We start from the raw sequence: 55756 nt of genomic DNA, 5'->3' as shown, positions 1-55756 counted from the left end.
CCATGCCTCCACGGTTATGACAAGGCAATGCTGGCCATAAGTGCGGTCAATTCGCGGTATTCCCCGGCTGCGGGCAGAAGCTCGACTTCTACGCCCGGATGCGCCAACCTGACGCGTTCGACCAGCAGCGGCAAGTCTTCCCGGGCGTGCTTGCCTATACCAAAGAAAAGCGGAAAAACCCTTATATGGCATGCGCCAGCAGCTATTAAATTTGTAGCAGCTTCAGGCAATGAAGGAGGGCAAAGCTCCAGGTAGGCGCAACTGACGGGGGTACCGGGCTCGCGGAGACGGACTTGTGCGGCAACCGCCTCAATGGGGTCGCGCCACTGCGGGTCGCGCGAGCCATGGGCAAGCAGGATGATGCCGCGCGGCGTATGGGCCAGGGACGTCATGAACGGTCGCGTCCGTTAACGCCTGAGCACCAGCCAGCCAAACGCGCCCAGCGAGACGGCCATATAAAGCAGGCCTGGCGTGGCAGCCGCAAGCCAGGGCTGCCAGTTTCGCAGGTTGCCGATATAGCCGAACACGTTGTTGAGCAGGAAGAAGCTGATGCCGATCATCACACCGGCGAACACGTAGCCGGCGATGCCGCCGGAGCGAAAGTGAAGGTAGGCAAAAGGCAGCGCCAGAATCACCATCACCAGGCAGCTGAGCGGGTAAAAGACTTTTTTCCAGAACTCTATTTCATAGCGCTGCGCGGTCTGCCCATTGGCGTCCAGGTGACGGACGTAATTGAACAGGTCAATGGTGCCCATGCGCTCAGGCTTGAGCAGCGCCACCGAAACCATTTCAGCGCTGATTTCGGTAGGCCAGCGAAAGTTCTTTAGCACTGTGCGGTTGACCTTGGCGCTGCCTCCGGGTTTGGCGGCACTGCTGGCGCCGGCAGGAACATCAAACTCTGCGCGTGTGGCCTGGTTCAATTCCCAGGCATCGCCGGCGGTGAACGCTGCCAGCGGCGCCTGTGTGGTGGAGACGATCAATCCCTTGTTGTTGAACTCGAAAATCTGCACACCCTGCATTTCGTTGTCGGGGGTGAGGGCCCTCACATTGACCACAAAGGTGTTGTAGGCCTGCTTTTCCTTCAACCAGGCACCGGTTTGGCCGATGGTGATCTTGTTCTGGTAGCGCGCCTTGAGCAGCTGTGCGGCCCGTTCGCTGGCAGGCGCCACATAGTCGCCCACGGCGAAACTGAACACCACGAACAGCGCCCCCAGGACCAGCAGCAACTTCAGCGCGCGCCAGGGGCCGAGTCCGCTGGTGCGCAGGATGGTGTATTCGGAGCTCTGCGCCAGCCGGGCCATCACAAAGATGGTGCCGATCAGTACGGAGATCGGCAGCAGCTCGTACAAATGATTGGGAATCAGCAGGCCTACGTACAGCAGTGCATGCCTGATCTGGTAGACATCGGCGGCGTTGATGCCGCTGCTCTTGCCGAGGTATTGCAGTTCATCGACCAGGTCAAAAAAGAAGAACAGGGCCAGGAAGCCCAGCGCCACCAGGGCGATGGCTGCCAGCACTTCACCGTAGATCAGGCGGCGTATGGTTTTCATGCGTGGCTTTCGCTGTCGCGTACAGCCAGCGGTGTACGGTTGATGCGCCGGGCGGGCCGCAGCGTCCAGTTGAACTGTCGCTTGGACAGCCAGGCCAGGGCCAGCAGCAGGACACCACCATGCAGCGCCAGCAGGAAGTTGCTGAAACTGATGAGGCCCACAAAAATCCAGCTTTGCCCGAGGTTGACCAGGTTGTTGTAGACCACAAAGGTCAGCAACACAAAGATCATGTTGCCGCTGCGGCCACCGCGCGGGTTCACGCTGGCCAGGGCCACCGCCAGTACGACAAAGTTGATGGATGCCAGCGCCAGCCCCAGCCGCCACGCCAGTTCGCTGAGGTTGCCGCGGGTCGGCGTCTTGATCAGGGAGCGGGTGGAAAGCAGTTTGGCTTCCGGTGCGTTTTCGGTCAGCGGATTGTTATCGCCAGTTTTGGTGCCGTACTCTTCGAAGTCGCTGATTTTGAGCGCCGATTGCCCGATCACGTTTTCCAGGCGCTGGCCGTTTTCGAGCATGAGGAACTGGGCGTCACCTTTGGTCTCGATGCGGCCCGAGCGGGCCGTGGTGATGGAACTCTTGCCTTTTTCGGTCGCAGCGATAAAGACGTTGTTACTGGAGCGCTCGCCCGCCAGGTCGCGGTCGATGAAGAAAACCCGGTTGCCGCTGGAGGACTCCTGGAACTGGCCAGGGGCAATGCGGTCGATGTCGCCGCGCTGCTCATACCGGCTTTGCATGTCTTTGGTTTGCTGGTTGGTCCAGGGCCAGACAAAAAGGGCCATCAGCGTGATGACCAGCAGCACAGGCCATGCAAAACGGAAAAGCGGCCGCAGAAAACCCGCCAGGCCCTGACCACTGGTGAACCACACCACCATTTCGCTGTCGCGGTACATGCGCGACAAGGTACTGACCATCGCAATAAACAGCGACAGCGTGAGGATGGTCGGCAGGCGTCCCAGGGCCGAGTAGGCCATGAACAGCATGACGTCCTGCGGATTGATGAAACCGCGCGATGCCTGGCCCAGGGTGCGGATCAGAACAATGGTCATCACGATGGTGACCAGGACCACCAGCGTGGCCCCAAAACTGCGTGCCAGCTCTTTGCGAATCGTGGATTGGAATAACATTGACTGAATATCTGCCTTGGCTTCGTTTTATTTTTGTTTTACTTTGGTTTATTTACCAGACCCTGAATTATGGACTTTGAACTCAAAACACTGACACCCACCCGTATTTGCAGCGAAAAAACCGATGCGCTGCTGGTTCTCGTACCCCAGGATCCGGGCTCCGGCAATGACCCCCTTTCGGTGCTCGCATCGCTGGCGATCAAGTCGGGGGACTTTGAGGCCAAGCCGGGCAAGCTCCTGAGCACGTACCGCGCTCCCGGCATCACTGCCAGGCGGGTCGTACTGGCGGGCGTCGGGGATGCCAGTGCCAAAAACGTTCGTACCGCCGTCAGTGCCGGCCTGGGCGCCCTGAAGGCTGCGAACGTGCAGCACCTGACCATTTGCTTCGGTGCCGTGGGCCATCTGCGAGCTGAAGCCGTACGCGCGGCCGTGGTCGCTTGCGGGGATGCCACCTATACCTACGCTACCACCAAGTCCAAAGCCGCCAGGAACGCAAAAGCCGGCCCTGGCAGGTTGCAACGGGTGGTGGTTGCCGTGAATGACGCCGCAAGTGCCCAGATCGCGCGACCCGGCATTGACAAGGGCGCAGCGCTGGTCAAGGGCATTGAATTTGCCAAGGAGTGGGCGAACCGCCCGGCCAACCACGCGACACCGACGCTTCTGGCCGGCGCTGCCAGAGAGCTGGGCAAGCTGCGCGGCATCAAGGTGGAGGTGCTGGGGCCCAAAGAGGTCGCCAAACTCGGCATGGGCTCCTTCATGGCCGTGGCGCAGGGTTCGGCCGAGCCCTTACGCTTTATAGTGCTGCGCTATGAGGGGGCGGCCAGGGCCGAGGCGCCCGTCGTGCTCGTTGGCAAAGGCATCACCTTTGACACGGGCGGTATCTCCATCAAGCCCGCCGCCGAAATGGACGAGATGAAGTTCGACATGTGCGGTGCCGCCAGCGTTCTGGGCACCTTCCGGGCGCTGGCAGAGCTGCGGCCGGCGCTCAATGTGGTAGGCCTGATTCCCGCCTGCGAAAACATGCCGGGCAGCCGCGCCATCAAGCCCGGCGATGTGGTGACCAGCATGAGCGGGCAGACCATCGAGATCCTGAACACCGACGCCGAAGGGCGGCTGGTGCTCTGCGACGCATTGACTTACGCCGAGCGCTTCAAGCCCCGGGCGGTGGTGGACATCGCGACGCTGACCGGCGCCTGCGTGATTGCCTTGGGCGGCGTGCGCAGCGGGCTTTTCTCCAGCGACGACATCATGGCCGAGGCGTTGTCGGCAGCAGGCGAATCGTCCCTGGACCTGTGCTGGAGGATGCCGCTGGATGACGATTATGCGGAAGGGCTCAAGACCAATTTTGCGGATGTCGCCAACGTGGCGGGGCGTGCCGCGGGTGCGGTGACCGCGGCCAAGTTCCTGCAGCGGTTTACGGCCAGTTTCCCATGGGCGCACCTGGACATTGCCGGTACGGCCTGGAAAGGCGGAGCCGCCAAAGGTGCGACCGGCAGGCCGGTGCCGCTGCTGCTGGACTACCTGCTGGACCAGGTGGTAACTGCCAGGGCAGGGACTTCGGCCCAAGCATCGCGCAAAAAAGCCAAAACAGCGTCCAGTCGCAAATCCGCATCCAAAACCCGGGCATGACCGAAATCGCCTTTCACTTCAATGTGCCTGACAAACTGGCCTACAGCTGCCGGTTACTTCGCAAGGCCTACCTGAGCGGCGCCAGCGTTGTGGTGACGGGGGACGCGGCGGTGCTGGCGGAACTGGACCAGTTGATCTGGAGTTTTTCGCCTGCGGAATTTGTGCCGCATTGCCGTGCGGGTGCCCCCGAAAGTACATGGGCGGCAACGCCGGTGGTGCTGGCCGAGTCGCTCAAGGCCTGCCCGCATTACGGCGTGCTGGTCAATCTGGGGCATGGCATTCCCGCCGAATTTGAACGCTTCGAACGTTTTATCGAAGTCGTGGCGCAGGCCGACGATGACCGTCTTGCAGCGCGAAGCCGGTGGAAGCACTACACCGACAGGGGCTATGCCATGAAACGCCATGACCTTGCGACGGCCGGGGAGGGCGCATGAACCGTCCGCCCGCACCGCCGCGGTTTGTGCCGACGCTGACGGAAGTCGTGCGGCCCATGCCTGCGCCGATGCCGGCTGCACCGCCTGAACCAGCCAGGACTGGTTTGCCGGTGCCGCCGTCCACCGCTTCTGCAGAGCTTCAGGAGCAGATGGTGCAACGCGTGCTGCAGCGGGTGAATCTGGTCCTTGAGCGGCGTTTGCGGGAGGTCGTAGGGCAACTTATCCTGGAGCACACGCAAACCCTGGTTCCACGTCTGCGCGAAGAAATTGAGGACGTTGTCCGTCAATCTGTGAGCCAGGCTTTGAAGCACGAAGCGGCACCGCCAAACACGGACGCATAGGACGCGCGAGCGACTGTTTGCACAGATGCTTTTTCGCTGTGCCCAACCCTTGAAACACAAGTTCACATAAGGCAATCTGCTCCCCGGGTAAACCCCCTTATCGGAATTTAACCTAGGGACGTTGCTATGGTGCGGGCCCGGAAATTGCGTTATGTTCGGCCCCGTTGAGTAAAAAAATTGTTCTCAACCTTTAACGGTAATTTCCTAATCGGAGTGTTTTTATGCAAATGAAATTAAAACTGACAGTAGTGGCTGCTCTCGCTGCAGTAGCGGGTTTTGCCTCTGCCCAAGACGCAGTGATCAAGATCGGTCACGTGGCGCCGCTGTCCGGCTCGCAAGCCCATTACGGCAAAGACAATGAAAACGGCGTGCGCATGGCCATCGAAGACCTGAACGCACAAAACGTGGTCATCGGCGGCAAAAAGGTCAAGTTTGAAATTGTTGCTGAAGATGACGCCGCTGATCCAAAACAGGGCACCGCCGCTGCACAAAAGCTGTGCGACTCCAAAGTCGCCGGCGTGGTCGGCCACCTGAATTCCGGAACCACCATTCCTGCCTCCAAGGTCTACAACGATTGCGGCATCCCCCACGTTACGGGCGCTGCAACCAACCCCAACCTGACCAAGCCAGGCTACAAAACCACCTACCGCATCATTGCCAATGACAACGCCCTGGGCGCTGGCCTGGCTTTTTATGCCGCCGACACGCTGAAGCTGAAGAAAGTCGCCATCATTGACGACCGTACGGCTTACGGCCAGGGCGTTGCTGAAGTGTTCAAGAAAACGGCCCTGGCAAAAGGCATGACCGTGGTTGACGAGCAGTTCACCACCGACAAAGCCACCGACTTCATGGCCATCCTGACCGCCATCAAGGCCAAAGCACCTGACGCGATCTTCTTCGGCGGCATGGACCCACAAGGCGGCCCAATGCTGCGCCAGATGGAACAACTCGGCATGGGCAACGTCAAGTACTTCGGCGGCGACGGCATCTGCACCGCAGAACTTGCCAAGCTGACCGCAGGCGCCAAGACCATCGGCAACGTGGTTTGCGCTGAAGGCGGCGCATCGCTGGCCAAAATGCCAGGCGGCGAAGCCTGGATGAAGCGCTACGAAGCCAAGTATCCAAAGCAGTTCCAGGTTTACAGCCCGTACACCTACGACGCTACCTTCGTTCTGGTTGACGCCATGAAGCGTGCCGGTTCCTGGGATCCAAAGGTTTACACCCCTGAGCTGATTAAAACCAACTTCAAGGGCGTGACCACCACGATCGCTTTTGAACCCAATGGCGAACTGAAGAACCCCGCCATCACCCTGTACGTCTACAAAGACGGCAAGAAGTCTGCCCTGAACTAATCGTTCACCGCAAACAAAAAGCCACCGCAAGGTGGCTTTTTTTTGCCCGGAAAAACCCCGGGAAGACCGGAAGTGAGGCGCCGAAAGTGGAGCGGGCACAAAAAAGCCCAGCAAGCTGGGCTTTTAGGAGTTTTTGCCACCGTGTGGAAACTCACGGCGACGAGACTGTTTGGCGGAAGAGGCGGGATTCGAACCCGCGGTAGGTTTAACCCTACGCACGCTTTCCAGGCGTGTGACTTAAACCGCTCATCCACCCTTCCGCGAAGCCTTCGATTATAGCAGTGCTGCGAACAGACGGAGGCAGGAGTTGCACCCGACGCGCAACAGGCTCAGTGGAGTGCGCCCTGGAACCGGTGCTTTTCCAGCAGGGCCAGGGAGACGAATTCCAGCGCCTTGCTGTGCGTCGACTCCAGCACGACAGGCGGCGCAAAGCCGGCCTCCAGCGCTTCGCGCCAGCGGTTGGCACACAGGCACCAGCGGTCATTCGGCTGAAGGCCCGCAAAGCGGTACGCAGGCTGCGGCGTGGAAAGATCGTTGCCGCGGCTGGCGGAAAAAGCCAGAAATTCACGCGTGACGCGAACGCATACCAGGTGGGACCCCGCATCCGACGCATCCGTGTTGCAGCAACCGTCACGAAAGTAGCCGGTCAGCGGATCATAGGAGCAGGGCACCAAATCCGTGCCCAGTACATTTTTTGCGCTCATGGGTGCGTTCACGTGCTGTCGGCAAAAAAGCCCGTCGTCACACCTTGTTGGCTTGCACCATCTTCATGGCCGAGCTGATGAGGGCGGTGACTTCCGTCATGTTGCTGGGTACCACCAACGTGGTTTTGGCGTCCCTGGCTACCTTGGAATAGGCGTCAACCGCCTGTTCGGCCACCTTGAGCTGAACGGCCTGTTCGCCGCCGGGCTGGCGGATTGCGGCCGCGACCATTTCGATGGCTTTTGCATTGGCGTCGGCAACGGCCATGATGGCGGCGGCTTCACCTTGGGCGTTGTTGATGGCAGCCAGTTTTTCGCCTTCCGAGCGGGCAATGAAGGCTTCACGTTCGCCGGTGGCGATATTGATCTGCTCCTGGCGGCGGCCTTCGGAAGCAGCGATCAGAGCCCGCTTCTCACGCTCTGCCGTAATTTGCGACTGCATGGCATGCAGAATCTCTTTGGGGGGCGTCAAGTCCTTGATTTCGTAGCGCAGGACTTTCACACCCCAGTTCAGGGCGGCCTCGTCAATGGCGGCAACAACCTGCGCATTGATGATGTCGCGTTCTTCAAAGGTCTTGTCGAGTTCGAGCTTGCCGATCACGGAACGCAGGGAGGTCTGCGCCAGTTGCGTGACAGCCACGATGTAGTTGGATGAGCCGTAGCTGGCCCGCATCGGGTCCGTGACCTGGAAATACAGGATGCCGTCGACCTGCAGCTGCGTGTTGTCGCGGGTAATGCAAACCTGGCTGGGAACGTCAAGCGGGATTTCCTTCAGGCTGTGCTTGTAGGCGACGCGGTCAATAAAGGGAACCAGGAAGTTGAGGCCCGGCGTCAGGCTTGCGTGATATTTACCCATACGTTCGATGACCCAGGCATTTTGCTGGGGAACGAATTTGACGGCGCGGATGACGAAGATGACCGCGACGATGAGAATAATGAGTGCTACATAAGATGACATGGTGATTCCCTCAGATTTTTTCTACGACCAATTTGCTGCCAATAACTTCCCGAATACGGTGGGCGCCCGCCGAAGGCGTGCCATCAACCGCCTGAACAACCGCCCATTGCGCGCCGCGGTAGCGTACGAGCGCCGTGCCGTCCGCTTGCCAGTCATCGACCTGTACCGTTTCACCAATATCCATGTTGACGTCCGGATTGGTTCCTGCCGATAACGCCTTGGGCCCCCGACCCCGAATGAAATGGGTAACGCCCACGGTGGCCGAGCCGACAACGGCCGCCGTAACGAGTTGCAGGGCCGTCGAGGCGCCCAAATGAGCGGCAATTGCAGCGGCTGCCAAGCCTACCGCGATCATCAGCAGGTAAAAAGTTCCGGTTACCAGCTCCACCGCGACTGCCGTACCTGCCAGCAGCCACCAGATAGTCGATTCACTCATGCATCCTCCTTTTGTCGGTCATCCGCTACATTTTGGGGCAATTAGACCCCAAGGCAAGCGTAGCGCAACAATATGTCCTTACACTTCGCTGCTTGGAAAAAGCTTCCTCTCACCGCCCGGGCTCAACCTGTCTATGCCCTTTGAGCGTTTCCCATGCCCTCCGACAGGTTCAGGGCGACCATGAACTCCAGCCCAAGCCATGAAATTCCGCTTTCCCATCGTCATCATCGACGAAGACTTCCGCTCCGAGAACACCTCCGGTCTGGGCATCCGTGCGCTGGCGCAAGCCATTGAAACCGAGGGCTTCGAAGTCCTGGGGGTGACCAGTTACGGCGACCTCTCGCAGTTCGCCCAGCAGCAAAGCCGGGCCAGCGCCTTCATTTTGTCGATTGACGACGAGGAGTTTTCGCCAGGCCCCGACCTCGACCCGGCCGTGCTCAACCTGCGCACCTTTATCGAGGAAGTACGCCGCAAGAACCTGGATGTGCCGATTTACGTCTATGGCGAGACCAAGACCTCGCGCCACATCCCCAACGACATCCTGCGTGAACTGCACGGCTTCATCCACATGTTTGAGGACACGCCCGAGTTCGTGGCGCGCCACATCCTGCGGGAGGCCAAGAGCTACCTGGAAGGCGTGCAGCCGCCGTTTTTCAAGGCACTGCTCGACTATGCCGAAGACGGTTCCTATTCCTGGCACTGCCCGGGCCATTCGGGCGGCGTTGCTTTCCTGAAAAGCCCGGTCGGCCAGATGTTCCACCAGTTTTTTGGCGAGAACATGCTGCGCGCCGACGTCTGCAACGCGGTGGAAGAGCTCGGCCAGTTGCTGGATCACGACGGCGCCATCGGCGCCAGCGAGCGCAACGCCGCACGCATCTTCAACGCCGACCACTGCTTCTTCGTGACCAACGGCACATCCACCAGCAACAAGATGGTGTGGCACCACACGGTGGCACCCGGTGACGTGGTGGTCGTTGACCGCAACTGCCACAAGTCCATCCTGCATTCCATCATCATGACGGGTGCGATTCCGGTGTTTTTGAAGCCGACGCGCAACCATTTCGGCATCATTGGCCCGATTCCGCAGAGCGAGTTCGAACCCGAAGCCATCCGCGCCAAGATCGATGCCAACCCATTGCTCAAGGGCGTGGACAGCAGCAAGGTCAAGCCGCGTGTGCTGACACTGACGCAGTCCACCTACGACGGCGTGCTCTACAACACCGAAACCATCAAAGGCATGCTGGACGGCTACATCGACAACCTGCACTTTGACGAGGCCTGGCTGCCGCACGCCGCCTTCCACCCGTTCTACGGCAGCTACCACGCCATGGGCAAGAGCCGCATCCGGCCGAAGAATGCGGTGGTGTACGCAACGCAGTCCATCCACAAGCTGCTGGCGGGTATCAGCCAGGCCAGTCACGTGCTGGTGCAGGATTCGCAGAACACCAAACTCGACAGGCACCTCTTCAACGAGGCCTACCTGATGCATACGTCAACCTCGCCGCAATACAGCATCATCGCCAGCTGCGACGTGGCCGCTGCCATGATGGAGCCTCCCGGCGGCACGGCGCTGGTTGAGGAAAGCATTGCCGAAGCGCTGGACTTCCGCCGCGCCATGCGCAAGATCGACGAGGAATACGGCACCGACTGGTGGTTCAAGGTCTGGGGGCCGGACAAGCTGGTCGAAGAGGGCATTGGCGAATCGCAGGACTGGATCATCAAGGGCGAGTCCCGCAGCGCCAAGACGGCCAGAAACGGCGCCAACAACTGGCATGGCTTTGGCCAGATGGCCACCGGTTTCAACATGCTGGACCCGATCAAGTCCACCATCGTCACGCCCGGCCTCGACCTGAACGGCAAGTTTGCCAAAACCGGCATCCCGGCCAGCATCGTGACCAAATTTCTGGCCGAGCACGGCGTGATCGTCGAGAAAACCGGCCTCTACAGCTTCTTCATCATGTTCACCATCGGCATCACCAAGGGCCGCTGGAACACGCTGCTGACGGCGCTGCAGCAGTTCAAGGACGACTACGACAAGAACCAGCCGATGTGGCGCATCCTGCCCGAGTTCTGCCAGAAGTACCCCAAGTACGAGCGCATGGGCCTGGCCGACCTGTGCCAGCACATCCATACGCTGTACGCCAAGTACGACATCGCGCGGTTGACAACCGAGGTCTACCTGAGCGATCTGGCGCCCGCCATGAAGCCCAGCGACGCCTACGCCCACATTGCCCACCGCACGACGGAACGGGTTGAAATCGACCACCTGGAAGGCCGTATCACCGTGGGCCTGGTCACGCCGTACCCGCCGGGCATCCCGCTGTTGATCCCGGGCGAGGTGTTCAACCGGAAAATTGTGGACTATCTGAAGTTCTCGCGCGAGTTCAACGCCCAGTGCCCGGGCTTTGAAACAGACATCCACGGCCTTGTGGAACAGGTGGATGCCAAGGGCAAGACGCGCTACTACGCGGACTGCGTCAAACGCTAGGCAGGAATAAACAGGTACTTTCGTTTGCTATAGTCCTTCCCATATTATTGGGAGGGGAGCATGTTCAAGACGATTCTCTTCGGAGTCCTCGGTGTCATCGTCGGTGCAGTATTCCTGCGCGCGCAGGCCAGCGGGGACAGCGAGTTGCGGCTGCTCATGGCCAGCGGCAAGACGGCGGTGGTCGAGCCGATCAAGGAATACAAAAGTTTTTCCCGCAGTGGCCAGACCATCTACACGGCGGAACTCAAATTCCGCACCGACACTGGGCAAGCCATGACGATCAAGCGCTCGTTCCCCGAGGCCGTGCTGAAGGACTTCGAGGCAGGGCGGCCGGTGAACATCTACTACATGCCGGGTAACCCGAGCCAGGTGGGATTCGCGCAGGAAGCCGGCGGATCATCCTTCCTCAAGTGGGTGGGCTGGTTCTTCGTCATCGCCAGCCTGGGCTACACGGGCCTCGGCCTGCTGGCGAGCCAGAAAAAATAAAGCCGCCTCCCCGGAGCGGTTGCTATATTTTTTGTAGCTGGGGGTGCATGACTAGTGGGCGCCACAGGCCATTTCCCCCGTCAGGTGCGGTGGGCGCAAGGCCAACTCACGTTGGTCTCCGGCGGTGCGCCGATTGGCGGGCCCACCTTTAAAGCAGCTGGTCTTCCCGTACCCGCATGAAGCTGGCAAACCGGGGCAGGCCACCGTCATTGAGTCCGCGAAAGCGGTAGGTGACGGTGCTGCCGACGGGCGGCGGATTCTGGCGCTGCTCATCGTTGAGCCCGGTGCCCAGCTTGAAGCGCCGCGCTGGTTTGCCGTCGGCACCGGGCATTTCCACCAGCAGCGCGCCCAGCATGCCGGCGTACTTCCCCCTGCCGGGAACATGCGCCACCACGCGGGCTTCGGTGTCTTCGTGGGTCTTGACCTTGAGCAGGTCGTCGTTGCGTGCGCCTTTGTAGAAAGACGCGCCGCGGTGCAGCATCAGGCCTTCGCCGCCGCGCTTCACGGTGGTGGCCAGTAACGCCTGCAAGGCGGTGTGGCTTGCGACCTTCGATTGCGCCACGGCCTGCACCCAGGGCTGGTCGATGCGGCTCACCACGCCATTGAGGGCCGGGATCCGCTCGCTGAACGGGCCGCCTTGCGCGGGCAAATCAAACACCATGAAGCGCATGGCCCGCCAGGCAGCGTCGTCCGGGGTTTGCTGGCGCACGGTAGACACCGCCCTGGCAAACTGGCCACGGCCCGCCCACAGCTCGCCGTCCAGGGGTGTTTTGGGCCAGCCTGCGGTAAACCAGGCCGGCGCGGCGATGCGTTCCCCCCCGCGCGTGAGCAGCTGTTCTCCGTCCCAGTAGCCGCGCACGCCGTCGAATTTTTCACTGACCCAATAATCCTGAAGGGGGACGCCGGGTTGGTACACCTTGGCGAGCATCAGCGGCGGCGCTTGCGCAGCTGCGGATGCCGAAAGCACCGGAAGCGCTGGTGCCAGCAAGCCGGCGAGTGCCAGCAGCCAGTGAAGCGTTTTGAGGCGAAAAAAGACCGTGTTGGCCCGCTCGCCGGAGCGGGTGATGTGTTGCCGCATGGGCCCTCCCTGTTTTTCTTGACTTATGACTGTATGAATGTACAGTTTATAGTTCAAATTTGCGCGGTGCAAGCGTTCTGTGGGCGCCTGTGTTGCCCGCGCAACCCCGTCAACCATGAAGGCTGCAATGGCCATGAAAGGAATCAACTTATGACAGAAAAAATGACTTCCAGAGGGAGTTGCCATTGTGGAAAGGTCGCGTTTGAGGTCGACGGCCAGCCGAACAGCGCCCTGGCCTGCAACTGCTCCATCTGCCAGCGCAAAGGGTCGCTGCTGTGGTTTGTGCCGCATGACCAGCTCCGTTTGCTGACACCCGATGAAAATGCCAGCACCTATCAGTTCAACAAGCATGTGATCAGCCACCGTTTCTGCCCCGCCTGTGGCATTCATCCTTATGGCGAAGGGACGGATCCTGCCGGCAATCGCATTGCAGCTGTCAACGTCCGCTGCCTCGAGGGAATCGATCTGGACACCATCAAGGTGACGCATTTTGACGGGCGTTCTTCCTAGCTCTTCCCGGAACCCCCGGATCCTGTATTCCCGGACTCTGGCGGACGCAATAATCTGCCACTTCGTCCGCACCCCTGGGGCCGGTATTCCCGGCCATTACTCATATTGCTCAGTGCTGTCTGACTTCCCTTGGGCCAGTCGGCCTCGACATTTTTTTACTGACACCATGACTTCCAGCGACATTGAAAATATCGAGCGCGCCACTGTGGCAGCTGTATCACCCGAGGAGCAGCTTGAAATCGAGGGCTGGCTGCTGCCCTTTGACAGCGGGACCGTCAGCCGGGCCAAAAGTGCGGTGCCCCTGCTGCATCAACCCCCCGCCGATGGCGTGATCGATCGCATTGAAGGGCTGTACCGTGCGCGCGGCAAGCGGGCCGTCTTCCGGCTGGCCAATGAGGCCTGCTTTGATGCCTTGCGCCGCGAACTGGGCACGCGGGGTTACACGGCAGGCAAGCCGGTGCTGGTGGAAGTGGCGCAGGTCAAGTCCATGCGTGGTGTGTCGGCGCAGGCACTGGCTGAAACAGCCCACGCGCCGGACGAGGCCTGGGCCGCGTTGTTCCTGGCCGAGGGTTTTGACCCCGTGGACGGCGCCAGCCGTGTCAGGTCACTGAGCCGCGGGCGTGATTCCGTGTTTGCCAGCGTGCGCGAAGGCGGCAAGGCCATTGCGGCTGGCGCGGCGGCGTTCAGCCACGGATGGTCCAGTGTCCACGGCATGCGAACCGACCCGGCACATCGCGGCAAGGGATTGGCGGGCCGGGTACTGACCGCCATGGCCGAAGCGGCCATGCAGCGGGGCATTGAGCGTGTATTCCTGCAGGTGGAAGAAGGCAATGCCCCGGCGCGGGCGCTTTACCGGCGGGCGGGCTTTGAAACGGTCTGGAGTTATGACTACTGGACCCAGGGCTGAACCTTGATCCAGGCGCGGTGCGGAATTGGGTGTGTGCGGGATACTGGATGCGGCAAGTTGCTATGATTTTTATAGCTGCTTGCGATGGTGGCTATTAGGCTAGAGCCTGCTTTATTGTTATTTTCAGGCCTGATTTGATCGAATTTGGCTGTCTTGCCGCCCCGTCTTGCCTCAAAAAAACGGCTTTGCAGTACCTGGAAGCCGTTCTTCATGAACATATTTGGCCTCCTGCCCAATAGGGTCATGCGCGAGCCGCTATCTATTTCATAGCGCGCCATGCGAGACAAGGGTGCAACTTGCCGCATGTGCGCGCCGCCCGGCACGCCAGCCGGGCGCGAAAGCCTTCAGGCTTCGGCTGCCGGTTCGGCGATGCCGCCGACCACGTGGCTGAAGCCGCCATCCACATAGGTGATCTCGGCGCTCACGCCTGCGGCCAGGTCGCTCAGCAAAAAGGCGGCGACGTTGCCGACGTCTTCAATCGTCACATTGCGGCGGATTGGCGAGGCCTCGGCGACCACACTCAAAATCTTGCCGAAGCCCTTGATGCCGCTGGCGGCCAGGGTTTTGATCGGGCCGGCGCTGATGCCGTTGACGCGCATGCCCTTGGGGCCCAGCGATTCGGCCAGGTAGCGCACCGAGGCTTCCAGGCTGGCTTTGGCCAGGCCCATGGTGTTGTAGTTGGGCACGGTGCGCACGGCGCCGAGGTAGGTCAGCGTGAGCAGGGCCGATTTTTTGTTGAGGTAGGGCAGGGCCGCCTTGGCCATCGCCGGAAAGCTGTAAGCGCTGATGTCGTGGGCGATCTTGAAGCCCTCACGTGACAGGCCGTCCAAAAAGTCGCCGGCGATCGCCTCGCGCGGCGCAAAGCCGATGCTGTGCACAAAGCCGTCAAACGTTGGCCAGGTTTTGGAGAGGTCGGCAAACATCTTGTCGATCTGCGCGTCGTCGCCCACGTCGCAGTCAAAAATCAGTTTCGAGTCGAAGTCGGCAGCAAACTCGGTGATGCGGTCCTTGAAGCGCTCGCCGACATAGCCGAACGCCAGCTCGGCGCCCTGGGCATGGCAGGCCTTGGCGATGCCATAGGCGATGGACCGGTTCGAGAGGACCCCCGTGATCAACAGTTTTTTGCCAGTGAGGAATCCGGTGTTGGTGGCCATGCAGGTGCTCCAGAGTAGGTAGTTCGCGGGGGAAGGGAAGGCAAGGGACAGGGGCGCAGTGTCTGCGCGCCGCAATCTTGCCAGCTTAAGTAGTGCAGAATTGTCGCATGCGAAGTTTGCTGGTTTGGGTCCTGCTGGGTCTTTCATCACCGTCATGGGCCGCGCACGGCTATGCACTCTGGGGAGACCTCAAGTACCCCGCGGGGTTTGCCCACTTCGACTACGTCAACCCCGCAGCACCCAAGGGCGGGGACCTGCGCCTGGTCAGCAACCTGCGTTACTCGACTTTCGACAAATACAACCCTTTCACAATCAAAGGCTCGGCGCCGGCCTATTTGTCGAGCTTCATGTTCGACACGCTGCTGACGGGGGCGATGGACGAAACCGCCTCAGGCTACGGGCTGCTGGCCGAAGACGTCGAGGTGTCGGCTGACGGGCTCACGGCCACCTTCCGCCTGCGCAAGGAAGCGCGCTTTCACAACGGTGACCCGGTGCTGGCGGCCGACGTCAAATACAGCTTTGACACCCTGATGGGCCCGCATACCTCGCCGTCCTACAAGACCGTGTTCGAAGACGTCGCAGCCTGCGAGGTGGTGGGCGAGCGGACGGTGCGCTTTCGTTTCAGGAAGCCGAACCGCGAACTGCCGTTGAAAGTGGGCGGCATGGCGGTGTTCAGCCGCAAGTGGGGCATGGACGCCACCGGTAAGGCCAAGCCCTTCAATGAGGTCGTGACCGACATCCCCATTGGCAGCGGGCCCTATCGAATCGGCCTGGTGGTTTTCGGCAAAGACATCAGTTATGTGCGCGACAAGACCTACTGGGGTGAGAAACTCAATGTTCGGGTCGGTACAGGGAATTTCGACACCGTCACCGTCAAGATTTACAAGGACAACACTGCCAAGCTTGAGGCGCTCAAGGCCGGTGAGTTCGACATCATGCGTTTCTTCTCGGCCGGCGACTGGGCGCGGCGCCTGACGGGCAAACGTTTTGACAGCGGCGAACTCGTCAAGGGGGAATTCAAGCATAGCCTGCCCACGGGTTTCCAGAGCTATGTGCTAAATAGTCGGCGTGAAAAGCTCAAGGACCCGCGCGTGCGGGAAGCTCTGGGACTGGCGATCGACTACGAGTGGATGAACCGCCAGTTGTTTTACAACGCCTACCAGCGCGTGACCGGCCTGTTCGGAAACACCGATTGCCAGGCCACCGGACTGCCGAAGCCCGAAGAGCTGGCTTTGATGGAACCCTGGCGCCAGGACATCCCCGCAGCGGCATTCGGCGCCATGTACGTGCCGGCGCGCACTGACGGCGACTCTTCGCTGCGCGCTAATTTGCGCCGTGCCCAGGTGCTCCTGAAGGAAGCCGGCTGGGAGGTTCGGGACGGCAAGCTGCGCAACGCCAAAGGCGAGGCTATGGTGCTGGAATACCTGGATAGCAACGAGGGCGGTGTGCGCACGATTTCGCCCTGGATACGCGCCCTCGAAAAGCTCGGCATCCAGCTCAACTTCCGGCAGGTCGACTTCGCGCTCTACCAGCAGCGCCTCGATAAATTCGAGTTCGACATCATCTCCATCGCCTACGGTGGCACCAACAACCCGGGTCAGGAGTTCGCCGACATGTTCGGTAGCAAGGCCGCCGCCACTGAGGAGTCGGGTAACTTCAGCGGAGCCGCCAATCCCGCGATTGATGCCATGATCACCAAAATGACCAGCGCCAAAACCAAGGCCGAGTTGTTGCCCGCCTGCCGTGCATTGGAACGCATCGTGGCGCACAGCCACTACCTGCTGCCGGAATGGACGGCCGGCACCCATCGCGTGGTCTATAACGCACGCCGCCTTGCCATGCCGGGCCAGATGCCACCCTATGCGCCAGGCGAGACCTGGATCATCGATACCTGGTGGAAAAAATGAACACCCCCGTCGGACGTTCGCTTCGCGTAACGCCTTCCCCCCTTGCAGGGGGCGGCAGCTGCGGCCCGGCAAAGCCAGTTCCGCGCTGCCCACCGGGTTTGGCGGGAGTTTGATCGATCATGTTTGCCTACATTCTCAAACGCTGTCTTTTGATGATCCCGACTTTGTTCGGGGTGTTGCTGATCACCTTTGTGGTGACGCAGTTCGTGCCGGGCGGGCCGGTGGAGCAATACATGGCCGAGGCCAAGGCCGGCCCCAGCGGTGGAGGCGGTGCCGAGGGTGGCGGCCTGAGCTACCGGGGTGGGCAGGGCGTCGACCCGAAACGCGTCGAGCAGATCAAGGCGCTCTATGGTTTCGACAAGCCGGCGCCCGAGCGCTTTTACCTGATGCTCAAGCAGTTTTTGAGCTTTGACCTTGGCAGAAGCTTCTTCCACAACAAGGAGGTCTGGCAACTGGTCAAGGAAAAGCTCCCGGTTTCCATCAGCCTGGGTTTGTGGACCTTCTTCATCAGCTACCTGGTGGCTGTGCCACTGGGCGTCGCCAAGGCGGTGCGTGCCGGCTCGCGTTTCGATTTCGTCACAACCTTGCTGGTGCTGACCGGCTATGCCATTCCTGGCTTTGTGCTGGGTGTCGCGCTGCTGGTGATCTTCGGCGGCCAGTTGCAGTGGTTTCCGTTGCGCGGCCTGACCTCGCCCAATTGGGAGACTTTGAGCTGGGGTGCGCGCATCACCGATTACCTCTGGCATATCACCTTGCCGGTCACGGCCATGGTGCTGGGCAGCTTCGCAGTCACGGCCATGCTGACCAAGAACTCCTTCCTGGAGGAAATCCGCAAGCAATACGTGCTCACGGCCCGCGCCAAGGGCCTGGGTGAGCGCCAGGTGCTGTGGAAGCATGTGTTCCGCAATGCGCTGATTCCCCTCATCACCGGCTTCCCGGCCGCCTTTATCAGCTCGTTCTACACCGGTGCGCTGCTGATCGAAACCCTGTTCTCGCTGGATGGCATGGGGCTGCTCAGCTATGAAAGCATCATCCGGCGCGACTACCCGGTGGTGCTAGGCACGCTCTACCTGTTTACCTTGATCGGCCTGTTCACCAAGCTGATTTCCGATTTGTCTTATGTCTGGGTGGATCCGCGTGTACGGTTCGATTAACCCCCCTGAAGCCACCTCCGGCGGCCTTCCCCCCGAGGGGACGCCTCCTGCGGACGGGCAAAGCCCGGTCCGCGGCGACGCTGTACAAGAAAAGTACGTTTCGAACTCTCCCGCCAAGCGCGCCTGGAGGCGTTTTCGGCGCAACAAGCTGGGGTTTTACAGCCTGGTGGTGTTCTGTACGTTGGTGGTGCTCAGTCTTTGTGCCGAGCTCGTCTCCAACGACCGGCCGCTGCTGGTGCGCTATGAGGGAGGCTATTACTTTCCCATGGTCAAGGACTACAGCGAGAAGACCTTTGGGGGTGACTTCGACACGACCACCGATTACCTCGATCCCTATATCCAGGAACGGCTGGCGCGTGGCAGCAATTTCGCGTTGTACACCCTCAATCCCTACGGGCCCAACACCCTCAATTATTTTGCGAAAGAGCCCAACCCCTCGAAGCCGACGCGCGCCAACCTGCTGGGCACCGACGACCGGGGGCGCGACCTGCTGGCCCAGCTGATTTACGGCTTTCGGGTCAGTGTACTGTTTGCGCTGGCGCTGACGGTCACCGGTGTGCTGCTCGGCATGCTGACGGGGGCGCTACAGGGCTATTTCGGTGGCAAGACCGATTTGCTGTTCCAGCGTTTCATCGAAATCTGGGGCTCCGTACCGGAGCTCTATCTGCTGATCATCTTCAGCGCCGTTTTTGCGCCTAGCGTTGCGTTGTTGCTGATCCTGCTCAGCCTGTTCGGATGGATGGGGTTGTCAGACTATGTGCGCGCCGAATTCCTGCGCAACCGGCAGATGGACTACGTGCGTGCCGCGCGCGCGCTGGGCGTGGGTAACTTGCACATCATCTGGCGGCACATCCTGCCCAACAGCCTGACGCCTGTGGTGACTTTTTTGCCGTTTCGCATGAGTGGCGCGATTTTGGCGCTGACTTCGCTTGATTTCCTGGGTCTGGGCGTACCGCCGGGCACGCCTTCGCTCGGTGAGTTGCTGTCGCAAGGCAAGAACAGCATCGATGCGTGGTGGATATCGCTGTCTACCTTCGCGGTGCTGGTGATTACGCTGCTGCTCCTCACCTTCATGGGCGACGCCTTGCGCGATGCCCTGGATCCCAGGAAGGCCGACTGATGACGCCGCCGCTCCTTGATGTCAAAAACCTGCAGATCTCGTTCGCAGGAAAATCCGTCGTCTACGGCATCGATTTTTCCATCGCACCCGGCGAAAAGCTTGCGCTGGTGGGCGAATCGGGTTCGGGCAAGACCGTGACGGCGCTGAGCCTGCTACGGCTGGCGCAAAACGCCGTGGTCGGTGGCAAGGCTGTTTTTACCGGCATCGATGCGGCAGACCGGGCCGCCAGCGGTGCGCCGCCCAGGGCGCCCGTGGATTTGCTGTCCTTGCCGGAGCAGTCCTTGCGTGGGATTCGCGGCCGTGACATCGCCATGATCTTCCAGGAGCCCATGACAGCACTGAACCCCCTGTTCAGTGTGGGCAACCAGATCGCCGAAGTTCTTCAGCTAAAACAGGGCCTGACCCCCGCTGAATGTGCGCAAGCAGCTATCAAATTGCTAGCAGATACGGGTATCACCGAGCCTGAAAGGCGGGCCAACTCCTTTCCGCATCAACTTTCGGGTGGCCAGCGGCAGCGGGCCATGATTGCGATGGCGCTGGCTTGCCAGCCCCGGCTGCTGCTGGCCGATGAGCCGACCACCGCGCTGGATGTCACCCTGCGCGGCCAGATCCTGGACCTGCTGGGCGAGCTGCAGCAGCGCAACGGCATGGCGGTGCTGATGATCACACACGACCTGAACCTCGTGCGCAAGTTTGCCGACCGAGTCGCGGTGATGGAAAACGGCCACATCGTGGAGCAGGGTGCCGTGGCGGAGGTTTTTGCCCGGCCACAGCACCCTTACACGCGCAAGCTGATCGACAGCAAGCCGCAGCGGGACGGGCTGGCGGCCGACGCTGGTGCGGAAGCGGGCGTGGGGCCGGCCATGCGTGCGGAAAGCCTGCGCGTGGCGTATCCGGTCTCCATTCCAGGCATACGCGGGTGGTTTAAAAAAGCCGAATTTGTGGCGGTCAAAGACGCCAGTTTTCATATCCCCCCGGGCAGGACGCTGGGCGTGATCGGTGAATCAGGATCCGGAAAATCCACCCTGGCGTTGGCCAGCCTGGGCTTGCTGCCTTTTTCAGGGCAGCTGCAGGCGGCCGGCCAGACCTGGAGCCGGGATGCGGCACGCAACAAGGCCATCCGCCGCGCCGTTCAGGTCGTGTTCCAGGACCCGTTTTCTTCCCTGTCACCCCGCATGACCGTTGAAGCCATTGTGGAGGAGGGCCTGACGGTGCACGAGCCCAAACTGGCCCCAGCCGGGCGGCGGGAACGGGCGCTGCAGGCGCTGGCCGATGTCGGTATGACCGAGGCCCAGTTTCCGGGTTTGCTGCAGCGCTATCCGCACGAATTTTCAGGCGGGCAGCGCCAGCGGCTGGCCATTGCGCGCGCGCTGATCGTCAACCCCAGCCTGCTGGTGCTGGACGAACCCACCAGCGCGCTGGACGTCACTATCCAGAAACAGGTGCTGGGACTGCTGCAAAGATTGCAGCGCGAGCGTGGCCTGAGTTATTTGCTGATCACGCACGACGTCGACGTGATTCGTGCCATGGCCCATGAAGTCATGGTGATGAAGGACGGCGATGTGCTGGAGTCAGGCTCACTGAGCGAAGTGCTGGATACACCTCAGCATCCCTATACGCGGGTTCTGGTCACCGCGGCTTGAATATTGTGCGTCTCCACGGCCCCGCGGAGATCACAAAAAATCCTTATAAATTACTTTAACTAAATTAAAAATCCATATGATTTAATTGGTTTTATTGGATTTACAAATTTTTTTCAAGGAAGCGTGAAGAGGAGGCGTCATTTGGACTTTCACGCAGCGATGCATTCATTTTGACGCTGCTTCTTTCTAGTGGTGACGCCGGATTGGTTGGCCGAAAAGGACATGCCTTGGGTCGATTCATCAGGCCTGTTCCAATGAGCAGGTGGGCGTCGTAACCAGAAGGATTTACATCGACGGTTCAGGCAATCTCTAGCGTGTCAGGCACGGAAATTGTTTGCATCGAAGGGCGCAGCACGTTACAATAAGAGCTTCACGACCAAATGGGCGGGTTTTCACCGCCCATTTTTTTTGGGCGTTTGTTTTTGAACATACGGATTTAGAGCGGGTTTAAGAGACTGAATGGCATTGCAAGAGACGATTGAGCAAACTGTGACGGGGCTGGGCTACGAGCTGGTCGAGATCGAACGCACCGGCGGTGGTTTGCTGCGCGTCACGATCGACATGTCTTACGTCAAGGGTGCCGAACAGTTCATCAATGCCGAGGACTGCGAAAAAGTCACCCGCCAGCTCCAGTTTGTCCTGGAAGTCGAAGGCGCCGAATATGCGCGGCTGGAAGTCAGTTCCCCCGGCATCGACAGGCCCTTGCGCAACGAAAAAGATTTTGAGCGTTTTGCCGGTGAGTTGATCGACATCACGCTCAAGGCTCCTATTGGCGTGGCTGCCAGCGCCGGTTCAACCGTCGCGGCCAGCCGCAAGAAGTTTCGCGGCACGCTGGAGCGTGTCGTGGCCGCGGACGGCGTGGCCGGCTGGCAGATCGTGTGGAGCGATGAGCCGGCCGTCAAACCCGGCCAGAAGGTCAGTAAGAAGAAGGTTCCCGCACCGCTGCAGGCGTTGGGTTTTACCCTCGATGAAATTCAACAGGCGCGCCTCGCGCCCGTGGTTGATTTCAAGGGGCGTAAACCCAAAATAACGCCTGGTGCCGAACCCTTTGCAGAGAATTAATTTCAAGAAATGAAGAAAGGCAGGCTTGTGAAATGAATCGCGAACTGTTGATGTTGGTTGATGCCATCTCGCGTGAAAAAAATGTGGAACGTGACGTCGTTTTTGGCGCCGTCGAGCTTGCGCTCGCCTCGGCCACCAAGAAGGTGTACGAAGGCGAAGTGGACATCCGCGTGGCCGTCGACCGTGACAACGGCAATTACGAGACCTTCCGCCGCTGGCTGGTGGTGCCTGACGAAGCCGGCCTGCAGAACCCCGAAGCCGAAGAGCTGGTCAGCGACGCACGCGACGAGATTGCCGACATCGAAGAAGGCGACTACATCGAAAAGCCGGTGGAAAGCCTGCCCATCGGCCGTATTGGCGCGCAAGCCGCCAAGCAGGTCATTCTGCAGAAAATCCGTGACGCCGAGCGCGAAATGCTGCTCAACGACTTCATGTCGCGCGGCGACAAGATTTTTGTTGGCACCGTCAAGCGCATGGACAAGGGCGACATCATTGTCGAATCCGGCCGTGTGGAAGGCCGCCTGCGCCGTTCCGACATGATCCCGAAGGAAAACCTGCGCTCCGGCGACCGCGTGCGCGCCATGATCATGGAAGTTGACACGACCCTGCGCGGCGCGCCCATCATCCTCTCGCGCACGTCGCCCGAGTACATGATCGAGCTGTTCCGCCAGGAAGTCCCTGAAATCGAACAAGGCCTGCTGGAGATCAAATCCTGCGCCCGTGACCCCGGTTCCCGCGCCAAGATCGCCGTGCTGTCGCACGACAAGCGTGTCGACCCGATCGGCACCTGCGTCGGCGTGCGCGGCACCCGTGTCAACGGCGTGACCAACGAGCTCGCCGGCGAGCGCGTGGACATCGTGCTGTGGAGCGAAGACCCGGCCCAGTTCGTGATCGGCGCGCTGGCCCCGGCCAACGTGTCGTCCATTGTGGTCGACGAAGAGCGCCACGCCATGGACGTCGTCGTCGATGAAGAAAACCTGGCCATTTCGATCGGCCGCGGCGGCCAGAACGTGCGCCTTGCCGCCGAGCTGACCGGCTGGAAGATCAACATCATGACGGCCGATGAATCTGCGCAAAAGCAGGCGACCGAGACCGATTCCAGCCGCAAGCTGTTCATGGAAAAGCTCGACGTGGACGAGGAAATCGCCGACATCCTGATCTCCGAAGGCTTCACCAGTCTCGAAGAAGTGGCTTATGTGCCGCTGCAGGAAATGCTGGAGATCGAGTCCTTCGACGAAGACACCGTCAATGAGCTGCGCACGCGCGCCAAAGATGCGCTCTTGACGATGGAAATCGCCAAGGAAGAAAATGCCGAAGGCGTGTCGCAGAACCTGCGCGACGTCGAAGGCCTCACGCCAGAGCTGATCGCCAAACTGACAGAAGCGGGCATCCATACCCGCGACGACCTGGCCGATCTGGCCGTGGACGAACTTACCGATATCACCGGCCAGTCTTCGGACGAAGCCAAAGCCCTGATCATGACCGCACGCGCCCATTGGTTTACCGATGAACCCGCTGCCGCTGACACCCCTGCACCTGCAGCGGCCCAAGAGCAATGATCATGGAGGCCAGCAGGAAAAAAACATATGTCCAGTACCACTACCGTCGCTGAATTCGCAGCTGAACTCAATAAATCTCCCGCCACCCTGATCGAGCAATTGACCAGCGCGGGTGTCGCCAAGGCGCAAGCCAGCGACCCCTTGTCCGAAGCGGACAAGCAGAAGCTTCTCGGCTATCTGCAGGCCAGCCATGGCACCGTCACGGCCGAGCGCAAGAAGATCACCCTGGTGAAAAAATCCACCAGCGAGATCAAGCAGGCCGATGCCACCGGCAAGGCACGCACCATCCAGGTGGAAGTGCGTAAAAAGCGTACCTTTATCAAGCGTGACGACGGCTCCGACCAGCCTGCGGAAGAAGTGCAGCCTGAAGTGGCCGCTCCGCCGGCACCTCCCGTCATCGACGATGCCGAGCTGATTCGCCGCGAAGAAGAAGCCAGCCGCCACGCAGAACTGCTGCGCCGCCAGGAGCAGGAGCTTGCTGAAAAACGCCGTCTTCGCGAAGAGCAGGACGCCAAGGATGCTGCGCGCGAGCAGGAGCGCCTGGCCGCCGAGCAAACCGCCCAGGCGGCTGCTGCAGCCGCCGAGGCCGTGGTCAAGAAAGCCAAGCCAGCCGGAAAAGCCAAGGAAGCCGCGCCAGTAACAGCTGAAGCCACCAAGGCCGCTGAAACCGCTGCGGCCGTACAGGCCACGAAGGCTGCCGATGCCGCGGCTGCCGCTGCAACTGCCAAGGCCAAAGCCACCGCCGAATTCCAGGCCGACGCCGCCAAGGCGCAAGAGCTCCAGGATCGCCGCCGCAAGGCTGAAGCAGAAGCTGCCGGCATTCGCGCCATGATGTCCGCGCCCAAGCGCGTTCTGGTGCCCCACGTCGATCCCAAAGCCGCCATCAAGGGCACGCTGCACAAGCCGGCCGGGGCGCCGGGTGCCGCGGCCAAACCGGGTGCGCCGGCCGCTGCGGGGGCCCCTGGCGCCGCCGGCAAGAAGGAAGTCAAGTCGGAGAACCTGTCTTCGACCTGGAAGGACGACGCTGCCAAGAAGAAGGGCATTCCAAGCCGTGGCGCACCCGTTGTGCCCGGCCGTGGCAATTTCCGTGGCGGCCCGCGTGGCCGCCGCAATGACCGTGAAGCACGTCCTGAATCCACCTTCGTGGCGCCGACCGAATTCAAGGTCATTGAAGTGCACGTGCCTGAGACGATCACCGTGGCCGAACTCGCGCACAAGATGAGCGTGAAGTCATCGGAAGTGATCAAGCACCTGATGAAGCTTGGCCAGATGGTCACCATCAACCAGCCGCTGGACCAGGACACTGCCATGATTGTGGTGGAAGAAATGGGCCACAAGGCCGTGACGGCTTCGCTGGACGACCCGGAAGCCTTTGCCGACGAAGACGTGCAAGGCCAGCAGGCCGAGTTGTTGCCGCGCGCGCCGGTTGTGACGGTCATGGGTCACGTTGACCACGGCAAGACCTCGCTGCTCGATTACATCCGCCGCGCCAAAGTGGCCTCCGGTGAAGCGGGCGGCATCACCCAGCACATCGGTGCCTACCACGTGGAAACCCCGCGCGGCATGGTGTCCTTCCTGGATACTCCGGGCCACGAGGCGTTTACCGCCATGCGTGCCCGCGGTGCCCAGGCGACCGACATCGTGATTCTGGTGGTGGCGGCTGACGACGGCGTGATGCCGCAGACCAAGGAAGCCATCAAGCATGCCAAGGCGGCCGGTGTTCCCATCGTGGTGGCGATCAACAAGATCGACAAGCCTGGTATCAACATGGAGCGCGTCAAGGGCGAGCTGGTCACCGAAGAAGTGATTCCCGAAGAGTTCGGCGGCGACGTTCCTTTTGTCGGTGTCTCGGCCCATACTGGCGCCGGTGTCGATGCCTTGCTCGAACAGGTGCTGCTGCAGGCAGAAGTGCTTGAACTCAAGGCGCCGGTGGATGCGCTGGCCAAGGGCCTGGTGATCGAAGCCCGCCTCGACAAGGGCCGTGGCCCCGTGGCGACTGTGCTGATTCAGGCGGGAACGCTGAAAGCCGGCGACGTGGTGCTGGCTGGTTCGACCTATGGCCGCGTGCGCGCCATGCTGGACGAAAACGGCAAGCCGATCAAAACGGCGGGTCCGTCGATTCCAGTGGAAATTCAGGGTCTGACGGAAGTACCGCAGGCTGGTGATGAATTCATGGTCATGCTCGACGAGCGCCGTGCCCGTGAAATCTCCACCTACCGTGCCGGCAAGTTCCGCAATACCAAGCTGGCCAAGCAACAGGCCGCCAAGCTGGAGAACATGTTCTCCGACATCGGCGCCGGTGAAGTGAAGATGCTGCCCATCATCATCAAGGCCGATGTGCAAGGCTCGCAGGAAGCGCTGGCCCAGTCGCTGCTGAAGCTCTCGACCGAGGAAGTCAAGGTCCAGCTGGTGTATTCCGGTGTCGGCGGCATTTCCGAGTCCGACGTCAATCTGGCGATTGCCTCCAAGGCCGTGGTGATCGGGTTCAACACCCGCGCCGATGCCCAGGCCCGCAAGCAGGCCGAAAACAACGGCGTGGACATTCGCTACTACAACATCATTTATGACGCTGTGGACGAACTGCGCGCCGCGATGTCGGGCATGCTGACGCCGGACAAGAAGGAAGAAGTCATCGGCAATGCCGAGATTCGCCAGGTGTTCAAGGTCAGCAAGATCGGCTCGATCGCCGGCTGTATGGTCACCGCCGGGGTGGTTCGCCGCACCGCGCGCCTGCGCCTTCTGCGCGAAAACGTGGTCGTCTTCACGGGCGAACTCGACTCGCTCAAGCGCTTCAAGGACGACGCCAAGGAAGTCAAGGAAGGCTTCGAGTGCGGCTTGAACATCAAGAACTACAACGACATCCAGGTTGGCGACATCCTGGAGTTCTTTGAAATCAGGGAAGTGGCGCGGACACTGGAAGTCTGATCCCGGCTGGCCGGCAGCCCCTGGCTGCCAGCCTTTCCGCAGACCCCACCATTTTTTGACATGCGTAAAAAATCATCCACCCCGAATCGCGGTTTTCGCGTCGCCGATCAGATCCAGCGCGATCTGACGGAGCTGATCGCGCGCGAACTCAAAGACCCGCGGGTCGGGATGGTGACCGTGCAGGCCGTCGAGGTGACGGCCGACTATGCGCATGCCAAGGTGTTTTTCAGTGTGCTTGTCGGCGACCCGAAAGAGTGCGAAGAAGCGCTCAACCAGGCCGCCGGTTTCCTGCGCAACGGCCTGTTCAAGCGGTTGATGACGCACACCGTGCCGACGCTGCATTTCCACTTCGACCGCACGACCGAACGTGCGGCCGACATGAACGCCTTGATTGCCAAGGCGGTTTCTTCCCGCGCCCAAGACGACTGAGTTCGCGCCGTTCCCCTTGATGACAGGTTCAGGGACAACGGTGCCAACGACGCGCCCGGGCCAGCCCGGGCGTTGAGCCTGTCGGAATTTATGACGCAAACCTCTTCTCATCGCCAGAAAATCCAGCGACGTCCCGTGCATGGCGTGCTGCTGCTCGACAAGCCGCTGGGCCTGTCGAGCAATCAGGCCTTGCAGAAGGCCAAATGGCTGCTGCGCGCCGACAAGGCCGGCCACACCGGAACGCTTGATCCGCTGGCCACCGGCGTATTGCCGTTGTGCTTTGGCGCGGCCACCAAGTTCAGCCAGATCCAGCTCGACGCCGACAAGACATATGAAGCGGTGCTGCTGCTGGGCCAGAAAACCACCACGGCCGATGCCGAAGGCGACGTGATTGAAACCCGGCCCGTGCCCGAGATCACACCAGCCTTGCTGGAGTCGCTGACGGACCGTTTCACCGGCCCGCAGGCACAGGTTCCGCCCATGTACTCGGCACTCAAAAAAGACGGTAAGGCGTTGTACGAATACGCCCGCAAGGGGCAAGAGGTGGAGCGGGAAGCCCGCCACATCACGATTTTCAAACTGACTATGGCTGTGGCCCAGGACAGCCGTGCGCAAGCCGCTATCAAAATCATAGTGACCTGCAGCAAGGGTACCTATATCCGCACGCTCGGTGAAGACATTGGCGAAGCCATTGGCTGCGGTGCGCATCTCGGATCGCTCAGGCGGCTGGAGACCGGCGGCTACACGGCGCAGCAGTGCGTGACCTTGCCGGCCCTGGAAGCCATGACCGAGCCCGAGCGCGAAGCCTGCCTGCTGCCGGCGCAGTCGCTGGTGTCGGCGTACCCGTCTGTCACATTGGACGCCGACAATGCAGGGCGGTTTTTAAGTGGTTTGCGCCGCCGGGGTGAACCCGGGCAGTGGGGCGCCGATGCGCCGCTGGTGCAGGTCTATGGCACCGAGCCGCCGGCGTTCCTGGGCTCGGCCCATGTCACGGCCGACGAATTGATTCCGCAGCGTTTGCTGAGCCCGATTGAAATACAGGACATTTTGCAAGCCGCCTCCAAGGCCACCGTGCCGGCCGAACGTTCCGCACCCGATTTCGCTGCCGCGCCCACAGGCGTTGCGGCTTCTTCTTTCCAACATTAACCCGTACCGTTTCGAGTCTTCCTGAAAGCCAACCATGAGCCATAACCAAATCCGCAATATCGCCATCATCGCCCACGTTGACCATGGCAAAACCACCATGGTTGACCAGCTGCTGCGTCAGTCCGGCACCTTTGCCGAGCACGAAAAAGTGGTCGACACCGTGATGGACAACAACGCCATCGAAAAAGAACGCGGCATCACCATCCTGGCCAAGAACTGCGCCGTGACCTGGGAAGGCACGCACATCAACATCGTCGACACCCCGGGCCACGCCGACTTCGGCGGTGAAGTGGAGCGCGCGCTGTCCATGGTCGACGGTGTGGTGCTGCTGATCGATGCGCAGGAAGGCCCCATGCCCCAGACGCGTTTTGTGACCAAGAAGGCCCTGGCCCTGGGCCTCAAGCCTATCGTGGTGGTCAACAAGGTCGACAAACCGGGCGCCAATCCCGACAAGGTCATCAACGCCGCTTTCGACCTGTTCGACAAGCTGGGCGCCACCGACGAGCAGCTCGATTTCCCGGTGGTGTACGCCTCCGGCATCAACGGATGGTCCTCGCTCGAAGAAGGCCCGCCGAACGAGCAGTGGGGCCCCGACATGTCGGCGCTCTTCAACACCATCCTGAAGCATGTGCCTGCGCAAAAGGGCGACCCTGCCGCGCCGCTGCAGCTGCAGATTTCCGCTCTCGACTTTTCGACCTTCGTCGGCCGCATCGGCGTCGGCCGCATCAGCCAGGGCACGATCAGGCCCATGATGGACGTGGTGGTCATGGAAGGCCCGGACGGCAAGGCCGTCAAAGGCCGCGTCAACCAGGTGCTGACCTTCCAGGGCCTCGAACGCGTGCAGGCCACAGAAGCCGGCCCGGGCGAAATCGTGCTGATCAACGGCATTACCGACATCGGTATCGGCGTGACGATCACGGACCCGACCAACCCCGCGCCGCTGCCCATGCTCAAGGTTGATGAACCGACCCTGACCATGAACTTCTGCGTCAACACCAGCCCGCTGGCCGGCCGCGAAGGCAAGTACGTCACCAGCCGCCAGATCTGGGACCGCCTGCAAAAGGAACTGCAGCACAACGTGGCCCTGCGCGTCAGCGAAACCGACGAAGAAGGTATCTTTGAAGTCATGGGCCGGGGCGAGTTGCACCTGACCATCCTGCTGGAAAACATGCGCCGCGAAGGTTTCGAAATGGCCGTGTCCAAGCCGCGTGTCGTGATGAAGGAAGTCAACGGTGAAAAGCACGAGCCTATCGAGCTGGTCACCGCCGACATCGAAGACCAGCACCAGGGCGGCGTGATGCAGGCGCTGGGCGAGCGCAAGGGCGAGCTGGTGAACATGGAGCCGGACGGCCGTGGCCGCGTGCGCCTTGAGTACCGCATCCCGGCGCGTGGCCTGATCGGCTTTACCAACGAGTTCCTGAACTTGACCCGTGGTTCCGGCCTGATTTCCAACATCTTCGACAGCTACGAAGCGCACAAGGGCGAAATCGGCGGCCGTAAAAACGGCGTGCTGATCTCCATGGACGACGGTGAAATCTTCACCTACGCCCTGGGCAAGCTGGACGACCGCGGCCGCATGTTTGTGCGCGCCAATGACCCGGTGTATGAAGGCATGATCGTCGGCATCCACAGCCGCGACAACGACCTCGTCGTTAACGCCACGCGTACCAAGCAGCTGACCAACTTCCGCGTCAGCGGCAAGGAAGACGCGATCAAGATCACGCCGCCTATCGAGCTCACGCTCGAATACGGTGTCGAGTTCATCGAGGACGACGAGCTGGTTGAAATCACGCCCAAGTCCGTCCGCCTGCGCAAGCGCCACCTCAAAGAGAGCGATCGCAAGCGCGCAGGCAGGTCTTGAAGAGCCCCCACGCTTTTCACTTCGTGTAATGCGCTGCCCCCCGAGGGGGCCGTTGCGCCTGCGGCCCGGCAAAGCCGGTTCCGCGGCCCCTGCTGGTATGAGACAGGGACTCGCCGGGCAGCGGGGTGAATCGCTTGAAATCAGGCCGCTGTGTGTGCAAGCTCCAGCGGCCTTTTTGACTTTTTATATTCGTATAACAGCCTGAATTGATTGCACGCCTATGAAACTCACGCATTCCAAAGCTGTCGTCCTGATGATTTTCGTGACCCTGATGTGGTCGATTGCGGGTGTGGTCACGCGTCACCTGGAGTCGGCACGCAGTTTTGAGGTCACGTTCTGGCGCAGCTTTTTCACGGTGGTCTCTTTGCTGGTGATCTTGCCGCTGTGGCAGGGCAGGGCGGTGTTCACCAAAATCCGCAACGGTGGCTCGGCGCTCTGGATTTCCGGTTTCTGCTGGAGCGTGATGTTCACGGCTTTCATGGTGGCGCTGACGCTCACCACGGTGGCCAATGTGCTGGTGACGATGGCGGTCAGCCCTTTCATCACGGCTTTGCTGGCGCGCGCGTTTATCGGCCACCGTATTCCGGGCCGCACCTGGCTGGCGATTGCCATGGCGGGTGCCGGTATTGCCTGGATGTACGGCGGGCAGATGGACCTTTCCAGTCACCTGGGCGGAACGCTGGTCGCCTTGATGGTGCCGCTGGCGAGCGCCAGCAACTGGACCGTGGTGCAGCACAGCCGTGCCCACGGCAAGAACATCGACCTGGTGCCTGCCGTGCTGGTGGGGGCGGTGATCTCAACGTTGGCCACCTTGCCCTTGTCGTTCCCGTTTTCCGCCACGCCACATGACGTCGGCCTGCTGGCCTTGCTGGGTCTGGTTCAGTTGGCCATCCCGTGCGTGCTGTCGGTGATGTGTGCCGGCGTTCTCAAGGCGCCGGAAGTCGCCCTGCTGGCGCTGTTGGAAGTGATTTTTGGTATTTTGCTGGCCTGGTTTGGCGCGGGTGAAGTACCTGGCCCGAGTGTGCTGACCGGCGGCGCGCTGGTGATAGGTGCGCTGGTGGTCAATGAACTGGTTGGATGGAGGCAGCGGGCATGAATACCGTCAGCAGAAACGATGTGCTGGTCGAGCGGCGCGGCAGCGCCGGGCTCATCACCCTGAACCGCCCCAAGGCGCTCAATGCGCTGTCGCTGGCCATGATCCGGGACCTGTCCGCCGCCTTGCTGGCCTGGCGTGACGACCCTGAGGTTCATGTGGTGGCGGTACGCGGCACCAACAAGAAGGGCCAGCCCGGCACGCCCGAAAGCCTCTTCGGCGGTTTTTGCGCGGGGGGCGACATCCGCTTCTTCCACCAGGCGGTTTTCGCGGGCGATTCTGCGCTGGAGGACTTCTTCACCGAGGAATATGCCCTCAACCACCTGATTCACAACTATCCAAAGCCCTACATCGCCTTTATGGACGGCGTGGTCATGGGCGGCGGTATGGGAATCAGCCAGGGCGCCAAGGTGCGCATCGTCACCGAGCACACCAAGATGGCCATGCCGGAAACAAACATTGGCCTGTTTCCGGACGTAGGCGGCGGCTACTTCCTGAGCCGCTGCCCGGGCCACGCCGGCGAGTACCTGGCACTCACGGGTGATGTGATTGGCGCGGACGACGCCATCGGCTACGGCCTGGCCGACGTGAAGCTGGATGCCGCCCGCCTGCCGGCGCTTTGGGACGCCCTGGGCAGCCGGACTTTCGCTTCAGCCGCTGAGGCCGAGCAGTGGATTGCTACTGAATTGATAGCTGGTTGCGCCCGTCCTCTGTTGGCTACCGGCCATTTTGATGCCTACTTTTCCTTGCCGAGGGTCAAGCACATCGTGGATGCGCTGGAAGCTTCAACCGACCCCTGGGCGCTGAAGACGGCCGCCACCTTGCGCAAGCGTTCGCCGCTGATGCTGCATGTGACACTGGAGCAGATCCGCCGTGCCCGCACCATGACACTGGCCGGCGACCTGCGCATGGAGCGTGACATGGTGTACCAATGCTTTCACCTGCGCCCGGGCGCGGCCAGCGAAACCGTCGAAGGCATACGTGCGCTGGCCGTTGACAAGGACTACAAGCCGCAGTGGATGCCCGCGCGCATCGAAGACGTGAAGCCCGGCATGGCCGATGCTTTTTTTGTCAGCCCCTGGACAGCGGACGAACACCCGCTGCGCGAGCTCTGAGTCGTTTGCTCAGGGACGGGCGACGTGCCAGGCATTCATGACGTTGTCGCCGGTCTTGTCCCCGGGCTTGGCGTCCTTGACCCAGTAGTACAGCGGCTTGCCCTTTATCGCCCACTGCCGGCTGCCATCATCACGGGTGATGATGGTGTAGTCGCCCAGCGGCTGGGCTGTCGCAGTGGGCACCAGGGGCGGCCAGTTGGCCGCGCATTGGCTATTGCAGACCGACTTGCCGCTACCGGCGGTGTCGCGGTCGAAGGTGTAAAGCGTCATGCCGTTGGGCCCGACCAGCACGCCATCGGCGACGGTAGCGGGATGTTTTGATGTCGTGGAAGCGCAGCCGCCCAGCAGGGCGGCGGTCAACAAGGCGGTCGTCAGGAATTTCATGGAAAAGCTCCGGTGAATAACAGCGGATGGCTGCACAAGCATAAACACCGGCAAATCCGGGCTTACTCGAAACATACTTCCACGATTTCCGGAGAAGGGCAAGCGGCGGATGCCGCGTTTTGGAGCAAGCCCTAGCGATTGCGCGACTTCATCGCGCGCTCAACCTCGCGCTTGCCTTCGCGGTCCTTGATAGTGTCGCGCTTGTCATGTTCGCCCTTGCCCTTGGCCAGGCCGATCTCGCATTTCACCTTGCCGGCTTTCCAGTGCATGTTCAGCGGCACCAGGGTGAAACCCTTTTGCTCGACCTTGCCGATCAGGCGGCGGATTTCTTCCTTGTGCATCAACAGCTTCTTGGTGCGCACCGAGTCAGGGCGCACGTGGGTAGACGCCGTGCCCAGCGGGTTGATCTGGCAGCCGATGATGAAGAGTTCGCCATTGCGAATGACGACATAGCCGTCGGTGAGCTGGACCTTGCCTTCGCGCAGGGATTTCACTTCCCAGCCTTCGAGCACCATGCCCGCCTCAAAGCGCTCTTCAATCTGGTAATTGAAAAGCGCTTTTTTATTGTCGGCAATGCGCACGGCGGCCGCCGCTGCCTTGGGTGAGAGATTGGCAGAGGGCGTTGCGGCCGTTTTTTTGGAGGAGGATGCTTCTTTGGTGGCCATGGATAAAAGGTAAGGGCGAAATCTGAAAAGTACAGAGCCCGCGAAGTGGCTAATACAATTGCGCCCAGCCCTCGATTGTATGAAAACCGTTCACAAGTCCGTTTTAATCTGGTACAGCGCCGCCGAAATGTTTGGGCTGGTCACTGATGTCGCAAGGTATCCCGAGTTTCTCCCTTGGTGTGACCAGGCCGCTGTGCTGGAGGAAGATGCGCGCGGCATGACAGCGAAGGTCGGCATCTCGTTGGCCGGGCTGACGCAAAGCTTCACTACCCGCAATACACACGAAAAAAACCGGAAAGTCAGCCTGAAACTGGTCGATGGCCCGTTTTCAAAGCTCGACGGCCACTGGGATTTCACGCCTGTCGGCAAGGCCGATGAAAGAGCCTGCAAGGTGGACTTCACGCTGCGTTATGACTTTGACAACGCCGCGCTGGCGGCACTGGTCGGTCCCGTTTTCGAAAAAATAGCGGGAAGCCTGGTGGATGCCTTTGTCAAAAGGGCTGAAGACGTCTATGGCGAAGCCTGAGGGCGGCGCGCCGCTCAAAGTCACCTTGGTCTATTCAGCGGCGCCGCGGCAGGTTCGCGAGTGGGCGCTGGAGCTGGCAGCGGGCACAACGGTGGCGCAGGCGCTTGCTGCGGCCGGGGTTTTGGATGAATTCCCGGAGTTGCAGCAGGGCGGCCGCCCGGTCGTCGGTATCTGGGGCCGTAAAACCACCTTGGGGCATGCGCTGCATGACCATGACAGGGTTGAGGTCTACCGCGGTCTTCGGGTGGATCCAAAGGTTGCGCGCCGCGAACGTTTCAGCCGGCAGGGCGCCAAAAGCGCGGGGCTGTTCGCTAAAAAAAGAGCGGGGGCGAAAGCCGGATACTAGCCGTGGCCGCCAGCGATGTTTGGCGAACACCGCAGAAGCTGTTTGTTATTTGCAGCTGCTATCAATGGCTTCCTGGACGCGCTTGACTTCGGCTGCGCGCTTCGTATCGTCCATACCTTCCCGTTCACCTTTGCCATTGACGGCAGTGATGCGTACGCCCGATTGCAATGTCGCCATGTTGCGCTTTGCATTGTCACAATTTTCGGCCTTGGCTTTGGCTATTTTCTCTTCTTCGGCCTTCTTCTTGGCGGCTTCTTCTGTCTCAGCCTGCTTCTTCTTGGCCTCAAGGTCCTTGTCCTTGCCGGACAACAGTCTGGGCGCGCTGGCTTTACCTGCTGGCGCAGACGCTGCCGGGGCAGCCGGATCGGCTGCGCTGGGAGCGGGATCAGCGGCTGCTGCCGTTCGCGCCATGCCACCTGGTCGCTTCAGGATGTTTTTTTCCAGAATGTCGGCGGGCGGCGAACGGTCGCTATAGACCTTGCGCCCGTCTTTATCGATCCACTGCCATTGGGCGAACGCTGTCAGCGAAAATGACCCGCAGGCGAGCGCCAGCAGGAGGGGGCGAAAAACGGATTGGAAGTGCATTTCGTGAGTGTAGCGCTGTGCTGTCCGGTTTTCGTGTGGCCGGCGGGTAAAGCGGCTTTTTTACAACCACTTGGCAGACAGGGACGAAGGCTGTGAAGGGCTGCTAGGGGTAAGTACCGACGGCGTGTGACGACAAGGGTACAATCGTATTTTTGGAGCCATCCCTATGCGCCTACTCGGCAAAGCGCTCACCTTCGACGACGTATTGTTGGTGCCAGCGTTCTCCCAGGTCCTGCCCAAGGACACTTCACTTTCCACCCAGTTCTCCCGAAATATCCGCCTGAACCTGCCGCTTGTGTCGGCAGCCATGGACACGGTCACCGAAGCCCGGCTGGCCATTGCCATTGCGCAGGAAGGCGGCATCGGCATTGTTCACAAAAACCTGACGCCCCAGCAGCAGGCAGCCGAGGTTGCAAAGGTCAAGCGTTACGAAAGCGGCGTGCTGCGCGACCCGGTGGTCATCACCCCCACGCATACCGTGCGCCAGGTCATGGCGCTCAGCGAGCAACTCGGCATTTCCGGCTTTCCCGTGATTGATGGGGGCAAGGTCGTCGGCATCGTCACCGGGCGCGACATGCGCTTCGAATCCCGCATGGATGTGCCGGTCAGCACCATCATGACACCGCGCGAGCGCCTGATCACCATTTCTGAAACCGCTTCATTGGCCGACGCCAAGGCCTTGTTGAACAAACACCGCCTCGAACGTGTGCTGCTGATTAACGACGATTTCGAGCTCAAGGGCCTGATCACCGTCAAGGACATCACCAAACAGACCACCTTTCCGAATGCCGCGCGTGACTTGCACGGCAAGCTGCGCGTGGGTGCCGCTGTCGGGGTGGGTGAGGGCACCGAAGAACGCGTCGAGGCGCTGGTCAAAGCCGGCGTCGACGCCATTGTGGTGGACACCGCCCACGGCCACAGCAAAGGCGTGCTCGACCGGGTGCGCTGGGTCAAGCAGAACTATCCCCAAGTTGATGTGATTGGCGGCAACATCGCCACCGGCGCCGCGGCACTGGCGCTGGTGGAAGCCGGCGCTGACGGCGTCAAGGTCGGCATCGGCCCCGGCAGCATTTGCACCACCCGCATCGTTGCTGGTGTGGGCGTGCCGCAGATCATGGCCATCGACAACGTCGCCACGGCTTTGCGCGGCACCGGCGTTCCGCTGATCGGCGACGGCGGCATCCGCTACAGCGGCGACATCGCCAAGGCCATCGCGGCCGGCGCCAACACGGTGATGATGGGCGGCATGTTCGCCGGCACTGAAGAAGCCCCGGGTGAAGTGATCCTGTTCCAGGGCCGCAGCTACAAGAGCTACCGCGGCATGGGCAGCATAGGCGCCATGCAGCAAGGCAGCGCCGACCGCTACTTCCAGGAGTCAAGCACCGGCAACCCGAACGCCGACAAGCTGGTCCCCGAAGGCATTGAAGGCCGCGTCCCCTACAAAGGCTCCATGGTCGCCATCGTGTTCCAGATGGCCGGCGGCCTGCGGGCCAGCATGGGCTACTGCGGTTGTCCCACCATCGAGGACATGCGTGACAAGGCCGAGTTCGTGGAAATCACTTCTGCAGGCATCCGTGAAAGCCATGTCCACGACGTGCAGATTACCAAGGAAGCGCCGAACTACCGGGCTGATTGAGCCTGAAAGCGGCCTGAGGCGTCTGATGAACCAGACGCCTTTTTCTTTTTTTGCCTTGGAGTAACACCCTCATGCAGCACCAGAAAATACTCATTCTTGATTTCGGCTCCCAGGTCACCCAGCTGATTGCCCGCCGCGTGCGCGATGCTCACGTGTTCTGCGAAGTCCACCCCTGCGACGTCAGCGATGACTGGGTCCGCGAATACGCCAAAGATGGCACGCTCAAGGGCATCATCCTGTCAGGCAGCCATGCCAGCATTTACGAAGAAACCACCGATAAGGCACCGCAAGCGGTGTTTGAGTTGGGCTTGCCGGTGCTGGGCATCTGCTACGGCATGCAAGCCATGGCGCACCAGTTGGGCGGTAAGGTCGAAGGCGGCCACAAGCGCGAATTCGGCTCCGCCGACGTGCGCGCCCGCGGCCACACGGCGCTGCTCAAAGACATTGCCGACTACACCACGCCCGAAGGCCAGGGCATGCTCGATGTCTGGATGAGCCACGGCGACAAGGTCACTGAAATGCCGCCGGGCTTCAAGCTCATGGCCTCCACCGATTCCTGCCCCATTGCGGGCATGGCCGATGAAGACCGCCGTTTCTACGCGGTGCAGTTCCACCCCGAAGTCACCCACACCAAGCAGGGCAACGCCATCCTCAAGCGCTTCGTGCTCGATATTTGCGGTACCCGCCAGGACTGGGTCATGGGCGATTACATCAGCGAGGCGGTCGAGAAAATTCGCGCGCAAGTGGGCGACGAAGAGGTCATTCTGGGCCTCTCCGGTGGTGTTGACTCCTCAGTGGCTGCGGCGCTGATCCACCGCGCTATCGGCGACCAGCTGACCTGCGTGTTCGTCGACCATGGCCTGCTTCGCCTGAACGAGGGCGACATGGTCATGGAGATGTTTGTCGGCAAGCTGCACGCCAACGTGATCCGTGTCGATGCAAGCGACCAGTTCCTCGGCCACCTGGCAGGCGTCAGCGAACCCGAAGCCAAGCGCAAGATCATCGGCCGCGAGTTCGTTGAGGTGTTCAAGGCCGAAGCGGCCCGACTCAAGGCCGGCACCGGCGGCCACAAGGGCGCCAAATGGCTGGCCCAGGGCACGATTTACCCCGACGTGATCGAATCCGGCGGCGCCAAAAGCAAAAAAGCCGTCACCATCAAGAGCCATCACAACGTCGGCGGCCTGCCTGAGCAACTGGGTCTCAAGCTGCTCGAACCTTTGCGCGAGTTGTTCAAGGACGAAGTCCGCGAGCTGGGCGTCGCGCTTGGGTTGCCGCACGACATGGTGTACCGCCATCCGTTTCCCGGCCCCGGCTTGGGCGTGCGCATCCTGGGCGAAGTCAAGAAAGAATATGCAGACCTGCTGCGCCGTGCCGACGCAATCTTCATCGAAGAGCTGCGCAACTTCAAGGATGCCGCGACGGGTAAAACCTGGTACGACCTCACCAGCCAGGCCTTCACCGTCTTCCTGCCAGTCAAAAGCGTGGGCGTGATGGGCGACGGCCGGACTTACGACTACGTGGTGGCCCTGCGCGCGGTGCAAACCAGCGACTTCATGACGGCCGACTGGGCCGAGTTGCCCTACGCGTTGCTCAAAAAGGTCTCGGGCCGCATCATCAACGAAGTGCGGGGCATCAACCGCGTGACCTATGACGTCAGCAGCAAGCCGCCAGCGACGATTGAGTGGGAATGACTGGAGTGGAGGCCTGAGCCATGCCCGGGCAATCCGCATTACCCGGCTTTGACGATGCGCCGGCACCGACGGACCGGCTGTTTTTCGCGCTCTTTCCTGATGCTGAGACCGCTGAGCGCATTGCGCAGTGTGCCCGGCAATTGCGCACAGAACACGGTCTGCATGGAACGCCGCTGAAAACCGAACGTTTTCACATCACGCTGCATCATCTGGGCGATTACGTCGGCCTGCCCCAGGGGGTCGTCGAGATGGCAAGCCGGGCCGCTGCAGCGGTCAAGGCGGCACCGTTTTCTGTCACCTTTAACCGGGCCACGAGTTTCGCCAGTTCTCCGCGCAACCGGCCTTTTGTCCTGCGCGGTGACGCCGGCCTTGCCGACCTGATGGCGTTCCAGCGGGCGCTGGGCATTGAGATGACCAAGGCTGGGCTGGGGCGCTGGGCGAAACCGGCCTACACGCCCCATGTCACCTTGCTCTATGACGACCGCGCGGTGGCCGAACAAGCGGTTGAGCCCATCACCTGGACGGCCGGCGAGTTTGTCCTTGTGCGCAGCCTGATCGGCCAGACGCTGCACGTTCCACTGGCCCGCTGGCCATTGCGCCCCTGAGCCCGCGGTAACAGATTCCGGGGAAATTTCCGGCTGATCAAGCCGCCGCCAAATCCGTTTTTTGGCCTATGCTTCAGCCCATGTACATGCCGCCCCAATTCAAAGGCGACCGCGCAAAGGCTGCGGCGCTGATCCAGGAACACCCCTTTGCCAGCTTGATCAGTGTCGATGACGCTGGTCTTCCGTATGTCACGCATTTGCCCTTGCATCTGGAAGATCGCGGCGATCAGTTGGTGCTGCTGGGCCATGTGGCCAAGCCCAATGCGCACTGGCGCTACCTGCAGGCACGACCGCAGGCCGTGGCCACCTTTCTCGGGCCTCATGCCTACCTGTCGCCCAAGGTCTACCCGGATCTGGCGCGGGTGCCGACCTGGAACTACCTGGCCGTGCATTGCACCGTGCAGGCCACGCTGATCGAAGATCCCCTGGCAAAAGACCGCCTGCTTAAAAAGCTGATTGGCGACCATGAGCCACCTTACGCCGAGCAATGGCGTGGCCTGGGCGAAGAGTTTGCCCACAAGATGCTGGCCGGTATTGTGGCTTTTGAATTGCGGGTCACCGATCTTCAGTGCAAGGTCAAGATCAACCAGCACAGGCCCGAGTCCCACGCAGCGATGAAGGCCATTTACGCGGCCGGCAATGAAAACGAGCGCGGCCTGGCCAACTGGATGGCCCGCCTGGGCATGGCCGGCACAAGCAACACGTCAACGGAGGCCTGAAATGCGCGCCATGTTCAGCATCGTGAGCTTGTTGGTCGTGTTGGCCATCGTGGGGTTCCTGGTCAAGAAGCAGCTGGGCAGCCAACTGGCCGGCCCGCCGGCGGCCGGCGTGCCTGCAGTCTCTGGCGGCGCCACGCCGCAGGAACAAAGCCGGCAAGTGCAGCAGCAGGTCAAACAGTCCGTGGAAAGCCTGATGCAGCAGCCCCGGCCGTCGCAGGACGACAAGTAATTCAATAAGAAACAGGCTATGGCCCTTGCAGGACGAGCGCAAGCAGCTATTAAAATAATAGCAAATGAATGACATCATCTTCATGCAGCAGGCGCTTGCGCAGGCCCGTCAGGCAGCCGGGTCGGGTGAAGTGCCTGTGGGCGCAGTGGTGGTGCGGCGTGGCGAGATCATTGCCACGGGCCGTAACGCCCCGGTAGACGGGCACGACCCGACGGCCCACGCCGAGATCGTGGCGTTGCGCGCGGCGGCACAGGCGCTGGGCAACTACCGGCTGGACGATTGCGAGCTGTTCGTCACGCTGGAGCCCTGCGCCATGTGCAGCGGCGCCATGCTGCATGCCCGGCTCAAACGCGTGGTGTTTGGCGCGACCGACCCGAAGACCGGCGCCGCCGGTTCGGTCATCGACCTGTTTGCCGAGTCCCGGCTGAACCACCAGACCCAACTGCAGGGCGGGGTGCTGGCTGCGGAATGCAGCGCACTGCTGCAGGAGTTCTTTCGCCGGCGCAGGGATGAGCAGCGCGAGGCATCGCGGCTGGCCCATCCGCTGCGCGAGGATGCATTGCGCACGCCCGACGCCGCGTTTGATGCCCTGCCGGGCTATCCCTGGCCGCCCCGTTATGTGAGCGACCTGCCGGCGCTGCAGGGGCTGCGCATGCATTACCTCGACGAAGGCGGCGGTGAGAACAAAGTGGGGGGAGGCGGCCTGACCTTTCTGTGCCTGCACGGCAACCCGGCCTGGAGCTACCTCTATCGCAAGATGATCCCGCCGCTGCTGCAGGCCGGGCACCGCGTTGTAGCTCCGGACATGGTCGGGTTTGGCAAAAGCGACAAGCCCAAGAAGGACAGCTTTCATAGCTTCACCGCCCATCGCCAGATACTGCTCGAGTTGGTAGAAAAACTGGATCTGCAGAACGTCGTGCTTGTGGTGCAGGACTGGGGCGGTTTGCTGGGCCTGACGCTGCCGATGGTCGTGCCGCATCGCTACAAAGGCCTGCTGGTCATGAACACCATGCTGGGCACCGGGGATGCTCCCTTGCCTGCAGGCTTTGTGGCCTGGCGCGAGATGTGCGCCAGGAACCCCGGGTTTGATGTGGCGCGCCTTTTTGCGCGTGGCAATCCGCAGATGAGTCCCGCAGAGTGCGCGGCCTACAACGCGCCGTTTCCGGACAAAGGTCATCGCGCCGCGCTGCGCGCGTTCCCGCCCATGGTGCCGGATGCACCTGATGCCGACGGCGCCGCCATTTCACGCCAGGCGCGCGCGTTCTGGCACAACGACTGGCCCGGCCGGACATTGATGGTGGTGGGTGTACAAGACCCGGTGCTGGGCCCGCCCGTCATGAAGGAGCTGCAAGCCCTGATCCGCGGTTGCGGCGAGCCCTTGATGCTGCCGCGGGCCGGCCACTTTGTGCAAGAGCACGGTGAGCCGATTGCGCAGCAAGCAGTGCGGTTTTTCAGTCCGCCAGCTTGAAGACCGGTAAATGCCAGCCCAGGAAGATGGCGCTCAGCCGCAGCGCCGCCACGGCCACCAGCCCAATGCCGAACGCCCAGGAGGGTCTCAGGCCCAAGGTCTTCAGAGCCAGGTACAGCACAATTCCGGCAATCGCCGCGCTGGCATAAATGTCCTGTCGCAGCAGCAGGGGGATCTGGTTGCTGCAGATGTCGCGCATCACGCCGCCGGCCACACCGGTCATGGTGCCCATCAACACCACGATGATGGGCGACAGCCGCGCCGCCTCGGCCAGCTGCGCACCTGAAAGGGCAAACAGGGCCAGGCCGAAGGCATCGGCCACCAGCAGGGCCTGCGCAGGAATCGGCAGGAGCTGTACATACAGCACTGTGCCCAGTGCCGCCGCGCAGATCACCAGCAGGTAGGTGGGGTTGGCCATCCAGAACACCGGGTGGCGGTTCATCAGCAAGTCCCGCAGGGTGCCTCCGCCGATGGCCGTCAGCGAGGCCAGGACCAGCACACCCAGCAAATCAAGCTGCAGGCGTCCCGCCGCCAGTGCGCCACTCACTGAAAACACGGCAACGCCGAGGAGGTCAAGCAGGTAAAGGAGCATGGTTGACCCGTTTATACCTTCTGCAATCCGCGGCAGGGAGGGGGCGAGGGCCTTCGCGGGATGGGATACTTGCATCTGTGAAAAAACATATCTACATCTATTCCCCTTCCAGCGCGGTGCGTGACAAAGCAGCTTTCAAGCGTGGCGTGAAGCGCCTCGAGTCCCAGGGACATGAAGTTGAAATCGATACCGATGCGCTGGCGCAGCATCAGCGTTTTGCCGGCGACGACGAAACCCGGCTTGCCTCTATTCACCGTGCGGCAGCCAGTGGGGCCGACATCGCCCTGATCTCCCGCGGCGGCTACGGCCTCACCCGCATCCTGCCGAAGATCAACTACAAGGCGGTCGCCAAGGCTGCCGCCGGAGGCACGCGTTTTGTGGGCCTGAGCGACTTCACGGCCTTTCAGATGGCCTTGCTGGCCAAAACCGGGGCGATGACCTGGGCCGGTCCCTCGCTGGACGACTTTGGCGCGGAAGCACCTGACGACATCATGGAAGCCTGCTTTGACGACCTGATCACGGGGCAGGGCGAAGGCACCGGCTGGCAGCTGCCCAAATCCGCTATGAATTTAATAGCCGCTTCCGCTCGTGGAGCAAAGGCTAGAGCCGGATTCACCATTAAAGACGCGGTATTCTGGGGTGGCAACCTGGCCATCCTGTCCGCGCTGGTGGGAACGCCCTATCTGCCGGCCGTCAAAGGCGGCATCCTGTTTGTCGAGGATGTCGGCGAACACCCTTATCGGGTGGAGCGCATGCTCACGCAACTGTTGCAAGCCGGCGTTCTGGCGCAGCAGAAGGCAATCATTTTCGGCCAGTTCACCAACTACAAACTGGCGCCGAATGACAAAGGCTTCAAGCTGGATACAGTCATTGCGTGGCTTCAGGAACAGGTGAAGGCACGTGTATTGACGGGCCTGCCGTTCGGGCACGTGCCAACCAAGGTCCTGCTGCCTGTGGGTTGCAAAACCAGCTTGGTGGTAGAAGACCGGGATGCCTTCCTGCTCTGGGGCCACCAGCACTAACTGGCGTTAAAACGCCGGCCCGGGTGAGCTTCGCTGCCGGCGGCGGTGTTCAGCAAAAAAAAACCAGCACGAAGCTGGTTTAAAAATAGCCTTGGAGGCCAGGAAGAAAACGGAAAAAACAGGCGGAAAAAGCGAAAAGACTGAAAGTTGGAAGGTCAGGTTGTCAGGGGGCTGGACCGGGAACTGAGGCCGCGTGGCAGCATGCCCTTGAATTTGTCGCTGATACGGCTGACTTTTTCGCGGGCAACTGTTTCGCCATGCATGGCAGCAAGCACCGCCATGATGTCGCCGCGGGTGTACCACAGGCCTTGAACGTCCTGGGCGTAGCGCACGCGGCGCGTGATCTTGGGGTAGTGCTTTTCACCAAACTCGCCAAGCTCATCCAGGATGAATTGGCGGATTTCTTCGGTGCGGTCTTCCAGAACGGAAGCAGTGACTTCACCAGTGCCCAGCAAAGCCATGAAACTGCTTTTCAGATTCGGTTTTAACCAGCGCATGTGTCTCACAACTTTCTACCGGGCATCCGTAGGGTATTTGTTCACGTTCCCGAGGAACGGTTTGTTCTGTTAGATTAAGACTGCGGCGGTTCATTTGCAAGACGTTTTGTGTGAAATGGTTAACGCAAAACAACAAATGAATCAAGGAGTTAGTAACTAGATGTCAAGTCGATTCTGGTATTGAACAGTGTTTAAATCTTTAGACTTACACTAAGTTTCAGCTGTAGACAAAAGTCACCCTTCCACCATTCGCTCAATTTTTCAGCCCCGGCCAGACCCAACATGAACACCACAATGACCGCCTATCCCGCGCATTACATCAACGGCCAATGGGTTAAAGCCCAGTCTTCGGAGACCCTTCCTGTCCACGATTCCAGCACCGAAGAGGTGATGGCAACCGTGCCATCCGGTACCGTCGGGGAGGCAGAAGCTGCGGTATTGGCGGCCCGGGCTGCGTTTGACGGATGGTCTGCGTTGTCCGTCGAGACGCGCGCTGCTTACCTGGATAAAGTGGCCGCCGGCATCAAGGCCCGCACCGAAGACCTGGCCGTGGCCATTGCGCGCGAGGTGGGCATGCCCCTGAAGATGGCCCGGGCCGTCCAGGTAGGAGGGCCCGCATGGCACTGGGGAAACTTTGCCAAGGTGGCCCGCCAGTTCGAATGGGAAAAGCAGGTCGGCAACTCGCTCGTGGTACGCGAGCCGATCGGTGTCGTGGGGTGCATCACGCCCTGGAATTTCCCGCTCAGCCAGATCACACTCAAGATCGCCCCCGCCATGGCGGCAGGTTGCACCGTGGTGCTCAAGCCCAGCGAAATCGCCCCGGTCAACGCCATGATCCTGGCTGAAATCATTCATGAGGCCGGCCTGCCGCCCGGCGTATTCAACCTGGTCAACGGTGTCGGCCCCGTGGTGGGCGAGGTGCTGGCAACGCATCCCGAAGTCGACATGCTGAGCTTTACCGGCTCTACCCGGGCAGGCAAACGTGTGAGCGAACTGGCCAGCCAGTCGGTCAAGCGGGTAGCGCTCGAGCTTGGCGGCAAGTCGGCCAGCGTCATCCTGGACGATGCCAATTTCGAAGCTGCGGTCAAAGGCACCGTGTCGGCCTGCATGCTCAACAGCGGCCAGACCTGTTCGGCCCATACCCGCATGCTGGTGCCGGCCGGGCGTTATGAGGAAGCCAAGGCGCTCGCACAGGCAGCTGTCGCGAAATTCAGTGTTGGCCCCAGCCTGGAGGAAACCAGCAAGCTCGGACCGCTGGTCAGTGCAGCCCAGCGCGACCGTGTCCTGGGTTTCATCCGCACCGGCATTGAAGAAGGTGCGGACGTGATTGCCGGTGGCGCCGGCGCGCCTGACTTTGCCAAAGGCTACTTTGTTCAGCCCACCATCCTGGGGATCAAGGCAACTGACACGCTGGCACAGGAAGAAATTTTCGGCCCGGTCCTGGTCGTTATTTCCTACAACGATGAGGACGAGGCTGTGGCAATCGCCAATAGCACCATTTACGGTCTTGGCGGGGCGGTATGGGGCGGCACAGACGAACGGGCCATGAAAGTGGCGCGCCGCCTGCGCACCGGGCAGGTCGATATCAATGGCGGGCCTTTCAATGGTCAGGCACCGTTTGGTGGCTACAAACAATCTGGTAATGGCCGTGAAAACGGCGTTTATGGTTTTGAAGAATTTCTGGAATTCAAGGCCATCCAGCTAAAAACCGCCGTGGCTTGAGCCGCTTGGTTCAACGCTGCCGATTGATGGAAGAATAAAACATTTAGTTACAGTTGCGGGTCTCGACGCGCAATTTCTTCTTGTCGTAATCATGCTTATGTTTTAATTACACAAGATAGCTACAAGCAGTTACATAGACCGTATGGCAGAAGTCACCGTCGTTTTTGCCGATCTCACCGGAAGCACCGGGGTTTTTGAATCGCTGGGCAATGCCAAGGCAACTCAGGCCATCACACGTTTGACGCAGTGGATAGGCAAGGTCAGCGTGGCCTATCGCGGCCACGTTGTGAAATACCTCGGCGACGGTGTGCTGGTGGTGTTTCCAGACAATGCGGACGCCGTTGACGCCGTAACCGAACTGCAGCGGGTTCACCGCGACCGTATCCGGAACTGGCCCGAGCACCTCAAGATGCGGTTGCAGCTGGGTGTTGCCCGCGGAGAAATTGTCGAGCAGGATGGTGACTGCTTCGGCGACGCTGTCAATGTGGCCTCCCGGTTGAGTGACCTGTCGGGCCCGGACCAGATACTCGCGACCGAAGCCGTCATCGAAAAGCTGCCAGCCGACACACTCGTACGCTCCCGAAATCTTGGCGCCATGGACATTCGTGGCCGCACCGAAGCCTGCCTGGTCCACCGCATCGAATGGCAGGCAGAGGTCATGACCGAATCATTTACCGTACCTTCCAGCCTGACGGCGCACTCGGCCCCGCAGCCCCTGGCTCTGGCGTCGATCGAGTTGTGCTGGCTGGACATCAATACCGAGTTCGCCTCGGGTGAGCTGCCGATTTTCCTGGGACGAGACCACGACGCGCAATTTGTGGTTCAAGATCCGCGCGTTTCCCGCAGGCACGCCAGAATTGAATGGCGTGCCGGCAAGTTTTACCTTGAAGATGTCAGCAGTTACGGCACCTGGGTGCGATTTTCCGACAGCGCAGCTGTCGTGGCATTGCGCCGACAGGAATGTGTGTTGCTGCAAGAGGGTGAGATTGCTCTGGGCGCCCCCTTTGAAGACTTCACGGTGCCTACCGTCAGTTTCAAGTTTGCCGACGGCAAAGTCCATCTTCAAACAAAATAGCGTCGGGCCGGCAGGAGCCGCCCCGGTTCTGCCTGGCATGCCAAATGCTCATCGCCATGGGCACCTGGCTGCACTATCCGTATCACCCGATGGAACATGATGGTCTGGTTCAAACGCATTTCTGCTGCGCTGCTGGTGTTGCTGCTGATCGCCGCCACCGTGGCGGGTTTCTATATTTACCGGACCTTCCCGGCACTCGACGGTGAACTCCAGGCCGCGGGCTTGCGTGGCTCCGTATCGGTTGCCCGTGACACCGCGGATGTCACCCACATCAAGGCTCAGTCGCCCCACGACGCCTGGTTTGCCCTAGGTTATGTCCACGCACAGGAGCGTGGCTGGCAGCTTGAGTTCAACCGGCGGGTCATGCACGGTGAACTGTCCGAGGTGTTTGGCCCGGCCACACTTGAAACCGACAGGTTGCTGCGCACCCTGGGTGTTGTGCAGGCCGCCGAGCGCCAATGGCAGAACCTGCCGGCCGAGGGGCGCGATGCGATGCAGGCCTACAGCGATGGTATCAATGCTTTTTATCAGGGCTCTTCGCAGGCGCTGTCTCCCGAGTTCCATATCGTGGGCGTCAAACCCGGAGGCCTTTCCGGCAAAGCCTGGTCTCCCACTGACAGCGTCGCATGGTCGCTGATGATGGCGCTGGACCTGGGGGGCAACTGGGGCACCGAGTTCGCGCGCCTGTCGGCGGCCCGGCTGCTGAAGCCCGCAGAACTCCAGCAGTTGTTTCCGCCTTACCCAGGCGAACAGCCTGCCTCGAAAGTGGACTTTGCCAAGCTGTATGCGGGCTTGGGCGTGTACCGGTCTGATCTTCCGGATGCTACGAAAAAGATAGCTGCTGGCGCTGGTAAATCAAGGGCTGGAGGCCTGTTTTATCAGAAACCTTCGCCATTAAACGTCATTGCGCTGGCCTCTGACATCAACGACTGGGCTTTGGCGCTCGGCGACGTGGGAGGTAAAGGTTCCAATAACTGGGTTGTGGCGGGCTCTCACACCAGCACCGGCAAGCCGCTGCTCGCCAACGATCCGCATCTGGGACTTTCGGCGCCGGCGGTCTGGTATTTCGCGCGGCTGCAGGCACCTGAAGGCAAGACAGCCAACGGCGTGAGCGCGCTTGGGCTGGACGTGATTGGCGCGACATTGCCTGGCTTGCCCTTTGTGGTGATGGGGCATACCGGAAAGGTGGCCTGGGGCTTCACCAACACCGCCCCGGATGTGCAGGATTTGTACCTGGAGCAGGTCAATCCCGCCAATGCGCAGCAGTACCGCGTACCCCATGCTGGCGGCGCAAACGCCGACATGGCCTGGGAGGACTTCAAGGTTCGTAGCGAGACGATCAAGGTGAAGGGTCAACCCGATGTGGTGCTCAATGTACGAGAAAGCCGCCACGGTCCCGTTCTCAGTGACGTCCAGAAGTCGCACGCCGACCTGCTTGATATCCGCAAATATGTGATCGCGTTGCGCTGGAGTGCCCTTGATGCCGACAACCAGACCGTGCTGGCAGGCCTGCGCGCCAATCGGGCGCAGTCTGCCCAGGAGTTGCTTGCGGCATTTTCGGCCTATCACTCGCCCATGCAAAACGTCGTGACCGCGGATGTTTTCGGCCAGACCGGTTTCAAGGCGGTCGGCAAGGTGCCGCTGCGAAAACCCGATAACGACATCCTAGGGACCGCGCCGTCACCCGGCTGGGAAGTGCGATACGACTGGGCAGGCTGGGTGCCTTATGCGCAGACGCCCGAGGCTGCCAATTCGGCGATTGAGGCCAAGGGCTGGTGGTCTACAGCGAACCAGCGCATTTCGCCACCTGCTTATCCCTTCTTCATGGGGCAGGACTGGACCGTGCCTTACCGCTACAACCGCATTGAGCAATTGCTGGCTGCCACACCCAGGCACACCATGGAGTCCATGCAAAAAATACAGGGTGACCAGTTCTCGGCGGCCACAGTGCGGCTCTTGCCTTTCCTGCAGAAAACGCTGTCGCAGTCTTCCGCCCATCCATTGGCAGAAGCAGTACGCCGCAGGATGGCGGGATTTGACGGGGCCATGCGTGCCGACCACGCGGCGCCGCTGGTGTTTGCCGCGTGGGCAGACGAGCTGACACGGGGCATCATCGGTGCAAAACTGGGTGAGCCCGCGTTCAAGACCCTTTACGGCAAGCGCCATTTCAGGAGCACGCTGGAAGACATTCTCGAGCACAACGACACCGGATGGTGCGGCACCGCTGGTTGTGCGGCGCAGTCTGCTGCTGCGCTGAACCGGGCGCTGGATCGCCTCCAGGCAGCCTATGGGAACGACGTAGAGGCCTGGAGCTGGGGCAGGGCGCACTTCGCGCTGTCTGCCCACAAGCCATTTGGCAACGTGCCCTGGCTCGCACAATTTTTCGATGTCCGCGTTCCCACCGGTGGGGACACCTTTACCGTCAACGTGGGGCAATACTGGGCGACCGGGGACGCGGCGCCTTTCGCCAACCGGCAGGCCGCTTCTTTGCGGGCCGTGTATGACCTCGCAGACCTGGAGAACTCACGCTTCATTTACCAAACGGGGCAAAGCGGCCTTGTGTTTTCCGGACGCTATCGCGACATGAAGGAGCGCTGGGCCGCAGTGCAATACCGGCCGTTGCAGATGAACCCGTCAACCTACGTGCACCGGCTCACGCTGAATCCCTGAAGGGCTTTGAAGTCTCACGCCGGGATGGCGTCGACATTCAACCGGTCCCAGTGGCGATGCAGGGCGATGGCTGCCATAAAGTCCTGTGAAACCTGCCCCTCAGTCACTTTGCGTGCATCGGCAATCAGGACTCCTGGCGTCGGCACTTGGATCAGCTCCGGGTCTTTGCCCAGGCTGAAACCCAGGGTGCTTAACAGCTGGACGCCATCGTTGATGGCGCAAATCGTTTTGCAATGCTTGTAGGCCTCCAGCACGAAATGCACAGCTTCGCCCATGGCGGCCAGGGTGCCTATGCTGTCGCCTCCCCCGGGGATCAGCACTGCGTCGAACATCACGGAGGGCATATTCGTGAAAGTATGGTCCACCGCAAGCTGCCGGCCGGACGAAGTGCTGACTGTGCCGAGGTGTGGCGCGACGAGTTTGCACAGCGCACCGGCGTCCAGGAGGTCTTGCTGGATGCGCTTGAGGGCTGCGGCTTCGACGCCGTCCGCTACCAGGATGGCCACTTTGCGTGTCTTGACGCTGCCGCCGGTGCGGCCCACCATGCGCAATGCCGGGTCTTCCTCGATCTTGCTAGTCATGCGGTAATCCCGGAAACCCAGCCTGCCGGATGCGGCCTTGGGATCCGGCGGATTGATGCCCAGCGGGGTTGCCACACGGGTTGCCAGTTTCAGGTCCACATGGGCCAGGTTGTCCACCATGCGCTGGCGGATTTCAGGGACCTCCACCTTGGAGAGCTCAAACCGGAATGCCGCAACGATATGGTCTTTTTCCACCGCGCTCTGGCTGTTCCAGAACAGTGCCGCCTGGGAGAAATGATCGTCGAATGAAGGGCTGCGGCGCCTGATTTTGGGTGGCTCTACCTGTTCTGGGTATGACTGGAAGCCATGCGCTCCGCCATCGATCCTGAACTCTGTCCCATTGCCCAGCGTATTGGGCTCATACGCTACCCGTCCTTTGCTGATCGCCTGGCGGTGCATGCCGTCGCGCTGGAAGTTGTGCATCGGGCAGACGGCGCGGTTGATCGGAATCTCGTGGAAATTGGCGCCGCCCAGGCGTGACAGCTGCGTGTCCGTGTAGGAAAAAAGGCGGCCCTGCAGCAGCGGGTCATTGGAAAAATCGATGCCCGGCACCAGGTGGCCAGGGTGGAATGCCACCTGCTCGGTTTCAGCAAAGAAATTGTCGGGATTACGGTTCAACACCATCTTCCCGATGATCTGCACGGGCACCTGTTCTTCCGGGATCAGTTTGGTCGGGTCCAGGATGTCGAACCCCAGCTCGTCCTCCTTGCCTTCGTCCACGATTTGAACGCCCAGCTCCCATTCGGGAAAATTGCCGCTTTCGATGGCCTCCCATAGGTCGCGCCGGTGAAAGTCAGCGTCTTTGCCGGCAATCTTCTGGGCTTCATCCCATGCCAGTCCGTGAACGCCGAGCTTGGGTTTCCAGTGAAACTTCACAAAGTGCGAATCGCCACGGGCATTGATAAAACGAAATGCATGGACACCGAAGCCCTCCATCATGCGGAGGCTGCGCGGTATAGCGCGGTCTGACATGGCCCACATCAGCATGTGTGTGGTTTCGGGCATCAGCGAAGCAAAATCCCAGAAGGTGTCGTGGGCACTGGCCGCCTGGGGCATTTCATGGTGCGGTTCGGGCTTGACTGCATGGATCAGGTCTGGAAACTTGATGGCATCCTGGATAAAGAAAACGGGAATGTTGTTGCCGACGAGGTCGTAATTTCCCTCGGAGGTGTAAAACTTCACGGCAAACCCGCGCACGTCACGCACAGTATCCGCCGAGCCCCTGGAGCCGGCCACGGTAGAAAACCGCACAAATACCGGCGTTTCCACGTCCGGGTCCTGGAGAAAGGCGGCGCTGGTGTATTGCACCATCGACTTGTAGGGTTTGAAGTACCCATGTGCAGCGGAGCCTCGTGCATGGACAGCGCGTTCCGGAATGCGTTCGTGGTCGAAATGGGTAATCTTTTCGCGAAGGATGAAATCCTCCAGCAGGGTAGGGCCACGACCGCCCGCCTTCAGCGAGTTATGGTTGTCCGGAATCTGCAGGCCCTGATTGGTGGTCAGGGCCGCGGCAGGGCCGGTAGAAAATCCCTCAAGCTGCGACTTTTTGTCTTTTGCACCTTCCGCATTTCGGCCAGGGTTGATAGCGTTGCGCTTGGATGGCGGCATGAAAAGTCTTTCTTCTTAAAAGATGGCGTCAGGGGCGGGTGAAAGGAGGGTGCGCCTGGGGCTTTTGGTAGCAGGCGGGCCGGCGGTTTGGCCGGCGCAATATGGCCGTCACGTATCGAGCAAACCTTCCAGCCCCTTCACGCAGGCCAGCAGTGCCAGTGCGGCAACGGTGCCGGCCAGGCACCAGCCCATGAGTTCCTGAAATGCGTCAGCAAGGCCATCGGGCAACAGCATTGAACACAAAAACAGGCTTGCTGCGCAGACCAGTGCGGTGAGAAATGCATGGACGAGGTCGATATCCCGGGGGCTTGCATGAATTCGCCAGGCGGTGAGCAATCCTGCTGCCATGCCTGCCAAAAGTCCGCCCATCAGTTTCATGGTGATTCCCCGTGTGGTTTGCGCTCCACCGGTTGTGTCCCGGTGTCGTTGTCTGGTGCATAGACCATACGGGCCGGCAGATCCATATTCAGTAGCCGGATGCCGGTGCACCCTGTAAGGCCTTTCTTCTCCTTGCGTAAGACATGGCTTACCGTTTTAGCGTGTGCAAAGTGTTCATGTAGACGTCAGGTTTTAGGCGCCTTGGCGGCGCGCTGGCCTTTTCTCCTACACGGGCATGCTCGTCCCTCCGGCAGAAACCGGAAGACGCTTCGCTTAAATTTGCAGCCATGAAAGACATCCAGGCCCAGTTACAGACGGGGATACGCCGATGACGTTGCCAAAAATGAAAACCTATGTCGTAGAGGACAACCCGACCATCCGCGAAAACCTGATCAGTACGCTGGAAGAACTCGCTCCGGTAGAAGCGGTTGGCACGTCTGATACTGAAGAGCAGGGGGCAGAGTGGTTGACGCGCAATGACGCGCAATGGGATCTGGCCATCGTCGACCTCTTTCTCAAGAAAGGAAGCGGTCTCGGGGTGTTGCAGGCTTGCCGCGCCCGCAGGCCGCTTCAAAAAATAGTGGTATTCAGTAACTACGCAACACCCGAGATGCGCAGGCGCTGTGCGGAGTTGGGTGTCGATGCGGTATTTGATAAATCGACTGAAATTGACTGCCTGCTTGCTTACTGCGTGACTCAAAGCCAAAAACTGGACCAGGTTGCGAATGACGAATCCGCGCTCCAGCGAGCCTGAAGGAGGACGGCATGAACGAATCCGCAGTGTTAACGGGCCAGTCCACAGAGGACGCTGTTTACCGTTCCGGTGCAGGTCCACGCAAGCTGTCAGAAGATGTTTTTCCGTCTGCCGAAGAGGCGGTATTGGCGGAGCAAGCCCATGGAACAGGTGGTTTTTCGTCCGACAACCAAGCGACCCGACCGCTGGTAGCTCGGGCCAACGACAAGCGAGCCCCCCTTATGGGTTCTATTCGGACCCAGGTCGCGGAATACCCGTGCCGTTCGGCATTGATGGCCGCCGCCGCCGGCGCCTTGGCCATGATCGTGCTGCGATCACAGTTGCGTCGCCGCGCCGGTTCGCACTTGCCACGCTGGATCAGATAACTCCCTGGCCCCGGAGCATCCAATGCGACTTCATGTTCCCGTTCCGGAACCCAGTCCCGGCACCCCGGGCATCCATATTCCCACCGAGGTGCCGCCGGTGATTATTCCGCCTGCGCCTGGCACGCCCCCGGAGGTCAATGATCCACCGCCGGAGCCGACGCTACCGATTCGCGAGCCGGCGACCAACGTGCCACCGCAGGCGGTTTAACCATAGCTCTGGCTGTGCGGGCACTCGTCGGCACAGCCTACAGGGCGGCCTGCTGCCGCTGGTATTCAGCCCTTTTCATGGTGAGATAAGTGTTCTTGTCTACTTCATGAAGCTGCCGCGCGTACTGCTCCGTGGCATCAAACCAATACAGCATGCGCGCTTCAAGTTGCTGCGCGGCTGGTTTGTCCACAGCGGCGAGGTAGGCTTCAATCGCCAGGTAGTAACGCATGGTGTTGCGCTCTACCGCTCCACGCATTCCGCCTACATGCGTCATGTTCTGGTCTTGCCGTATTGGAGTGAATCCCACTTTTCCACTGCCCACGGTGGCAAGGTAGCCCTGCATGGCCAGGCGGCTGGTGATGCCGTAGCCATAGGAATAACCCAAATGAATAAAGGTTTTTCCACCAGGCAGTGGAACCGCCTGCAGTTCGATTCGGTAATTGCTGGTTCCCAGCGGACCTTTGTCGGCGTTGAGTTGGGCACCCAGATAGTCGGAAGAGCTGGCAACCAGCCGATAGTTGAATTGCAACACGAATGCGTCTTCCAGCTGCTGGGCGGTTTTTTTGCCGATGTTCATTTTCAGAGTGCTGGGGCTGCTGTCCGAACTGGCGTGGCAGTATTTGGTGTTGATGTGGAGCATCAGCATTTCGCACCAGCGATTGGGACTTTTGAACGTGGCGCTAACCGTATTGAAAGGGGAATTCAGTACAGCGTATGCACTTCCACTGACCGTGTTGGTACCTTCTGAAGACTCCAGAAAAAGCGGCCTGTGGTAGGCGTTCTGCGCTAGCTGCCCTGCCAATGCCATGTGCTTTTCCAGCAGGGCTGCGGCGTGGGGTTCCGCCGAAACAGCGGGAGCTTGCTGTGCTTGCGCGGCAGCCGGCAGCAGGTATGTGCCCAATGCCAGGCAACAGGTGACCACGAGGGTTTGAATGTTGCTCATGGTCTCAGTGTGCCAGTGAAAAACAGGCAATTGGGCCATACGCTCCATCGTCCTACATTTATCGCCGAAAGAAGGAGGAAGGGAGGGAACGGGAGCCCAAAAGGATTTGGTCAGGCTTGTACCGCCTCGGCCAGCCTGTCCGGCGTTGTTGGGGATGTTTCAAATAGCAGCGCGATCCGATTTTCCGTACGGGTCAGGCGCACGGCTTCCCGCAGCGCCAATGCTTCCAGGTCATGCCATTCAAGTTGCCGATACGACGACTTCTCAGGCACCCGCGCAGGCGTGGACGCATTCGGCTCATTCAATGAAGCCTGAACGGAAAAGAAACCATCGGTGAATTCAGTTTCCATGAGCAGTGCCCTGGGTCCGGTGGCCGTGTCGGTCAGGGTAATGATCGCGGCCGTTAACACATTGCGCAGCGCCGACTGGGACAGCTCGACATCGGCCTGGCTGGTGTTGTCGACAATGGAAATGCCCTTGAACGAGAGCTGGGTTGCCACCATGCCCAGACACTCCGCAATGCCTTTTCCGGCTTTGACTGACTTGTTTTCCCGAGGGGCAAGCCAGCCCATCAACTCAACACAGGATGCACCCGCCTCTTTGGACAACGTCACGATGTCGCGTGCATTTCGCAGCAGCGTTTCCGGATCTGTGTCTGCTTTTTGGAGTCGCCTTTCCAGCATGGCCGCAACCATGGCAATCGGCTGCAGCGTTCCCGCCATATTGTGACGGATCACAGGCGCGAGCCGCCGCAAGAGTGCGTATTGCGCCGCCTCCGTCACGCATCTTTCCAATGCCGTTTCCTGGATTGATGTGCTGTGGAATTGAACATTCATGGTGATGGTGCCGTCGAAAATGCTCCAGAAAACTGCAGGGTTGGCTGCAGGGCCGCGCCGTTTTTTGAATACATCTTGCTGCGATATTTTCAAGGCGTAACTTCAAAATATACAGCGTTAGAAGGGAGTGGTATGTAAGCCAAAACCTACAGATGAAAGGTTGTGACAGGCATGCTGCAAATTGCCGCGCCCTTCGGTAAATAGTGAGGGCTTTGTGTTGTCATTCTGAATGTTCGCGAGTAATCTCGTCAGCCGTTTCTACAAAACGTTACCTTCAATACAGGATGAATGATATGGAGGCACTAGCCAAGCTGGCCGTGGTGGAGCGCGACACCGAACTCAAGTTCATTCTCAAATCCCTCAGCGCGCTACGGCGGGGCGAACTCGCAGTCACACTCCCGACGGAATGGGAGGGCGTCTACGGAAAGATCGCCGCTGAATTCAATCAGCTGTCGGCTATGACGGCGGCGACCACCAGCCGCTGCAAGGGACTTGCTACCAAATCCCGCTCTGCTGCGCGAGTGAGTCGCCGTCTGCCGGAAGAAAAACTATCCGGCTTCTGGCTGGAAAACGCTGTCGCGATTAACACCGTGCTTGATGACGCCGATACGGCAGCGGACCAGACAAAAATTATTCTCGCAGCGTTGACCGACCTTAAGAAGGGCGATGTGCATGCGTCGTTGCCGCAGGACTGGACGGGTGTACCGGGCAAGGTTGCAGATGCATTTAACGATGTCGTTTCCGAGAACGTCCGGATGGCGCGAGAACTGGAGCGATTGAGCCGGGTGGTCGGAAAGGAGGGCCGCTTGAAAGAGCGCGCATTCGTGCCCGATGCCTCCGGCTTCTGGCGCGACTCTGCCGAGTCCATCAATTCCCTGATAGCGGATCTGGTTCATCCGACCAGCGAAGTGGCGCGTGTGATTGGTGCCGTCGCCCAGGGCGATCTCTCCAAGAGCATGGCCCTCGAAGCAGAAGGCAAGGCGCTGGAAGGCGAGTTCCTGCGTACGGCCATGATCATCAACAAGATGGTGGAGCAGCTCGGAACCTTCTCGGCCGAGGTGACGCGTGTGGCGCGCGAGGTGGGTACCGAAGGCAAGCTGGGCGGGCAGGCCGATGTGCAAGGTGTAGCCGGTACGTGGAAAGATTTGACCGATTCGGTCAACTCCATGGGCTCCAACCTGACGGCGCAGGTGCGCAACATTGCCGAGGTGACAACGGCCGTGGCAGCCGGTGACTTGTCCAAGAAGATCACGGTGGACGTGAAGGGCGAGATCCTCGAGTTAAAGAACACCATCAACACCATGGTGGATCAGCTGCGGTCATTTGCCTCTGAAGTGACGCGGGTGGCGCGCGAGGTGGGTACCGAAGGCAAGCTGGGCGGGCAGGCCGATGTGCAAGGTGTGGCCGGTACCTGGAAGGATCTGACCGACAACGTGAACTTCATGGCCGGTAACCTGACATCACAGGTGCGCAACATCGCCGACGGCCGACG

54 protein-coding genes and 1 tRNA gene are annotated in these 55756 nt (G+C 60.6%); 36 read left to right on the top strand and 19 right to left on the bottom strand.

The window, feature by feature from the left end; genetic code table 11:
* Positions 1-14 precede the first annotated feature (14 nt).
* The 3 genes from AC1DWQ_RS22705 to lptF are packed head-to-tail and all read right to left on the bottom strand — an operon-like array spanning position 15 to position 2671.
* Positions 15-392, bottom strand: coding sequence for a sirohydrochlorin chelatase (locus AC1DWQ_RS22705; protein ID WP_477671669.1), 378 nt, complete (start codon positions 390-392; stop codon positions 15-17).
* A 15-nt stretch (positions 393-407) separates the two neighbouring features.
* Positions 408-1550, bottom strand: a complete 1143-nt coding sequence (gene lptG, locus AC1DWQ_RS22700) for an LPS export ABC transporter permease LptG (protein WP_477671668.1) — start codon at positions 1548-1550, stop codon at positions 408-410.
* A complete protein-coding gene (lptF, locus tag AC1DWQ_RS22695) occupies positions 1547-2671 on the bottom strand; it encodes an LPS export ABC transporter permease LptF (RefSeq protein ID WP_477671667.1) in 1125 nt (374 codons plus the stop codon). Before lptF ends, lptG begins: the two co-directional genes overlap by 4 nt.
* Positions 2672-2740: 69 nt before the next feature.
* Here lptF and AC1DWQ_RS22690 point away from each other — a divergent pair, with 69 nt between their 5' ends.
* The 4 genes from AC1DWQ_RS22690 to AC1DWQ_RS22675 all read left to right on the top strand — a co-directional run bounded on the left by AC1DWQ_RS22690 (position 2741) and on the right by AC1DWQ_RS22675 (position 6427).
* Positions 2741-4300 (top strand): leucyl aminopeptidase, encoded by a 1560-nt coding sequence (locus AC1DWQ_RS22690; RefSeq protein WP_477671666.1) that lies wholly within the window; start codon positions 2741-2743, stop codon positions 4298-4300.
* A complete protein-coding gene (locus AC1DWQ_RS22685; RefSeq protein WP_477671665.1) occupies positions 4297-4734 on the top strand; it encodes a DNA polymerase III subunit chi in 438 nt (145 codons plus the stop codon). The genes AC1DWQ_RS22690 and AC1DWQ_RS22685 overlap by 4 nt, the downstream gene beginning before the upstream one ends.
* Positions 4731-5075 (top strand): hypothetical protein, encoded by a 345-nt coding sequence (locus tag AC1DWQ_RS22680; protein ID WP_457282749.1) that lies wholly within the window; start codon positions 4731-4733, stop codon positions 5073-5075. The genes AC1DWQ_RS22685 and AC1DWQ_RS22680 overlap by 4 nt, the downstream gene beginning before the upstream one ends.
* Positions 5076-5296: 221 nt before the next feature.
* Positions 5297-6427 (top strand): branched-chain amino acid ABC transporter substrate-binding protein, encoded by a 1131-nt coding sequence (locus AC1DWQ_RS22675; RefSeq protein WP_457282750.1) that lies wholly within the window; start codon positions 5297-5299, stop codon positions 6425-6427.
* A 170-nt stretch (positions 6428-6597) separates the two neighbouring features.
* On the opposite strand, the gene AC1DWQ_RS22670 is transcribed toward AC1DWQ_RS22675, so the two are convergent.
* From AC1DWQ_RS22670 to AC1DWQ_RS22655, 4 genes are all read right to left on the bottom strand, one after another.
* Positions 6598-6687: transfer RNA gene (locus AC1DWQ_RS22670), tRNA-Ser, on the bottom strand.
* A gap of 69 nt (positions 6688-6756) precedes the next feature.
* Positions 6757-7131 (bottom strand): DUF2237 family protein, encoded by a 375-nt coding sequence (locus tag AC1DWQ_RS22665; RefSeq protein WP_477671664.1) that lies wholly within the window; start codon positions 7129-7131, stop codon positions 6757-6759.
* A 37-nt stretch (positions 7132-7168) separates the two neighbouring features.
* The gene (locus tag AC1DWQ_RS22660) at positions 7169-8086 is read right to left on the bottom strand and encodes an SPFH domain-containing protein (RefSeq protein WP_477649893.1); all 918 of its coding nucleotides are present in this window, start codon (positions 8084-8086) and stop codon (positions 7169-7171) included.
* A gap of 10 nt (positions 8087-8096) precedes the next feature.
* Positions 8097-8522 carry an NfeD family protein gene (locus tag AC1DWQ_RS22655; RefSeq protein WP_477671663.1) on the bottom strand — a complete coding sequence of 142 codons (426 nt, stop codon included), beginning with the start codon at positions 8520-8522 and terminating at the stop codon, positions 8097-8099.
* Positions 8523-8721: 199 nt separating this feature from the next.
* Between AC1DWQ_RS22655 and AC1DWQ_RS22650 the strand changes: the two genes are divergently transcribed.
* On the top strand, positions 8722-11010 hold the full coding sequence (locus AC1DWQ_RS22650) for an Orn/Lys/Arg family decarboxylase (protein ID WP_477671662.1): 2289 nt from the start codon (positions 8722-8724) through the stop codon (positions 11008-11010).
* A 60-nt stretch (positions 11011-11070) separates the two neighbouring features.
* A complete protein-coding gene (locus AC1DWQ_RS22645; protein WP_477671661.1) occupies positions 11071-11496 on the top strand; it encodes a DUF3592 domain-containing protein in 426 nt (141 codons plus the stop codon).
* Positions 11497-11644: 148 nt separating this feature from the next.
* Here AC1DWQ_RS22645 and AC1DWQ_RS22640 read toward each other — a convergent pair whose 3' ends face one another.
* Positions 11645-12574 carry a DNA ligase gene (locus AC1DWQ_RS22640; RefSeq protein WP_477671660.1) on the bottom strand — a complete coding sequence of 310 codons (930 nt, stop codon included), beginning with the start codon at positions 12572-12574 and terminating at the stop codon, positions 11645-11647.
* 162 nt (positions 12575-12736) lie between these two features.
* On the opposite strand from AC1DWQ_RS22640, the gene AC1DWQ_RS22635 reads away from it, so the two are divergent.
* A complete protein-coding gene (locus AC1DWQ_RS22635; RefSeq protein WP_477671714.1) occupies positions 12737-13084 on the top strand; it encodes a GFA family protein in 348 nt (115 codons plus the stop codon).
* A 166-nt stretch (positions 13085-13250) separates the two neighbouring features.
* Positions 13251-13991 carry a GNAT family N-acetyltransferase gene (locus tag AC1DWQ_RS22630; RefSeq protein WP_477671659.1) on the top strand — a complete coding sequence of 247 codons (741 nt, stop codon included), beginning with the start codon at positions 13251-13253 and terminating at the stop codon, positions 13989-13991.
* Here the strand turns inward: AC1DWQ_RS22630 and AC1DWQ_RS22625 are convergent.
* Together AC1DWQ_RS22625 and fabI are read right to left on the bottom strand one after the other, a co-directional pair.
* A complete protein-coding gene (locus AC1DWQ_RS22625; protein ID WP_477671658.1) occupies positions 13973-14209 on the bottom strand; it encodes a hypothetical protein in 237 nt (78 codons plus the stop codon). The two genes, AC1DWQ_RS22630 and AC1DWQ_RS22625, sit on opposite strands and share 19 nt — an antisense overlap.
* A gap of 126 nt (positions 14210-14335) precedes the next feature.
* Positions 14336-15145 (bottom strand): enoyl-ACP reductase FabI, encoded by an 810-nt coding sequence (gene fabI, locus AC1DWQ_RS22620; RefSeq protein WP_477671657.1) that lies wholly within the window; start codon positions 15143-15145, stop codon positions 14336-14338.
* Between the two features lie 107 nt (positions 15146-15252).
* Between fabI and AC1DWQ_RS22615 the strand changes: the two genes are divergently transcribed.
* The 12 genes from AC1DWQ_RS22615 to AC1DWQ_RS22560 all read left to right on the top strand — a co-directional run bounded on the left by AC1DWQ_RS22615 (position 15253) and on the right by AC1DWQ_RS22560 (position 32159).
* On the top strand, positions 15253-17052 hold the full coding sequence (locus AC1DWQ_RS22615; protein WP_477671656.1) for an extracellular solute-binding protein: 1800 nt from the start codon (positions 15253-15255) through the stop codon (positions 17050-17052).
* Between the two features lie 119 nt (positions 17053-17171).
* A complete protein-coding gene (locus tag AC1DWQ_RS22610; RefSeq protein ID WP_477649404.1) occupies positions 17172-18206 on the top strand; it encodes a microcin C ABC transporter permease YejB in 1035 nt (344 codons plus the stop codon).
* On the top strand, positions 18172-19326 hold the full coding sequence (locus AC1DWQ_RS22605) for an ABC transporter permease (RefSeq protein ID WP_477671655.1): 1155 nt from the start codon (positions 18172-18174) through the stop codon (positions 19324-19326). The genes AC1DWQ_RS22610 and AC1DWQ_RS22605 overlap by 35 nt, the downstream gene beginning before the upstream one ends.
* The gene (locus AC1DWQ_RS22600; RefSeq protein WP_477671654.1) at positions 19326-20969 is read left to right on the top strand and encodes an ABC transporter ATP-binding protein; all 1644 of its coding nucleotides are present in this window, start codon (positions 19326-19328) and stop codon (positions 20967-20969) included. Before AC1DWQ_RS22605 ends, AC1DWQ_RS22600 begins: the two co-directional genes overlap by 1 nt.
* A 459-nt stretch (positions 20970-21428) precedes the next feature.
* A complete protein-coding gene (rimP, locus tag AC1DWQ_RS22595) occupies positions 21429-22031 on the top strand; it encodes a ribosome maturation factor RimP (RefSeq protein ID WP_477671653.1) in 603 nt (200 codons plus the stop codon).
* 32 nt (positions 22032-22063) lie between these two features.
* Positions 22064-23590 (top strand): transcription termination factor NusA, encoded by a 1527-nt coding sequence (gene nusA, locus AC1DWQ_RS22590; RefSeq protein WP_477671652.1) that lies wholly within the window; start codon positions 22064-22066, stop codon positions 23588-23590.
* A gap of 27 nt (positions 23591-23617) precedes the next feature.
* Positions 23618-26515, top strand: coding sequence for a translation initiation factor IF-2 (infB, locus tag AC1DWQ_RS22585; RefSeq protein WP_477671651.1), 2898 nt, complete (start codon positions 23618-23620; stop codon positions 26513-26515).
* Between the two features lie 60 nt (positions 26516-26575).
* Positions 26576-26944: a 30S ribosome-binding factor RbfA gene (rbfA, locus tag AC1DWQ_RS22580; RefSeq protein ID WP_457282766.1), complete on the top strand. Its 369-nt coding sequence runs from the start codon at positions 26576-26578 to the stop codon at positions 26942-26944.
* Between the two features lie 90 nt (positions 26945-27034).
* Positions 27035-28090 carry a tRNA pseudouridine(55) synthase TruB gene (gene truB / locus AC1DWQ_RS22575; protein WP_477671650.1) on the top strand — a complete coding sequence of 352 codons (1056 nt, stop codon included), beginning with the start codon at positions 27035-27037 and terminating at the stop codon, positions 28088-28090.
* A 34-nt stretch (positions 28091-28124) separates the two neighbouring features.
* Positions 28125-29951 carry a translational GTPase TypA gene (gene typA, locus AC1DWQ_RS22570; protein ID WP_477671649.1) on the top strand — a complete coding sequence of 609 codons (1827 nt, stop codon included), beginning with the start codon at positions 28125-28127 and terminating at the stop codon, positions 29949-29951.
* A gap of 220 nt (positions 29952-30171) precedes the next feature.
* Positions 30172-31047 (top strand): DMT family transporter, encoded by an 876-nt coding sequence (locus AC1DWQ_RS22565; protein WP_477671648.1) that lies wholly within the window; start codon positions 30172-30174, stop codon positions 31045-31047.
* Positions 31044-32159, top strand: a complete 1116-nt coding sequence (locus tag AC1DWQ_RS22560) for an enoyl-CoA hydratase/isomerase family protein (protein WP_477671647.1) — start codon at positions 31044-31046, stop codon at positions 32157-32159. Before AC1DWQ_RS22565 ends, AC1DWQ_RS22560 begins: the two co-directional genes overlap by 4 nt.
* Before the next feature lie 9 nt (positions 32160-32168).
* Here the strand turns inward: AC1DWQ_RS22560 and AC1DWQ_RS22555 are convergent, their stop codons facing one another.
* Together AC1DWQ_RS22555 and smpB are read right to left on the bottom strand one after the other, a co-directional pair.
* A complete protein-coding gene (locus AC1DWQ_RS22555; protein ID WP_477671646.1) occupies positions 32169-32543 on the bottom strand; it encodes a COG4315 family predicted lipoprotein in 375 nt (124 codons plus the stop codon).
* Between the two features lie 131 nt (positions 32544-32674).
* On the bottom strand, positions 32675-33208 hold the full coding sequence (gene smpB / locus AC1DWQ_RS22550; RefSeq protein ID WP_457282772.1) for an SsrA-binding protein SmpB: 534 nt from the start codon (positions 33206-33208) through the stop codon (positions 32675-32677).
* Between the two features lie 79 nt (positions 33209-33287).
* Between smpB and AC1DWQ_RS22545 the strand changes: the two genes are divergently transcribed.
* Together AC1DWQ_RS22545 and AC1DWQ_RS22540 are read left to right on the top strand one after the other, a co-directional pair.
* Positions 33288-33734 carry a type II toxin-antitoxin system RatA family toxin gene (locus tag AC1DWQ_RS22545; RefSeq protein ID WP_457282773.1) on the top strand — a complete coding sequence of 149 codons (447 nt, stop codon included), beginning with the start codon at positions 33288-33290 and terminating at the stop codon, positions 33732-33734.
* On the top strand, positions 33721-34080 hold the full coding sequence (locus AC1DWQ_RS22540; RefSeq protein ID WP_477671645.1) for an RnfH family protein: 360 nt from the start codon (positions 33721-33723) through the stop codon (positions 34078-34080). The genes AC1DWQ_RS22545 and AC1DWQ_RS22540 overlap by 14 nt, the downstream gene beginning before the upstream one ends.
* Before the next feature lie 45 nt (positions 34081-34125).
* On the opposite strand, the gene AC1DWQ_RS22535 is transcribed toward AC1DWQ_RS22540, so the two are convergent.
* On the bottom strand, positions 34126-34665 hold the full coding sequence (locus AC1DWQ_RS22535) for a DUF4124 domain-containing protein (RefSeq protein ID WP_477671644.1): 540 nt from the start codon (positions 34663-34665) through the stop codon (positions 34126-34128).
* Between the two features lie 166 nt (positions 34666-34831).
* Between AC1DWQ_RS22535 and guaB the strand changes: the two genes are divergently transcribed.
* The 6 genes from guaB (at position 34832) to tadA (ending at position 41013) form a co-directional block, all read left to right on the top strand.
* Positions 34832-36301 (top strand): IMP dehydrogenase, encoded by a 1470-nt coding sequence (guaB, locus tag AC1DWQ_RS22530; RefSeq protein WP_477649390.1) that lies wholly within the window; start codon positions 34832-34834, stop codon positions 36299-36301.
* Positions 36302-36372: 71 nt separating this feature from the next.
* Positions 36373-37992, top strand: coding sequence for a glutamine-hydrolyzing GMP synthase (gene guaA / locus AC1DWQ_RS22525; RefSeq protein WP_477671643.1), 1620 nt, complete (start codon positions 36373-36375; stop codon positions 37990-37992).
* Positions 37993-38012: 20 nt separating this feature from the next.
* Positions 38013-38597 (top strand): 2'-5' RNA ligase family protein, encoded by a 585-nt coding sequence (locus tag AC1DWQ_RS22520; RefSeq protein ID WP_477671642.1) that lies wholly within the window; start codon positions 38013-38015, stop codon positions 38595-38597.
* An 80-nt stretch (positions 38598-38677) separates the two neighbouring features.
* Positions 38678-39316, top strand: a complete 639-nt coding sequence (locus AC1DWQ_RS22515; protein WP_477671641.1) for an FMN-binding negative transcriptional regulator — start codon at positions 38678-38680, stop codon at positions 39314-39316.
* A 1-nt stretch (position 39317) separates the two neighbouring features.
* Positions 39318-39545, top strand: a complete 228-nt coding sequence (locus AC1DWQ_RS22510) for a hypothetical protein (RefSeq protein WP_457282780.1) — start codon at positions 39318-39320, stop codon at positions 39543-39545.
* 64 nt (positions 39546-39609) lie between these two features.
* Positions 39610-41013 carry a tRNA adenosine(34) deaminase TadA gene (gene tadA, locus AC1DWQ_RS22505; RefSeq protein WP_477671640.1) on the top strand — a complete coding sequence of 468 codons (1404 nt, stop codon included), beginning with the start codon at positions 39610-39612 and terminating at the stop codon, positions 41011-41013.
* Here the strand turns inward: tadA and AC1DWQ_RS22500 are convergent.
* Positions 40997-41605, bottom strand: a complete 609-nt coding sequence (locus AC1DWQ_RS22500; RefSeq protein ID WP_477671639.1) for a trimeric intracellular cation channel family protein — start codon at positions 41603-41605, stop codon at positions 40997-40999. The two genes, tadA and AC1DWQ_RS22500, sit on opposite strands and share 17 nt — an antisense overlap.
* Before the next feature lie 77 nt (positions 41606-41682).
* Here AC1DWQ_RS22500 and AC1DWQ_RS22495 point away from each other — a divergent pair, with 77 nt between their 5' ends.
* On the top strand, positions 41683-42627 hold the full coding sequence (locus AC1DWQ_RS22495; RefSeq protein WP_477671638.1) for an LD-carboxypeptidase: 945 nt from the start codon (positions 41683-41685) through the stop codon (positions 42625-42627).
* A gap of 155 nt (positions 42628-42782) precedes the next feature.
* On the opposite strand, the gene AC1DWQ_RS22490 is transcribed toward AC1DWQ_RS22495, so the two are convergent.
* Positions 42783-43124, bottom strand: coding sequence for a hypothetical protein (locus tag AC1DWQ_RS22490; protein WP_457282784.1), 342 nt, complete (start codon positions 43122-43124; stop codon positions 42783-42785).
* A 282-nt stretch (positions 43125-43406) separates the two neighbouring features.
* On the opposite strand from AC1DWQ_RS22490, the gene AC1DWQ_RS22485 reads away from it, so the two are divergent.
* From AC1DWQ_RS22485 to AC1DWQ_RS22475, 3 genes are all read left to right on the top strand, one after another.
* The gene (locus tag AC1DWQ_RS22485) at positions 43407-44846 is read left to right on the top strand and encodes an aldehyde dehydrogenase family protein (protein ID WP_477671637.1); all 1440 of its coding nucleotides are present in this window, start codon (positions 43407-43409) and stop codon (positions 44844-44846) included.
* Positions 44847-44988: 142 nt separating this feature from the next.
* On the top strand, positions 44989-45921 hold the full coding sequence (locus AC1DWQ_RS22480; protein ID WP_457282786.1) for an FHA domain-containing protein: 933 nt from the start codon (positions 44989-44991) through the stop codon (positions 45919-45921).
* A gap of 99 nt (positions 45922-46020) precedes the next feature.
* Positions 46021-48591: a penicillin acylase family protein gene (locus AC1DWQ_RS22475; protein ID WP_477671713.1), complete on the top strand. Its 2571-nt coding sequence runs from the start codon at positions 46021-46023 to the stop codon at positions 48589-48591.
* 14 nt (positions 48592-48605) lie between these two features.
* On the opposite strand, the gene katE is transcribed toward AC1DWQ_RS22475, so the two are convergent.
* Positions 48606-50780, bottom strand: coding sequence for a catalase HPII (gene katE, locus AC1DWQ_RS22470; RefSeq protein ID WP_477671636.1), 2175 nt, complete (start codon positions 50778-50780; stop codon positions 48606-48608).
* A 108-nt stretch (positions 50781-50888) separates the two neighbouring features.
* Positions 50889-51158, bottom strand: a complete 270-nt coding sequence (locus AC1DWQ_RS22465; RefSeq protein WP_477671635.1) for a hypothetical protein — start codon at positions 51156-51158, stop codon at positions 50889-50891.
* A 328-nt stretch (positions 51159-51486) separates the two neighbouring features.
* Between AC1DWQ_RS22465 and AC1DWQ_RS22460 the strand changes: the two genes are divergently transcribed.
* Genes AC1DWQ_RS22460 through AC1DWQ_RS22450 form a run of 3 tightly spaced genes read left to right on the top strand, consistent with a single transcriptional unit; the run spans position 51487 to position 52485 of the window.
* On the top strand, positions 51487-51912 hold the full coding sequence (locus AC1DWQ_RS22460; RefSeq protein WP_477671634.1) for a response regulator: 426 nt from the start codon (positions 51487-51489) through the stop codon (positions 51910-51912).
* Positions 51913-51923: 11 nt separating this feature from the next.
* Entirely contained in the window at positions 51924-52277 is a 354-nt protein-coding gene (locus AC1DWQ_RS22455; protein WP_477671633.1) for a hypothetical protein, read from the top strand.
* Between the two features lie 22 nt (positions 52278-52299).
* Positions 52300-52485 (top strand): hypothetical protein, encoded by a 186-nt coding sequence (locus AC1DWQ_RS22450; protein WP_477671632.1) that lies wholly within the window; start codon positions 52300-52302, stop codon positions 52483-52485.
* A gap of 37 nt (positions 52486-52522) precedes the next feature.
* Here the strand turns inward: AC1DWQ_RS22450 and AC1DWQ_RS22445 are convergent, their stop codons facing one another.
* Positions 52523-53428 (bottom strand): hypothetical protein, encoded by a 906-nt coding sequence (locus AC1DWQ_RS22445; protein WP_477671631.1) that lies wholly within the window; start codon positions 53426-53428, stop codon positions 52523-52525.
* Between the two features lie 110 nt (positions 53429-53538).
* A complete protein-coding gene (locus AC1DWQ_RS22440; RefSeq protein WP_477671630.1) occupies positions 53539-54357 on the bottom strand; it encodes a hypothetical protein in 819 nt (272 codons plus the stop codon).
* A gap of 200 nt (positions 54358-54557) precedes the next feature.
* On the opposite strand from AC1DWQ_RS22440, the gene AC1DWQ_RS22435 reads away from it, so the two are divergent.
* Positions 54558-55756, top strand: a 1199-nt coding sequence (locus AC1DWQ_RS22435) for a HAMP domain-containing protein (RefSeq protein WP_477671629.1), incomplete at its 3' end; no start/stop codon positions are given.

Source organism: Polaromonas sp. P2_G11 (assembly GCF_056403595.1).
Note: the sequence above shows the minus strand (reverse complement) of the source record. Positions and strands in the feature narration are given on the sequence as shown.

What these genes read in the sequence shown, in the direction of transcription:
- AC1DWQ_RS22565 (WP_477671648.1), top strand. Translation starts at nt 30,172, where the DNA reads ATGAAACTCACGCATTCCAAAGCTGTCGTCCTGATGATTTTCGTGACC.
- AC1DWQ_RS22685 (WP_477671665.1), top strand. Translation starts at nt 4,297, where the DNA reads ATGACCGAAATCGCCTTTCACTTCAATGTGCCTGACAAACTGGCCTAC.
- AC1DWQ_RS22535 (WP_477671644.1), bottom strand. Translation starts at nt 34,665, where the DNA reads ATGCACTTCCAATCCGTTTTTCGCCCCCTCCTGCTGGCGCTCGCCTGC.
- AC1DWQ_RS22445 (WP_477671631.1), bottom strand. Translation starts at nt 53,428, where the DNA reads ATGAGCAACATTCAAACCCTCGTGGTCACCTGTTGCCTGGCATTGGGC.
- AC1DWQ_RS22625 (WP_477671658.1), bottom strand. Translation starts at nt 14,209, where the DNA reads ATGTTCATGAAGAACGGCTTCCAGGTACTGCAAAGCCGTTTTTTTGAG.
- AC1DWQ_RS22465 (WP_477671635.1), bottom strand. Translation starts at nt 51,158, where the DNA reads ATGAAACTGATGGGCGGACTTTTGGCAGGCATGGCAGCAGGATTGCTC.
- AC1DWQ_RS22600 (WP_477671654.1), top strand. Translation starts at nt 19,326, where the DNA reads ATGACGCCGCCGCTCCTTGATGTCAAAAACCTGCAGATCTCGTTCGCA.
- lptG (WP_477671668.1), bottom strand. Translation starts at nt 1,550, where the DNA reads ATGAAAACCATACGCCGCCTGATCTACGGTGAAGTGCTGGCAGCCATC.
- AC1DWQ_RS22480 (WP_457282786.1), top strand. Translation starts at nt 44,989, where the DNA reads ATGGCAGAAGTCACCGTCGTTTTTGCCGATCTCACCGGAAGCACCGGG.
- truB (WP_477671650.1), top strand. Translation starts at nt 27,035, where the DNA reads ATGACGCAAACCTCTTCTCATCGCCAGAAAATCCAGCGACGTCCCGTG.
- AC1DWQ_RS22635 (WP_477671714.1), top strand. Translation starts at nt 12,737, where the DNA reads ATGACTTCCAGAGGGAGTTGCCATTGTGGAAAGGTCGCGTTTGAGGTC.
- nusA (WP_477671652.1), top strand. Translation starts at nt 22,064, where the DNA reads ATGAATCGCGAACTGTTGATGTTGGTTGATGCCATCTCGCGTGAAAAA.
- AC1DWQ_RS22490 (WP_457282784.1), bottom strand. Translation starts at nt 43,124, where the DNA reads ATGCGCTGGTTAAAACCGAATCTGAAAAGCAGTTTCATGGCTTTGCTG.
- typA (WP_477671649.1), top strand. Translation starts at nt 28,125, where the DNA reads ATGAGCCATAACCAAATCCGCAATATCGCCATCATCGCCCACGTTGAC.
- AC1DWQ_RS22515 (WP_477671641.1), top strand. Translation starts at nt 38,678, where the DNA reads ATGTACATGCCGCCCCAATTCAAAGGCGACCGCGCAAAGGCTGCGGCG.
- fabI (WP_477671657.1), bottom strand. Translation starts at nt 15,145, where the DNA reads ATGGCCACCAACACCGGATTCCTCACTGGCAAAAAACTGTTGATCACG.
- guaB (WP_477649390.1), top strand. Translation starts at nt 34,832, where the DNA reads ATGCGCCTACTCGGCAAAGCGCTCACCTTCGACGACGTATTGTTGGTG.
- katE (WP_477671636.1), bottom strand. Translation starts at nt 50,780, where the DNA reads ATGCCGCCATCCAAGCGCAACGCTATCAACCCTGGCCGAAATGCGGAA.
- AC1DWQ_RS22500 (WP_477671639.1), bottom strand. Translation starts at nt 41,605, where the DNA reads ATGCTCCTTTACCTGCTTGACCTCCTCGGCGTTGCCGTGTTTTCAGTG.
- AC1DWQ_RS22510 (WP_457282780.1), top strand. Translation starts at nt 39,318, where the DNA reads ATGCGCGCCATGTTCAGCATCGTGAGCTTGTTGGTCGTGTTGGCCATC.
- AC1DWQ_RS22680 (WP_457282749.1), top strand. Translation starts at nt 4,731, where the DNA reads ATGAACCGTCCGCCCGCACCGCCGCGGTTTGTGCCGACGCTGACGGAA.
- AC1DWQ_RS22455 (WP_477671633.1), top strand. Translation starts at nt 51,924, where the DNA reads ATGAACGAATCCGCAGTGTTAACGGGCCAGTCCACAGAGGACGCTGTT.
- AC1DWQ_RS22690 (WP_477671666.1), top strand. Translation starts at nt 2,741, where the DNA reads ATGGACTTTGAACTCAAAACACTGACACCCACCCGTATTTGCAGCGAA.
- AC1DWQ_RS22555 (WP_477671646.1), bottom strand. Translation starts at nt 32,543, where the DNA reads ATGAAATTCCTGACGACCGCCTTGTTGACCGCCGCCCTGCTGGGCGGC.
- lptF (WP_477671667.1), bottom strand. Translation starts at nt 2,671, where the DNA reads ATGTTATTCCAATCCACGATTCGCAAAGAGCTGGCACGCAGTTTTGGG.
- AC1DWQ_RS22655 (WP_477671663.1), bottom strand. Translation starts at nt 8,522, where the DNA reads ATGAGTGAATCGACTATCTGGTGGCTGCTGGCAGGTACGGCAGTCGCG.
- AC1DWQ_RS22675 (WP_457282750.1), top strand. Translation starts at nt 5,297, where the DNA reads ATGCAAATGAAATTAAAACTGACAGTAGTGGCTGCTCTCGCTGCAGTA.
- AC1DWQ_RS22460 (WP_477671634.1), top strand. Translation starts at nt 51,487, where the DNA reads ATGACGTTGCCAAAAATGAAAACCTATGTCGTAGAGGACAACCCGACC.
- guaA (WP_477671643.1), top strand. Translation starts at nt 36,373, where the DNA reads ATGCAGCACCAGAAAATACTCATTCTTGATTTCGGCTCCCAGGTCACC.
- rimP (WP_477671653.1), top strand. Translation starts at nt 21,429, where the DNA reads ATGGCATTGCAAGAGACGATTGAGCAAACTGTGACGGGGCTGGGCTAC.
- AC1DWQ_RS22660 (WP_477649893.1), bottom strand. Translation starts at nt 8,086, where the DNA reads ATGTCATCTTATGTAGCACTCATTATTCTCATCGTCGCGGTCATCTTC.
- AC1DWQ_RS22450 (WP_477671632.1), top strand. Translation starts at nt 52,300, where the DNA reads ATGCGACTTCATGTTCCCGTTCCGGAACCCAGTCCCGGCACCCCGGGC.
- AC1DWQ_RS22605 (WP_477671655.1), top strand. Translation starts at nt 18,172, where the DNA reads ATGTCTGGGTGGATCCGCGTGTACGGTTCGATTAACCCCCCTGAAGCC.
- rbfA (WP_457282766.1), top strand. Translation starts at nt 26,576, where the DNA reads ATGCGTAAAAAATCATCCACCCCGAATCGCGGTTTTCGCGTCGCCGAT.
- AC1DWQ_RS22475 (WP_477671713.1), top strand. Translation starts at nt 46,021, where the DNA reads ATGGTCTGGTTCAAACGCATTTCTGCTGCGCTGCTGGTGTTGCTGCTG.
- tadA (WP_477671640.1), top strand. Translation starts at nt 39,610, where the DNA reads ATGAATGACATCATCTTCATGCAGCAGGCGCTTGCGCAGGCCCGTCAG.
- AC1DWQ_RS22705 (WP_477671669.1), bottom strand. Translation starts at nt 392, where the DNA reads ATGACGTCCCTGGCCCATACGCCGCGCGGCATCATCCTGCTTGCCCAT.
- AC1DWQ_RS22610 (WP_477649404.1), top strand. Translation starts at nt 17,172, where the DNA reads ATGTTTGCCTACATTCTCAAACGCTGTCTTTTGATGATCCCGACTTTG.
- AC1DWQ_RS22545 (WP_457282773.1), top strand. Translation starts at nt 33,288, where the DNA reads ATGAAAACCGTTCACAAGTCCGTTTTAATCTGGTACAGCGCCGCCGAA.
- AC1DWQ_RS22650 (WP_477671662.1), top strand. Translation starts at nt 8,722, where the DNA reads ATGAAATTCCGCTTTCCCATCGTCATCATCGACGAAGACTTCCGCTCC.
- AC1DWQ_RS22560 (WP_477671647.1), top strand. Translation starts at nt 31,044, where the DNA reads ATGAATACCGTCAGCAGAAACGATGTGCTGGTCGAGCGGCGCGGCAGC.
- AC1DWQ_RS22645 (WP_477671661.1), top strand. Translation starts at nt 11,071, where the DNA reads ATGTTCAAGACGATTCTCTTCGGAGTCCTCGGTGTCATCGTCGGTGCA.
- AC1DWQ_RS22640 (WP_477671660.1), bottom strand. Translation starts at nt 12,574, where the DNA reads ATGCGGCAACACATCACCCGCTCCGGCGAGCGGGCCAACACGGTCTTT.
- AC1DWQ_RS22485 (WP_477671637.1), top strand. Translation starts at nt 43,407, where the DNA reads ATGAACACCACAATGACCGCCTATCCCGCGCATTACATCAACGGCCAA.
- AC1DWQ_RS22615 (WP_477671656.1), top strand. Translation starts at nt 15,253, where the DNA reads ATGCGAAGTTTGCTGGTTTGGGTCCTGCTGGGTCTTTCATCACCGTCA.
- AC1DWQ_RS22540 (WP_477671645.1), top strand. Translation starts at nt 33,721, where the DNA reads ATGGCGAAGCCTGAGGGCGGCGCGCCGCTCAAAGTCACCTTGGTCTAT.
- AC1DWQ_RS22665 (WP_477671664.1), bottom strand. Translation starts at nt 7,131, where the DNA reads ATGAGCGCAAAAAATGTACTGGGCACGGATTTGGTGCCCTGCTCCTAT.
- smpB (WP_457282772.1), bottom strand. Translation starts at nt 33,208, where the DNA reads ATGGCCACCAAAGAAGCATCCTCCTCCAAAAAAACGGCCGCAACGCCC.
- AC1DWQ_RS22520 (WP_477671642.1), top strand. Translation starts at nt 38,013, where the DNA reads ATGCCCGGGCAATCCGCATTACCCGGCTTTGACGATGCGCCGGCACCG.
- infB (WP_477671651.1), top strand. Translation starts at nt 23,618, where the DNA reads ATGTCCAGTACCACTACCGTCGCTGAATTCGCAGCTGAACTCAATAAA.
- AC1DWQ_RS22630 (WP_477671659.1), top strand. Translation starts at nt 13,251, where the DNA reads ATGACTTCCAGCGACATTGAAAATATCGAGCGCGCCACTGTGGCAGCT.